The sequence below is a fragment of the Streptomyces sp. NPDC059850 genome, assembly GCF_042731515.1.
In the GTDB taxonomy this organism is placed as follows: domain Bacteria; phylum Actinomycetota; class Actinomycetes; order Streptomycetales; family Streptomycetaceae; genus Streptomyces.
Genome location: NZ_JBHWJI010000010.1, coordinates 113,774 through 168,876, shown reverse-complemented (window position 1 = coordinate 168,876; position 55,103 = coordinate 113,774). Strand labels below are relative to the sequence as shown.

At 72.2% G+C, this 55,103-nt stretch carries 53 protein-coding genes (2 of these 53 running past the window's edge); 24 read left to right on the top strand and 29 right to left on the bottom strand.

Features of this window, described 5'->3' with window-relative positions:
• The 3 genes from ACFV9T_RS11015 to ACFV9T_RS11005 all read right to left on the bottom strand — a co-directional run.
• Positions 1-114: the 5' portion of a dihydrofolate reductase family protein gene (locus ACFV9T_RS11015; protein WP_385438474.1), read on the bottom strand. Its footprint begins 243 nt before the window's first position; 114 of the gene's 357 nt are visible here — the first part of the coding sequence; it begins with the start codon at positions 112-114; its stop codon lies off the left edge, out of view.
• A 106-nt stretch (positions 115-220) separates the two neighbouring features.
• The gene (locus ACFV9T_RS11010; RefSeq protein ID WP_385438473.1) at positions 221-715 is read right to left on the bottom strand and encodes a cupin domain-containing protein; all 495 of its coding nucleotides are present in this window, start codon (positions 713-715) and stop codon (positions 221-223) included.
• Positions 716-747: 32 nt separating this feature from the next.
• Positions 748-1,338 (bottom strand): malonic semialdehyde reductase, encoded by a 591-nt coding sequence (locus tag ACFV9T_RS11005; protein ID WP_385438591.1) that lies wholly within the window; start codon positions 1,336-1,338, stop codon positions 748-750.
• A 116-nt stretch (positions 1,339-1,454) separates the two neighbouring features.
• Between ACFV9T_RS11005 and ACFV9T_RS11000 the strand changes: the two genes are divergently transcribed.
• Entirely contained in the window at positions 1,455-1,961 is a 507-nt protein-coding gene (locus ACFV9T_RS11000) for a MarR family winged helix-turn-helix transcriptional regulator (protein ID WP_385438471.1), read from the top strand.
• A 31-nt stretch (positions 1,962-1,992) separates the two neighbouring features.
• Here ACFV9T_RS11000 and ACFV9T_RS10995 read toward each other — a convergent pair whose 3' ends face one another.
• Positions 1,993-2,544 (bottom strand): GNAT family N-acetyltransferase, encoded by a 552-nt coding sequence (locus tag ACFV9T_RS10995; protein ID WP_385438468.1) that lies wholly within the window; start codon positions 2,542-2,544, stop codon positions 1,993-1,995.
• A 207-nt stretch (positions 2,545-2,751) separates the two neighbouring features.
• Here ACFV9T_RS10995 and ACFV9T_RS10990 point away from each other — a divergent pair, with 207 nt between their 5' ends.
• Positions 2,752-3,492, top strand: a complete 741-nt coding sequence (locus ACFV9T_RS10990) for an ABC transporter ATP-binding protein (RefSeq protein ID WP_385438589.1) — start codon at positions 2,752-2,754, stop codon at positions 3,490-3,492.
• On the opposite strand, the gene ACFV9T_RS10985 is transcribed toward ACFV9T_RS10990, so the two are convergent.
• Complete coding sequence (locus ACFV9T_RS10985) at positions 3,468-4,805, bottom strand: MFS transporter (protein WP_385438466.1); 1,338 nt, start codon at positions 4,803-4,805, stop codon at positions 3,468-3,470. The two genes, ACFV9T_RS10990 and ACFV9T_RS10985, sit on opposite strands and share 25 nt — an antisense overlap.
• Before the next feature lie 73 nt (positions 4,806-4,878).
• Between ACFV9T_RS10985 and ACFV9T_RS10980 the strand changes: the two genes are divergently transcribed.
• The 7 genes from ACFV9T_RS10980 (at position 4,879) to ACFV9T_RS10950 (ending at position 13,020) form a co-directional block, all read left to right on the top strand.
• Entirely contained in the window at positions 4,879-5,784 is a 906-nt protein-coding gene (locus tag ACFV9T_RS10980; RefSeq protein WP_385438464.1) for a LysR family transcriptional regulator, read from the top strand.
• A gap of 111 nt (positions 5,785-5,895) precedes the next feature.
• Positions 5,896-7,197 (top strand): ABC transporter substrate-binding protein, encoded by a 1,302-nt coding sequence (locus ACFV9T_RS10975; protein ID WP_385438587.1) that lies wholly within the window; start codon positions 5,896-5,898, stop codon positions 7,195-7,197.
• 48 nt (positions 7,198-7,245) lie between these two features.
• A complete protein-coding gene (locus ACFV9T_RS10970; RefSeq protein WP_385438462.1) occupies positions 7,246-8,178 on the top strand; it encodes a carbohydrate ABC transporter permease in 933 nt (310 codons plus the stop codon).
• Between the two features lie 27 nt (positions 8,179-8,205).
• Complete coding sequence (locus ACFV9T_RS10965) at positions 8,206-9,033, top strand: carbohydrate ABC transporter permease (protein WP_385438585.1); 828 nt, start codon at positions 8,206-8,208, stop codon at positions 9,031-9,033.
• Positions 9,030-10,067: a LacI family DNA-binding transcriptional regulator gene (locus ACFV9T_RS10960; RefSeq protein WP_385438460.1), complete on the top strand. Its 1,038-nt coding sequence runs from the start codon at positions 9,030-9,032 to the stop codon at positions 10,065-10,067. The genes ACFV9T_RS10965 and ACFV9T_RS10960 overlap by 4 nt, the downstream gene beginning before the upstream one ends.
• A gap of 46 nt (positions 10,068-10,113) precedes the next feature.
• Positions 10,114-12,072, top strand: a complete 1,959-nt coding sequence (locus ACFV9T_RS10955; RefSeq protein ID WP_385438457.1) for a cellulase family glycosylhydrolase — start codon at positions 10,114-10,116, stop codon at positions 12,070-12,072.
• Between the two features lie 60 nt (positions 12,073-12,132).
• Positions 12,133-13,020, top strand: a complete 888-nt coding sequence (locus ACFV9T_RS10950) for a peptidoglycan-binding protein (protein ID WP_385438455.1) — start codon at positions 12,133-12,135, stop codon at positions 13,018-13,020.
• A 61-nt stretch (positions 13,021-13,081) separates the two neighbouring features.
• Here the strand turns inward: ACFV9T_RS10950 and ACFV9T_RS10945 are convergent, their stop codons facing one another.
• Both ACFV9T_RS10945 and ACFV9T_RS10940 read right to left on the bottom strand, forming a co-directional pair.
• Positions 13,082-13,519: a VOC family protein gene (locus ACFV9T_RS10945; RefSeq protein WP_385438454.1), complete on the bottom strand. Its 438-nt coding sequence runs from the start codon at positions 13,517-13,519 to the stop codon at positions 13,082-13,084.
• A 1-nt stretch (position 13,520) separates the two neighbouring features.
• Positions 13,521-14,102 carry a DinB family protein gene (locus ACFV9T_RS10940; protein WP_385438452.1) on the bottom strand — a complete coding sequence of 194 codons (582 nt, stop codon included), beginning with the start codon at positions 14,100-14,102 and terminating at the stop codon, positions 13,521-13,523.
• A gap of 61 nt (positions 14,103-14,163) precedes the next feature.
• Between ACFV9T_RS10940 and ACFV9T_RS10935 the strand changes: the two genes are divergently transcribed.
• Positions 14,164-15,123, top strand: coding sequence for a helix-turn-helix transcriptional regulator (locus tag ACFV9T_RS10935; protein ID WP_385438450.1), 960 nt, complete (start codon positions 14,164-14,166; stop codon positions 15,121-15,123).
• Between the two features lie 439 nt (positions 15,124-15,562).
• A complete protein-coding gene (locus ACFV9T_RS10930) occupies positions 15,563-17,227 on the top strand; it encodes an ABC-F family ATP-binding cassette domain-containing protein (protein WP_385438448.1) in 1,665 nt (554 codons plus the stop codon).
• On the opposite strand, the gene ACFV9T_RS10925 is transcribed toward ACFV9T_RS10930, so the two are convergent.
• Positions 17,224-18,141 (bottom strand): serine hydrolase, encoded by a 918-nt coding sequence (locus tag ACFV9T_RS10925; protein WP_385438446.1) that lies wholly within the window; start codon positions 18,139-18,141, stop codon positions 17,224-17,226. The genes ACFV9T_RS10930 and ACFV9T_RS10925 overlap by 4 nt on opposite strands.
• Positions 18,138-19,040 (bottom strand): LysR family transcriptional regulator, encoded by a 903-nt coding sequence (locus ACFV9T_RS10920; protein WP_385438444.1) that lies wholly within the window; start codon positions 19,038-19,040, stop codon positions 18,138-18,140. Before ACFV9T_RS10920 ends, ACFV9T_RS10925 begins: the two co-directional genes overlap by 4 nt.
• Before the next feature lie 137 nt (positions 19,041-19,177).
• Between ACFV9T_RS10920 and bla the strand changes: the two genes are divergently transcribed.
• Positions 19,178-20,095 (top strand): class A beta-lactamase, encoded by a 918-nt coding sequence (bla, locus tag ACFV9T_RS10915; protein WP_385438442.1) that lies wholly within the window; start codon positions 19,178-19,180, stop codon positions 20,093-20,095.
• Between the two features lie 17 nt (positions 20,096-20,112).
• Here the strand turns inward: bla and ACFV9T_RS10910 are convergent, their stop codons facing one another.
• The 3 genes from ACFV9T_RS10910 to ACFV9T_RS10900 all read right to left on the bottom strand — a co-directional run bounded on the left by ACFV9T_RS10910 (position 20,113) and on the right by ACFV9T_RS10900 (position 22,669).
• Entirely contained in the window at positions 20,113-20,988 is an 876-nt protein-coding gene (locus ACFV9T_RS10910) for a glycosyltransferase family 2 protein (RefSeq protein WP_385438440.1), read from the bottom strand.
• 100 nt (positions 20,989-21,088) lie between these two features.
• Positions 21,089-21,763: a hypothetical protein gene (locus ACFV9T_RS10905; RefSeq protein WP_385438438.1), complete on the bottom strand. Its 675-nt coding sequence runs from the start codon at positions 21,761-21,763 to the stop codon at positions 21,089-21,091.
• A 129-nt stretch (positions 21,764-21,892) separates the two neighbouring features.
• A complete protein-coding gene (locus ACFV9T_RS10900; protein ID WP_385438436.1) occupies positions 21,893-22,669 on the bottom strand; it encodes an SDR family oxidoreductase in 777 nt (258 codons plus the stop codon).
• 173 nt (positions 22,670-22,842) lie between these two features.
• On the opposite strand from ACFV9T_RS10900, the gene ACFV9T_RS10895 reads away from it, so the two are divergent.
• A complete protein-coding gene (locus tag ACFV9T_RS10895) occupies positions 22,843-24,465 on the top strand; it encodes an alkaline phosphatase D family protein (protein ID WP_385438433.1) in 1,623 nt (540 codons plus the stop codon).
• Positions 24,466-24,506: 41 nt separating this feature from the next.
• Here the strand turns inward: ACFV9T_RS10895 and ACFV9T_RS10890 are convergent, their stop codons facing one another.
• The gene (locus ACFV9T_RS10890; RefSeq protein WP_385438432.1) at positions 24,507-25,505 is read right to left on the bottom strand and encodes a Gfo/Idh/MocA family protein; all 999 of its coding nucleotides are present in this window, start codon (positions 25,503-25,505) and stop codon (positions 24,507-24,509) included.
• Between the two features lie 84 nt (positions 25,506-25,589).
• Between ACFV9T_RS10890 and ACFV9T_RS10885 the strand changes: the two genes are divergently transcribed.
• Together ACFV9T_RS10885 and ACFV9T_RS10880 are read left to right on the top strand one after the other, a co-directional pair.
• The gene (locus ACFV9T_RS10885; protein ID WP_385438429.1) at positions 25,590-26,930 is read left to right on the top strand and encodes a multidrug effflux MFS transporter; all 1,341 of its coding nucleotides are present in this window, start codon (positions 25,590-25,592) and stop codon (positions 26,928-26,930) included.
• Positions 26,931-26,947: 17 nt separating this feature from the next.
• On the top strand, positions 26,948-27,973 hold the full coding sequence (locus ACFV9T_RS10880) for a serine hydrolase domain-containing protein (RefSeq protein ID WP_385438583.1): 1,026 nt from the start codon (positions 26,948-26,950) through the stop codon (positions 27,971-27,973).
• 1 nt (position 27,974) lies between these two features.
• Here ACFV9T_RS10880 and ACFV9T_RS10875 read toward each other — a convergent pair whose 3' ends face one another.
• The gene (locus ACFV9T_RS10875) at positions 27,975-29,030 is read right to left on the bottom strand and encodes a small ribosomal subunit Rsm22 family protein (RefSeq protein ID WP_385438427.1); all 1,056 of its coding nucleotides are present in this window, start codon (positions 29,028-29,030) and stop codon (positions 27,975-27,977) included.
• Between the two features lie 69 nt (positions 29,031-29,099).
• On the opposite strand from ACFV9T_RS10875, the gene ACFV9T_RS10870 reads away from it, so the two are divergent.
• The gene (locus ACFV9T_RS10870) at positions 29,100-29,693 is read left to right on the top strand and encodes a TetR/AcrR family transcriptional regulator (RefSeq protein WP_385438424.1); all 594 of its coding nucleotides are present in this window, start codon (positions 29,100-29,102) and stop codon (positions 29,691-29,693) included.
• On the opposite strand, the gene ACFV9T_RS10865 is transcribed toward ACFV9T_RS10870, so the two are convergent.
• Complete coding sequence (locus tag ACFV9T_RS10865; protein WP_385438423.1) at positions 29,680-30,561, bottom strand: glycerophosphodiester phosphodiesterase; 882 nt, start codon at positions 30,559-30,561, stop codon at positions 29,680-29,682. The two genes, ACFV9T_RS10870 and ACFV9T_RS10865, sit on opposite strands and share 14 nt — an antisense overlap.
• Positions 30,562-30,730: 169 nt before the next feature.
• Between ACFV9T_RS10865 and ACFV9T_RS10860 the strand changes: the two genes are divergently transcribed.
• Positions 30,731-31,471 (top strand): bifunctional DNA primase/polymerase, encoded by a 741-nt coding sequence (locus ACFV9T_RS10860; protein WP_385438421.1) that lies wholly within the window; start codon positions 30,731-30,733, stop codon positions 31,469-31,471.
• 12 nt (positions 31,472-31,483) lie between these two features.
• On the opposite strand, the gene ACFV9T_RS10855 is transcribed toward ACFV9T_RS10860, so the two are convergent.
• The 7 genes from ACFV9T_RS10855 to ACFV9T_RS10825 all read right to left on the bottom strand — a co-directional run bounded on the left by ACFV9T_RS10855 (position 31,484) and on the right by ACFV9T_RS10825 (position 38,839).
• The gene (locus ACFV9T_RS10855) at positions 31,484-32,392 is read right to left on the bottom strand and encodes a hypothetical protein (protein WP_385438581.1); all 909 of its coding nucleotides are present in this window, start codon (positions 32,390-32,392) and stop codon (positions 31,484-31,486) included.
• The gene (efeU, locus tag ACFV9T_RS10850) at positions 32,343-33,314 is read right to left on the bottom strand and encodes an iron uptake transporter permease EfeU (protein ID WP_385438419.1); all 972 of its coding nucleotides are present in this window, start codon (positions 33,312-33,314) and stop codon (positions 32,343-32,345) included. The genes ACFV9T_RS10855 and efeU overlap by 50 nt, the downstream gene beginning before the upstream one ends.
• Positions 33,315-33,345: 31 nt before the next feature.
• On the bottom strand, positions 33,346-34,590 hold the full coding sequence (efeB, locus tag ACFV9T_RS10845) for an iron uptake transporter deferrochelatase/peroxidase subunit (RefSeq protein WP_385438417.1): 1,245 nt from the start codon (positions 34,588-34,590) through the stop codon (positions 33,346-33,348).
• Positions 34,591-34,601: 11 nt separating this feature from the next.
• A complete protein-coding gene (efeO, locus tag ACFV9T_RS10840; protein ID WP_385438414.1) occupies positions 34,602-35,738 on the bottom strand; it encodes an iron uptake system protein EfeO in 1,137 nt (378 codons plus the stop codon).
• Positions 35,739-35,877: 139 nt separating this feature from the next.
• Positions 35,878-36,735 carry a heme ABC transporter ATP-binding protein gene (locus ACFV9T_RS10835; protein ID WP_385438412.1) on the bottom strand — a complete coding sequence of 286 codons (858 nt, stop codon included), beginning with the start codon at positions 36,733-36,735 and terminating at the stop codon, positions 35,878-35,880.
• A gap of 32 nt (positions 36,736-36,767) precedes the next feature.
• Complete coding sequence (locus ACFV9T_RS10830) at positions 36,768-37,832, bottom strand: FecCD family ABC transporter permease (RefSeq protein WP_385438579.1); 1,065 nt, start codon at positions 37,830-37,832, stop codon at positions 36,768-36,770.
• Positions 37,793-38,839 (bottom strand): hemin ABC transporter substrate-binding protein, encoded by a 1,047-nt coding sequence (locus tag ACFV9T_RS10825; protein WP_385438410.1) that lies wholly within the window; start codon positions 38,837-38,839, stop codon positions 37,793-37,795. The genes ACFV9T_RS10830 and ACFV9T_RS10825 overlap by 40 nt, the downstream gene beginning before the upstream one ends.
• Positions 38,840-38,933: 94 nt before the next feature.
• Here ACFV9T_RS10825 and ACFV9T_RS10820 point away from each other — a divergent pair, with 94 nt between their 5' ends.
• A complete protein-coding gene (locus ACFV9T_RS10820; RefSeq protein ID WP_385438408.1) occupies positions 38,934-40,364 on the top strand; it encodes an HtaA domain-containing protein in 1,431 nt (476 codons plus the stop codon).
• A 64-nt stretch (positions 40,365-40,428) separates the two neighbouring features.
• Entirely contained in the window at positions 40,429-41,976 is a 1,548-nt protein-coding gene (locus ACFV9T_RS10815; RefSeq protein WP_385438405.1) for an HtaA domain-containing protein, read from the top strand.
• Between the two features lie 287 nt (positions 41,977-42,263).
• Here the strand turns inward: ACFV9T_RS10815 and ACFV9T_RS10810 are convergent, their stop codons facing one another.
• Both ACFV9T_RS10810 and map read right to left on the bottom strand, forming a co-directional pair.
• Entirely contained in the window at positions 42,264-42,923 is a 660-nt protein-coding gene (locus ACFV9T_RS10810) for a heme oxygenase (biliverdin-producing) (protein ID WP_385438404.1), read from the bottom strand.
• 95 nt (positions 42,924-43,018) lie between these two features.
• Positions 43,019-43,876 carry a type I methionyl aminopeptidase gene (gene map / locus ACFV9T_RS10805; RefSeq protein WP_385438402.1) on the bottom strand — a complete coding sequence of 286 codons (858 nt, stop codon included), beginning with the start codon at positions 43,874-43,876 and terminating at the stop codon, positions 43,019-43,021.
• A gap of 93 nt (positions 43,877-43,969) precedes the next feature.
• Between map and ACFV9T_RS10800 the strand changes: the two genes are divergently transcribed.
• Entirely contained in the window at positions 43,970-44,218 is a 249-nt protein-coding gene (locus tag ACFV9T_RS10800; RefSeq protein ID WP_385438400.1) for a hypothetical protein, read from the top strand.
• A 35-nt stretch (positions 44,219-44,253) separates the two neighbouring features.
• Here the strand turns inward: ACFV9T_RS10800 and rph are convergent, their stop codons facing one another.
• The 5 genes from rph to ACFV9T_RS10775 form a co-directional block, all read right to left on the bottom strand.
• A complete protein-coding gene (gene rph, locus ACFV9T_RS10795; protein ID WP_385438397.1) occupies positions 44,254-46,869 on the bottom strand; it encodes a rifamycin-inactivating phosphotransferase in 2,616 nt (871 codons plus the stop codon).
• Positions 46,870-47,022: 153 nt separating this feature from the next.
• The gene (locus ACFV9T_RS10790; protein WP_385438394.1) at positions 47,023-48,111 is read right to left on the bottom strand and encodes a DUF4037 domain-containing protein; all 1,089 of its coding nucleotides are present in this window, start codon (positions 48,109-48,111) and stop codon (positions 47,023-47,025) included.
• Positions 48,112-48,165: 54 nt separating this feature from the next.
• Positions 48,166-48,474, bottom strand: coding sequence for a hypothetical protein (locus ACFV9T_RS10785; RefSeq protein ID WP_385438393.1), 309 nt, complete (start codon positions 48,472-48,474; stop codon positions 48,166-48,168).
• 85 nt (positions 48,475-48,559) lie between these two features.
• Positions 48,560-49,867: an MFS transporter gene (locus ACFV9T_RS10780; RefSeq protein ID WP_385438577.1), complete on the bottom strand. Its 1,308-nt coding sequence runs from the start codon at positions 49,865-49,867 to the stop codon at positions 48,560-48,562.
• A gap of 352 nt (positions 49,868-50,219) precedes the next feature.
• Positions 50,220-50,828: a hypothetical protein gene (locus tag ACFV9T_RS10775; RefSeq protein ID WP_385438390.1), complete on the bottom strand. Its 609-nt coding sequence runs from the start codon at positions 50,826-50,828 to the stop codon at positions 50,220-50,222.
• Positions 50,829-51,064: 236 nt separating this feature from the next.
• Here ACFV9T_RS10775 and ACFV9T_RS10770 point away from each other — a divergent pair, with 236 nt between their 5' ends.
• The 4 genes from ACFV9T_RS10770 to ACFV9T_RS10755 all read left to right on the top strand — a co-directional run.
• Positions 51,065-52,186, top strand: a complete 1,122-nt coding sequence (locus tag ACFV9T_RS10770) for an exo-alpha-sialidase (RefSeq protein ID WP_385438387.1) — start codon at positions 51,065-51,067, stop codon at positions 52,184-52,186.
• Positions 52,183-53,523, top strand: a complete 1,341-nt coding sequence (locus tag ACFV9T_RS10765; RefSeq protein ID WP_385438386.1) for an ABC transporter substrate-binding protein — start codon at positions 52,183-52,185, stop codon at positions 53,521-53,523. The genes ACFV9T_RS10770 and ACFV9T_RS10765 overlap by 4 nt, the downstream gene beginning before the upstream one ends.
• Entirely contained in the window at positions 53,520-54,491 is a 972-nt protein-coding gene (locus ACFV9T_RS10760) for a carbohydrate ABC transporter permease (protein WP_385438384.1), read from the top strand. Before ACFV9T_RS10765 ends, ACFV9T_RS10760 begins: the two co-directional genes overlap by 4 nt.
• A 290-nt stretch (positions 54,492-54,781) precedes the next feature.
• Positions 54,782-55,103: the start of a carbohydrate ABC transporter permease gene (locus ACFV9T_RS10755; protein WP_385438575.1), read on the top strand. It continues 578 nt past the right edge of the window; 322 of the gene's 900 nt are visible here — the first part of the coding sequence; it begins with the start codon at positions 54,782-54,784; its stop codon lies off the right edge, out of view.

The window sequence follows — 55,103 nt, the reverse complement described above, 5'->3', positions numbered from 1 at the left end:
AGCGATGCCCGGCCGGTGAGCGTCTGCACGATGCTGTCCGGCGCGCGGCGCGCGCTGCGGCCCCGTAGGCGGGGGCGGGGTCGCTGGTGATTCGGATTCCCCGGCCGGACGCACCGGTCACCGGCCCGCCCCCTCCGCCCCTCTGATCGGCAGTGCGCGGCTGACCAGAGGGAGACGGGAATACGGCGCCGCGAGCCCGGCCTGATCCAAGCGACAGGCCCTAGCCGTCGAGCATGTCCGTGAAGTAGGTGTCGTGCCGCACCTGGAAGGCCTTGAGTTCTTCGCGGTTGCGCTCCACGTACTCGGCGGCCTTCTCGAAGTACTCCTCGCGTGGCGCGCCCGGTGAGAAGATCATCAGCATGGACAGCGGCTCTTCGGAGTCGTTCTGGAAGGCGTGCAGGCCACCGGCCGGGACGTAGAGGAAGTCTCCCTCCCCGCCCGTGATCCAGCGTTCGCCGTTGTAGAACTCGACCTCGCCGGACATGACGTAGAAGGATTCCGAGATCGTCCGGTGGAAGTGTTCCTTGGCGCCCATGGTCTTCGGTCCCATGTCGACCTTGTACAGGCCGTACTCACCGCCGGTGGTTTCCGGGGTGGCCACGTAGCTGATGCCGGAGGCGCCGACGAAGTCGGTGTCGGGGTGCTGGGGGGCGGGGCGGTGTAGCGCGGTGACCTCGCCCTTGTCGCTGAAGTAGCGCGGGTCGGGGTAGGACATGGGGGTTCCTTTCGCGAGGGGCTGAGGTTGGTTCAGACGGCGGTGACGACGTCGTCGTAGGCCAGCCGGGGCAGCCGGGGGTGCCAGGGGTTGGGCCCCGGGCGGCCGATGTTGACGACCATCAGCGGGGCGTGGTCGTCGTCGAGGAACTCTTCGCGCAGGCCAGCGGCGTCGTAGCCGGTCATGGGCCCGGCGGCCAGCCCGGCCGCCCGCACACCGATGAGGAAGTACGCGGCCTGCAGGGCCCCGTTGAGCGTGGCGGCCTCCTCGCGCACGGGCCGGTCCGCGAAGTGCGTGTCCTTCGCGTCGGGCGCGAACGGCAGCAGCCGCGGAAGCTCCTCGTGGAACTCGTGATCGGTGGCGAGGATCGCGACCAGCGGTGCCGAGGACGTCTTCGGCCGGTTGCCCTCGGCCATGTGCGCCAGCAGCCGTTCGCGCGCCTCGGGGGAGCGGATCAGGACGATGCGCAGGGGGGACTGGTTGAAGGCGGTCGGACCGTACTTGATCAGGTCGTAGACCACCCGCATCTGCTCGTCGGTGACTGGTTCGTCGCTGAAGGTGTTCGCGGTGCGGGCCTCCCGGAAGAGGAGGTCCTGGGCGGCCGGGTTCAGGGACAGGGGCATGTGGAGCTTCCGCTTCGCCTTAAGGTTCATTCTCTTAACGTTAAGAGACAAGCAGTTTGGTCGCTCAACGTCAAACCTCTTAAGGTTGAGGTACGTCACGTGAGGGGAGTGCAGGGATGGGCGACGCCGTCGATCTGATCGTGGGGCAGTGGCGCGATGAGCGGCCCGACCTGGCGGAAGCGGCCGGTCACATGGAGGTGCTGGGGCGTATCCAGCGGATGCAGGGCGTGTGTGACCGCCACTACAAGAAGCTGAACCAGGAGTTCGGCCTGAACATGGCCGAATGCGACATTCTCTTCACGCTGCGCCGCTCAGGACCGCCTCACACGCTCACCGCCGGTGCCTTCCTGAAGGCGGCCATGGTGACCTCCGGGGCCATCACCAACCGCATCGACCGCATGGAGGCCAAGGGGCTGGTCGAGCGGGTACGCGACAGCGCCGACCGGCGTTCGGTACGGATCCGCCTCACCGAGCGCGGCAAGGCCCTCGCCGACCAGGCGATGGACGCCCACCTGCGGGACTACGAGAAGATCCTGTCGGTCCTCACCCCGGAGGAGTGCGAGCAGATCGCCTCGGGGCTGCGCAAAGTCCTGGAGGCCCAGGGCGATACCGCCCTCGACTGATCGGCGAGGCGGCGACGCGACGCGTAGTGGGTCATCGCCCCCGGGCTTGCCACTCGGGGGCGAGGATCGCCCAGATCTGCTTGTCGTAGCGCACGCCCTCGTAGGGCCAGGCCTCGCGCCGTACGCCCTCCAGGGTCATGCCGAGCCGCTTGGCCACCGCCGCGCTGCGGTGGTTGTCGGCTCGGCAGTGCCACTCGGCGCGGTGGAGGCCCCGGGTCGTGAACGCCCAGTCCAGCAGCGCGGCGCAGGCCGGGGTGATCAGGCCGTGGCCCTCGGCGGCGGGCTCCAGCCAGCAGCCGATCTCGCATGAGCCGAAGGCGGCGTGGACGTCGGTGAACATCACGCCGCCGACCAGCACGCCGCCCCGCCAGATGCCGTAGAGGCGGGCGCCGTCGGCGGCCTGGCCTTCGGCGTACCGCTTGAGCGTGGCGCGCGCCCCGTCCACGTCGTCCGTGACGAACGTGGGGCCGACCCAGGGGCGGATGTGTTCACGGGCCCGGTCCAGGTGGTCGGCGAACTCCTCGGCGTGCCAGACCTCCAGCGGACCGAGGCGAGCACCGTCGCGCAGCGGCAGCGAGAACATCAGGGCCTCCCCCTTCGCGTAACAAGCGTGAGGGAAATGTACAGCGCACCATCTCCCGCCCGCACCGTCAGAAATGGGAGGGATGCGGGCGGGCCCGGTACAACTGGGCGTACATGTGGCTGATCGGCGAGAGGTGAGAAGTTGTTAGGCAGACGGAAGGCCGGACGGGATGCCGAGCCGGAGCCCGCCGGGGACGGCAAGGCGGTCGTGGCGCTCAGTGGGGTGCGGCGGGTTTATGGGAGTGGCGAGGGCGAGGTGGCCGCGCTGGACGGCGTCACGCTGACCTTCGCGGCCGGGACCTTCACCGCCATCATGGGCCCGTCCGGCTCCGGGAAGTCGACGCTGCTGCAGTGCGCGGCGGGTCTGGACCGGGTCGATGCGGGCCGGGTCGACCTGGCCGGAACGGACCCGGCGGCGCTCTCCGAGACCGCGCTCACCAGGCTGCGGCGGGAGCGGATCGGCTTCGTCTTCCAGGCGTTCAACCTCATGCCCTCGCTCACCGCCCGGCAGAACGTCGAACTCCCGCTGCGGCTGGCCCGCCGCCGCCCCGCCCCGGACCAGGTGGCCCGCGTCCTCGCCGATGTCGGGCTCGCGGAGCGGGCCGGGCATCTGCCCAGTCAGCTGTCCGGCGGCCAGCAGCAGCGGGTGGCGATAGCCCGGGCGTTGGTCACCCGCCCGCAGGTGCTGTTCGCCGACGAGCCGACCGGTGCGCTGGACTCCCGTACCTCCCGCGAGGTGTTGAGCCTGTTGCGCGGTCTGGTGGACGAGCACGGCCAGACGATCGTCATGGTCACCCACGACCCGGTCGCCGCCTCGTACGCGGACAAGGTGGTCTTCCTCGCCGACGGGCAGCTGGTCGACGAACTGGCCCGGCCGACCGCCGAGGACGTGGCCACCCACATGACGACACTGGAGACCACGGCTCAGCACGGGGTGCCTTCGTGCTGAGCCTCGCGTGGGCCACCCTGCGCACCCGATGGGTGGGGTTCGCGGGCGCCTTCATCGCCCTGGCGCTCCTTGGCGCGACGGCGAGTCCGGGGGCACCCCGCAGCGGGCGGGGCGCGGTGGCGTAGGGGACGGGACGTGACCGTCAGGGCCAGCGCGGTCAGGGCGACCCCGGCCCAACTCAGCCAGGTCACCGCCGCCGTGAGCGGCATCCAGGTGGTCAGCGCCCCGACGGCGACCGCGGGCACGCCGGATCCCCAGTAGAACAGCAGATACAGCGCGGCCCCGATCCCCGCGCGCTGCCCGGCCGGGGTCCGCGCGTCGACCGCTCGCGCGGCGCCGCTGTAGGCGAGCCCGTGCCCGACACCGGCGAGGACCGTGGAGCCGAGCGTGGCGGGCAGCGAGGCGGCTCCGGTGGCCGCGAGCAGCACCAGGCTCCCGGCGAGCGCGGCGAGGCCGTACCGCTGGGCGGCGTACGCGGTACGGCGCGCGCTGGCGAGCTGGGCCAGCAGCGACCAGACCAGGACGCTGCCCAGCACCCCGCCGACCAGGGCCGGATGGGCGCCGTGCGGGGTCTGTTCGAGCAGCGCGGGGAGGAGGGCAAGGTAGATGCCGACGACGGCCCAGGCGAGGAACCCGCTCAGCCCGGCGACGAGGAAGAGCCCGCGCAGGGCCGGTGGGATGTGCGGGCGGGTGGGGCGCCAGCGCGACCGTACCCGTGTCCCGCCGGTGGCCGTCGGCGCGGGCACGGTCCGGCGCAGCCGGTGCCATACCCACCCCAGCAGGGCCAGATGCAGCACGTACGGAGTGGTCAGCGGGCCGGGGACGTACTCGGCGAGCACACCCGAGACCACCGGCCCCAGGGCGGTGCCCGCCGCGAAGGCGAGGCCCGCGAGCAGTGGTCCGGCGACGCGGGCCGTGGGACTGCTGTGCCGGGCGATGAGCGCCTGCGCCGCTCCGGTCGCCGCGCCCAGGGCCAGCGCGTGGCCGACCCGGCCGGTGAAGAGCCAGCCGGGGCTGTCGGCGAGCAGGAAGCAGCAGGAGCCCGCGGCGGCGAGCAGCACGCTCAGCCGCAGCACCGGCCGGTCGCCGACCACGTCCGCCGCCGGTCCGCACAGCAGCAGTGCCGGTCCGCTGACCAGCGCGAACGTCGCGAAGAGCAGGGTCATCACCAGGTCGTCGTAGCCGAAGAGACGCTGGTAATCGGGATAGAGCGGGCTGGGGAGATACGCGCCCGCCGTGAGCACCACCACCAGGAGTACGGTGGTCCGTACCGCTCGTTCCGACACCGTCTTGATTGCCCGCTGATCCGCCACAACCGCCAGTGTGGGGCCGGGCCAACGCGAAGAAAATCAAACGGTTCTGGGCCTGACCGTGCAAACTATTTGCATGATTGACTCTCGGCTCCGGATCCTCCAGATGGTCGCCGAGCACGGCACGGTGACCGCCGCGGCGCAGGCGCTGCACTACACGCCGTCCGCCGTCTCCTACCAACTCCGCCAGCTCGCCGCCGAGGTCGAAACGGAGCTGGTGGTGCAGCACGGCCGGGGCATCCGTCTGACGAACGCGGCCCGCATCCTGCTGCGCCACGCGGAGCGCCTCCAGGAGCAGTGGGAGCGGGCCAGGGCCGAACTGGCCGCCACGGGCACCGAACCCACCGGGCAGATCACCCTGTGCGGGTTCTCCACCGCCGCCAGCCGTCTGCTGCCGCCCGCCGCCGCCGAGCTGCGCGACGCCCACCCCCACCTCACGGTGCGGATCATCGAGGCCGAACCCGACCGCTGCTTCGACCTGCTGCTCTCGGAAGAGGCCGACCTCGCGCTGCTCGTCGTCACCGCCGACTCCCCGCCCATGACCGACCAGCGCTTCGACCAGCGGCCGCTGCTGGACGACCCGCTGGACCTGGTCGTCCCCCGGGACCACCCGCTGACCCGGCGGCCGCGGGTCACCCTGGCCGACGCCGCGCGCGAACCGTGGATCGTGGGCAACCCGGGTACGACGTACCACCAGTTGGTGCTCGCCGCCTGCATGAGCGCGGGCTTCACCCCGCACATCGCCCACCACGCGGACGAGTGGGGCACCGGGACCGCCCTGGTCGCCCATGGCTTCGGCGTCATCCTCGTACCGCGCCTGGCGCAGCTGAGCGAGGAGGACCGGGTGGTGCGGCTCCCGCTGCACGGCGAACCGGCCCCGGCGCGCCGCATCATGGCCGTGACCCGGCTCGGGGCCAGGGAGATACCCGTCCTCACCCGCGCCGTCGAGACGATCACCGAGGCCGCCACCCAGGCCCTCTAGAACCACAGCGCAAAGGGTTGACCGGTGCCGGACCGGCCCTTACTGTCCTCCCACCCTCCTCGGTATATCGATTAACCAATCCGTTAACCGCCCTGGTTGGAGACATCCGTGGTGCGCTCACGCCCCAGTCGGCGCGGCGTTCTCGCCGCCGGGTCCGGACTCGCCGCCGCGACCGCCCTGCCCGCCCTGCCCGCCCTGTCCGGCTGCTCCGCGCTGGCCGCCACGGATTCCGACCCTCATACGCTCGTGATCCACAGCCAGCTCGGCACCACCGCGCCGGGCTCCCCGACCTATCTGGCCGCCCTGCGCCGCTTCCGCGCGGAGAACCCCGGCCTGAAGGTCAAGAACCTCGTCAACGGCGACGATCTCGCCCAGGTCTACGAGACCTCGCGGCTGGCCCGGAAAGAGCCGGACGTCGTCATGGTCAACCTGTACGACAAGACCCTGGCCTGGACGGATGTGGGCGCCACGGTCGACGTCACGGGCTACCTGGACGACTGGGGGCTGCGGGAGCGCGTCCTGCCGGTGGCGCTGACGTCCTGGACCGACGGAAAGGGGCGGCTGCGGGCCTTCCCGTACTTCGCCACCAACTGGCCGATCGCCTACAACACCGCCCTCCTGGAGCGGGCCGGTGTGGACGGCATCCCCCGGACCGGCGACGCGCTCATCGGCGCCGCGCGGAAGCTGCGCGCCAAGGGCATCGGCCCGGTGACCACGGGCGGCAACGACTGGACCGGGCAGAAGCTCCTCGCGCAGATCATCCAGACCTTCCTGACCGAGGACGAGGCCCGGCACGTCTTCACCACCGGCGACTTCAGCGGCAGCCGGGGCGCGCGGCAGGGGATCGACTACTTCGTGGAGCTGCGGGACGCCGGTGTCTTCGTCGACAAGGCGCAGGGGCTCACCTCGGACTCGATGACCACCCAGTTCAACACCGGTTCCGCGGCCATCGAGTCCGCGATGTCCTCGGCGCTGGCCGAGGTGCCGGAGAAGGTGGCGCGGCAGACCGAGGTGGGCGGCTGGCCGCTCGCGCCGGGCGCGGTCCACGACAAGCCCACGATCCTGCGCACGTACACCCTGATCGGCTTCTGGATCAGCCCGAACGGCACCAAGAAGATCGAGGCCGTCGAGAAATTCGTGCGCTTCATGTACCGGCCGGACACCGTGTCGCGGTTCATCAGGGAGAGCGGCCGGGACATGGCCCTGCGGACCGACACGCTGAGCACCGGCTTCCCGCTGGTGGCGGCGGCGCAGCGGCTCGGCGGCTCGGTGAGCCAGGCGCTGCTGCCGGATGTGTACGTACCGCCCGCCGCGACCCAGCCGCTGATCACCGCGACGAGCACGTCCTTCACCCGCGGGACCGGCGCCGCGAAGGTGCGCGCCGCCCTCGAAGCCGCGTACCGCGGTGCGTGAGGCGGCCCCCATGAGACGACCTGTCCCCGAATCCCCGGGAGCTACCCCATGACGACGCTGACGCCCACCCGGGGCCAGGCCGCCTCCCGGCGCCCGGTCCCGTCCCCGTCCGCACCGCGCCGGGTGCGCGAGGGCGGCACGATCCTCGCCGTGCCCGCCCTGGTCTGGTACCTGGTCTTCATGGTCGGCCCGCTGGTCGCCGTCTTCGTCGTCGCCGCCCTGCACTGGCCGGGGATGCTGCAGCCGGTCACGTTCGCCGGGCTCGGCAACGTCCGTACCGTCCTCGACGACCCGGTGTTCTGGGAGGCGGTGCGCAACACGGCCGTGCAGCTGGCCGTGGCGCTTCCGGTGATGATCGTCTGCGCGTACATGCTGGGCTACTACGTGGCGCAGCGGCCCCCGGGCCACCGGGTGATCCGGTATCTGCTGTTCGTCCCGGGGCTGATCTCCACCCCCGCCAAGGCGATGGTGTTCTACGCCGCCCTCTCCCCGGACGGCCTGGTCAACGGGGCGCTCAAGGCGGTGGGCCTGGGGTCGCTGACCGACGCGTGGCTCGCCTCGCCGTCGACGGCGCTGGGCTGCCTGATCGCCCTGGACCTGTGGAGCGGCATCGGCTTCACGGCCGTCCTGTTCGCCGCCCGGCTCTCCAGCGTGCCGGACGAGGTGGGGGAGGCCGCGCAGCTGGACGGCGCCGGGCACTGGCGGACCATGTGGCGCGTCCACTTCCCCGTGATCCGCGACTACGTGGGCGTGGTGACGATGCTGCAGTTCCTGTGGACCCTCTTCGGCTCCGCGCAGCATGTCCTGCTGCTCACCCAGGGCGGTCCCGGCGCCTCGTCCACGACGCTCTCCTTCCTCGTCTACCAGAAGGCGTTCATCGCGGCCGACCTCGGCTACAGCCAGACCGTGGGCGTGTTCCTCTTCCTGACCGGACTCGTCGGCCTGCTGCTCATCCGCCGCTCGTTCCGCCAGAACTACTGATCGGAGCCGGTCATCATGAAGCACACCATGAAGCTCGGCAAGTCGTGGCTGCCCGCCCATGTCCTGGTGTGGACCTACGTGGTGCTGCTGGTCGTCCCGCTCTACTACTTCCTCTCCTCCGCCTTCAAGAGCAACGAGGAGATCTTCGCCAGCCCCTTCAAGCCCCCGTCGTCCCTGGACCCGGGCAACTTCTCCACCGCCTTCCACCGCGCCGACCTGGGGCTCGCGGTCGTCAACTCGGGACTGGTGACCGGGCTTTCGCTGGTCCTCACGCTGGGGCTGGCCATCCCGGCGGCGTTCGCGCTGGCCCGGTCCACGGGGCGGCTGGCCTCGGCGCTGGAGAAGGTGTTCTCGCTCGGCTTCCTCATCCCCACCTTCGCCGCGCTCTTCCCCACCTTCCTGCTGGCCGCCGCCACCGGTCTGTTCCACACACGGACCTTCATGGTGCTGTTCCTGCCCGCCACCGCGATGCCGCTGTCGGTGGTGATCCTGGTGCAGTTCATGCGGACCGTGCCCGCCGAGATGGAGGAGGCCGCCCGTATCGACGGCGCCTCCACCTTCGCCGTGCTGCGCCACATCTACACGCCGATGTGCCTGCCGGGGATCGCGACCGTACTGCTGCTGAACTTCCTGACCTTCTGGAACGAGTACCTGTACTCGCTCGTCATCATCGGCCCGGACCCCGCCCAGCGCACCGTCCAGGTGGCGCTGCCCACCCTCAAGGCGATCACGGGAACGGATTACGGTGTGCTGACCGCGGGGACGATCCTCACCCTCGTACCGGTGTGGATCGTCTACACGGTGCTGCAGAAGCGGATGCAGCGGGCGCTCATCAGCGGGGCGGTGAAGATGTGAGCATCCCGAGCGGGCGCATCCGGCCCACCATCAAGGCCGTCGCCACCGTCGCCGGGGTGTCCACGGCCGCCGTATCCCAGGCATTCAACAACAAGGGGCGGCTCTCCGAGGCCACCCGGCGCCGCATCCTCGACGCCGCCATGGACCTCGGCTGGTCGCCGAGCGCCCCGGCCGCCGCGCTGCGCAGCGCCCGCACCCGTACCCTCGCCCTCGTCGTACGCCGCCCGACCGACGTGCTGGGCGCCGACCCGCACTTCAGCGAGCTGATCACCGGCATCGAGGGCGAGCTGGCGCCACGCGGCTACGGACTGCTGCTCCACCTGGTCACCGATGTCCACGAGGAGAGCGCGCTGTACGAACGCCTGGCGGCGGAGGGCCGCGTCGACGGCGCCGTCCTCACCGACGCGCGCACCGACGATCCCCGCCCCGCGCTGCTGACCCGGCTCGGCCTGCCCGCCGTCATGCTCGGCGCGCCCGACCCCGACGCGGCCGTGCCGGGCGTGGGCCTGGGACACCAGGGCGCGGGCGTGGCCGAGGTGGTCGGCCATCTGCTGGAGCTGGGCCACCGGCGCGTCGCCTACGTGGCGGGACCGGCCGAACTCCAGCACACCCGGCTGCGCCGCCGCCACTTCGAGGAGGGCCTGCGCACCGCGGGCCACCGGCCCTTCGCCGTCCTCCACACGGACTTCTCCGAAGGCGCGGCCATCGCCGCCACCGAGGCGCTGCTCGACGCCGCCGACCCGCCCACGGCGATCGTCTACGCCAACGACTCCATGGCGGTGTGCGGCATCGGCACCGCACAGCGCACCGGCCTGCGCGTCCCGGCCGACCTGTCCGTCGTCGGCTACGACAACCTGCCGATCGGCCGGTGGCTGCATCCGCGCCTGACCACCGTCGACCAGCAGGTGCAGCAGGTCGGCGCGGCCGCCGCGCGGCTGCTGCTGGCCCGCTGCGGCGAGGACGCGGGGGACGCCCGGCTCGACGCCCGGCCCCGCCTGGTCGCCCGCGACTCGACGGGCCCCGCGCCCCGCTGACCCGCCACGCCCGCGCCGTATCACCCGAAGCGACAGAAGAGAGCCCATGCGACGCCACAGCGCCCAGCTCACCCACCACCCCGCCGTCCTGCCCTGGCTCGGCGCCAACTTCTGGTCCCGCACCGGCGGGCCCCTGATGTGGCGGAACTACGACCCCAAGACGGTCCGCGAGGAACTGCGGGTGCTGCGCGAGCATGGTCTGACCATGACCCGCTCCTTCTTCTACTGGCCCGACTTCCACCCCGAACCGCACCGGGTCGACGAGGAGTTGTGCGAGCGCTTCCGCGACTTCCTGGACGCGCACACCGAGGCGGGCATGGGGACCGTCCCGACCTTCATCGTCGGCCACATGTCCGGCGAGAACTGGGATCCGGCCTGGCGCGGCGGCCGCGATCTGTACGAGGACGTGTGGATGGTCGGCCGCCAGGCGTGGTTCGTCTCGCAGATGACCCGCCGCTTCACCGGCCACCCGGCGGTCACCGGCTGGCTGATCACCAACGAGATGCCCGGCTACGGCCGTATCTACCAGGTCGACCCGCCCTCCAGCGACGTCGTGACGGCCTGGGCGCAGGCCATGTGCAACGCGGTGCGCGCGGCGGGCGGAACCCAGCCGGTCTCGCTCGGGGACGGCGCGTGGGGCATCGAGGTGACCGGCCGGGACAACGGCTTCTCGCTGCGCGACACCGCCGAGTACGTCGACTTCGTCGGCCCCCACGTCTACCGCTCCGACACCGACCGGGTGCGGCAGCACCACCGCGCCGCCTTCGAATGCGAACTGGCCTCGGTGACCGGCGCGCCCGTCGTACTGGAGGAGTTCGGGGTGTCGACCGACACCGTCTCAGCCGAGAACGCCGCCGTGTACTACCGGCAGACGCTGCACAACTCCCTCCTCGGCGGGGCCACCGGCTGGATCGCCTGGAACAACACCGACTACGACGATCTGTGGGACCAGTCCCCGTACGACCACCACCCCTTCGAGATGCACTTCGGCATCACCGACTCCACCGGCGCCCCCAAGACCCCGCTGCTCGAACTCGCTTCCTTCGCCGACGTGTTGGGCCGGGTGGACTTTCCGCGCTGCCGCCGCGCGGATACGGGCGCGGCGCTGGTGGTGCCCGCGTTCCTGGAGCGCGACTACCCCTACAGCCGCCCCGCCGACCGGCCGCTCATCTTCACCTCGCTCCACCAGGCCTACGCCGCCACGCGCGCCGCCGACCTGCCGGTGGGCCTCCTCCGCGAGGCGGACGGCCTGGACGACGGCGCCGCGCTGTATCTGCTGCCCTCCACACGCCAGCTGACCACCCGCACCCGGCGCGCCCTGGCGCGGCGGGCCCGCGACGGCGCCACCGTGTACCTCTCCTTCTGCTCCGGCGAACACCCGGGCACCCGGGGCCCCTGGTTCGACGGCCTGGACGCGCTGTTCGGGGTGGAACTCCAGCTCTCGTACGGGGTGGCGGAGCCGATCGAGGACGACACCCTCGTCATGACCTTCACCGAGGACTTCGGCCCGCTGACCGCCGGGGAGACGCTGCGGTTCCCCGTCGCGGGCAACGAGGACTCCCGCGCCTACCTCCCCGTCGTCCCCCGGGGCGCCCGCGTCGTCGCCACCGACGCCCACGGCCGCCCCGCGCTCCTGGTCCACGACACCGGCCACGGCCGCACCGTGCTGGCCACGTACCCGCTGGAGCACATGGCGGCGCGCACCGCCCGCGTCAATCCCGAGCAGACCCACCGGCTGTACGAGGCGCTCGCCGATCTCGCCGGTGTGGACCGCCCGGTGACGGTCGACACCCCGTACGTGGGCGCCGATGTGCTGGTGCACGAGGACGGGCGGCGGTTCGTGTGGCTGATCAGCCAGTCGCCGGAGCCGCTGACGGTGGGCCCTGCGGCGGACGGGGAACTGCGCGACCTCGCGACGGGCGAACCGGTCGCGGAGATCGGACTGGACGCGTACGGCGTGCGGGTCCTGGAGTTGGGGAACGCGGAAGCCGGGGACCGCAACTGACGGATGTCCTCAGGGCGTCCGTAGAGGACGAGGACCAGAGGCACCGAAGGAGCACACCCCATGGCAACACCCCTGAGCGCCGACAGCCTTCTGAAGGCCCTCCGTGACGAGGGGCTGACCGTCCACGAAGTGCGCGACTGGCGCTCGCACCACCGCGACGACAAGGGCCCCTGGGGCCCGGTGAACGGCGTCATGATCCACCACACCGTCACCTCGGGCACCGAGAGTTCCGTCCAGCTCTGCTACGACGGCCACGCGGACCTCCCCGGGCCGCTGTGCCACGGGGTCATCGACAAGAAGGGCGAGATCCACCTCGTCGGCAACGGCCGCGCCAACCACGCGGGCATCGGCGACAGCGACGTCCTGGACGCGGTGATCAACGAGACCGAGCTGCCCGCCGACAACGAGGCCGAGGAGGACGGCAACGCCCGCTTCTACGGCTTCGAATGCGTCAACCTCGGCGACGGCGAGGACCCGTGGCCCGAGGAGCAGAAGCTGGCCATCGAGAAGGTGTCCGCCGCGATCTGCCGCGCCCACGGCTGGAGCGAACGGTCCGTGATCGGCCATCTGGAGTGGCAGCCGGGGAAGTCGGACCCCCGGGGCTTCACGATGAACTCCATGCGCACGCGCGTCGGCAAGCGGCTCGGCGCCAAGCCGGACAGCACCGAGCCGGACAGCACCGACGAGACGAAGACGGCGGAGTACGTGCCCTTCCCGGGCGCCGACTTCTTCCGTGACGGCCGGGACAGCGAGATCATCACGGCGATGGGGAAGCGGCTCGTCGCCGAGGACTGCGACCTCTACGAGGAGGGTCCGGGCCCGGAGTGGACGGACGCCGACAAGGAGTCGTACGCGGCCTGGCAGCGGAAGCTGGGCTTCTCCGGCGATGACGCCGACGGCATCCCCGGTGAGAAGAGCTGGGACAAGCTGCGCGTCCCGAACGGCTAGCCATCCGGGGCGAAGGGCCTCGCGCCACGGCGCGAGGCCCTTCCCCGTGCTCCCCGGCCGGTCAGTCGAGGCAGAACTCGTTGCCCTCCGGGTCGGCCATCACCAGGTGGCCGGTGAAGAGCGGGGGAGCGGGTTCGTGGCGCTCCAACCGGGTGGCGCCGTGCGCGATGAGCCGTTCGGCCTCCGCCTCCAGGGCCGCCATCCGCGCGTCGCCCTCCAGCCCCGGGGCGGCCCGTACGTCGAGGTGCACGCGGTTCTTGGCCCGCTTGCCCTCCGGCACCCGCTGGAAGAACAGCCGTGGCCCGGCGCCCTCCGGGTCGACCAGGGCCGAGGCGTCGTTGCGTCTCTCGGGCGGCACGCCCATCGCCTCCAGGGCCTGGTCCCAGGAGTCGAAGCCCTCGGGCGCGTCCTGCACCCGGTAGGCCAGGGCCTCGGCCCAGAACGCGGCCAGCCCGGCCGGGTCGCCGCAGTCGTAAGTGATCTGGATGTCGCGGGCCATGTCAGCTCGCCTCCCGTGGGGTCCGGTGGGTGTGCAGATACAGGTCACGCAGCAGACACACCTCGGACAGATGGTGGATCATCTCCCGGTTGATGTGCAGCACGAGCGCCGCCAGCGGAAGGTCGTCGTACGGGCTCTCCGCCGCCCCGCAGGGGCGGGCGAGGTCCGATTCGCCGAGGGACGCGACCCCGGCCTGCCAGGTGGCGTACTCCGCGTCGAGCTGGGCCAGCGCCTCGGCGGCGGTCGCGGCGTACGGATACGACTGGTAGTCGGTCGGCGCACGGCCGAAGTGCGAGGCGTTGCGCATCGCCAGGACGCCGACGATCACATGCCCGAGGCGCCAGGCGATCGTCGAGAACGGCGGCGGGTCGGGCTCCGGCATCGCGAAGTCGATGGTCATCGCGCCGGACCCGGCCTGTACGGGGGCGGTGCCGGTGCCGCGCGGGCGCACGTTCCAGCAGTCGGGAACCGGCTCCCAGAAGTACTCGTCGTCGGTGAGCCCGTCGAGCCGGGCCCGCAGCTGGTGGGTCCAGTGCCAGCCGATCTGGTCGCGCAGCAGGGTGTTCCACGTCTGGTCGGTCATGAGTGCAGCGTGCCGCAGATAGCGGACAGCTCCCTTCCGTAATTGCTGGAACGATGAGGACATGACCGTAGAGGGGACGACCGAACGGGTGCTGAGGCTGCTGGCGCTGCTCCAGCGCCGCGCGTCGTGGACCGCCGCCGAACTCGCCGCCGAGCTGGATGTCACCGACCGCTCGGTGCGCCGCGACGTGGAGCGGCTGCGTACGCTCGGCTACCCCGTCCACGCGGTGGCGGGCGTCGGCGGCGGCTACCAGCTCGGCGCGGGCACCCGGCTGCCGCCGCTGCTCCTCGACGACGAGGAAGCGATCGCGACGGCGGTGTCCCTGCGGCTGGCGTCCGGCGGCACGGTCGCCGGGGCGGGCGAGGCGGCGCTGCGGGCCCTCGCCAAGCTCGACCAGGTGATGCCGCCCCGGCTGCGCGCCGAGGTCCGGGCGGTGCACGGCGCCACCGAGACCCTGGTCGGACCGGGTGTCGAGATCGACGCGGAGGTGCTGGTGACCCTCGCGCGGGCCTGCCGTGACGCGGTGCGGGTGCGGTTCCGGTACGCCGCCCGGGGTGGCGAGGAGCGCGAGCGCACGGTCGAGCCGGTACGGATGGTCACCACCGGCCGCCGCTGGTACCTGATGGCGTGGGACACCGACCGCGACGACTGGCGCACCTTCCGGCTGGACCGGATGCGCGAGACGACGGCGACGACCTGGCGCTTCCGCCCGCGCGAGCACCCCGACCCGGTCGCCTATGTGCAGCAGTCCGTGACGGGCGCCCCGTACCGCCACGTCGCCCGCGTACGCCTGCACGCCCCGCCCGACCGCGTACGCGAGCTGGTCCCGCCGCAGGTGGGCCGGGTCGAGGACGACCGCGACGGCTGGTGCGTCCTCGTCGCGGGTGGCGACAACCTGGACTGGCTCGCCGTCCACGTGGCCCGCCTCCCCTTCGAGGCCCAGATCCTGGACCCCCCGGAGCTAAGGGAAGCCGCCACCCGCCTGGCCCACCGCCTCACGTCGATGGCCACCCCAGACTGACGCCCCCACGCGCCACGGTCCCGCCCCGCGTACGGCCGTACCCCCGCCGAGGCCCGGGCCACCGGCTCAAGTCAAGCCCCTCCGGCGTTTGAGGAGCGGGGTCCGGGGCGCAGCTCCGGTTTCGGGGAGGGGCGGGGTGGGGGAGACCGCCCCCGCCGGGGAGCGCCCCGACCGCGCCGCCTTAGAAAAGCGCTGCCGCCGGGAGGTGGCTGCGCTATCGTGACGGCGTCCTGTTGTCTCCGATAGAGGTGGACGTTGCGCATCTGAGGTTCGCGATCACCGCGTGGTACGGCGTTGCCGTACGCGTGTTGCGACCTCGGTGCATGAGCCGTCCCTCGCCCGACAGGCCCCGCACCCTCCCGCGCTCCTCCCGGCTTGGCCGCCGCGTGGTGCTCGCATACGACGCCCCTGCCCCAGCGCTGACGACTGCGAGAACACCATGGCCGAAACCACCACCCCCGGCACCGCCGTGACCTGCTCCAACCTGACCTTCCAGTGGCCCGACGGCACGACGCTCTTCGACGGGCTGTCCCTCAGCGTCGGCCGGGGCCGTACCGGGCTCGTCGGCGCCAACGGCACCGGAAAGTCCACCCTGTTGCGGCTGCTCGCCGGTCAACTAAAGCCCTCCCAGGGCTCGGTGACCATCGGCGGCAGCCTCGCCTATCTGCCGCAGAACATCACCCTCGACACCACCCTCCGCGTCGACCACGCCCTCGGCATCGCCGAGCGCCGCGCCGCCGTGCGGGCCATCGAGGCCGGAGACGTGAGCACCGAACACTTCGAGACGGTCGGCGACGACTGGGACGTCGAGGAACGGGCCCTGGCGACGCTCGGCTCGCTCGGGCTCGGCGGCCTCGGACTGGACCGCACCGTGGGCGAGATGTCCGGCGGGGAGACCGTACTGCTGCGGCTGGCCGCGCTGCTGCTGGAGCGCCCCGATGTGCTGCTGCTCGACGAGCCGACCAACAACCTCGACCTGTTCGCGCGCCGCAGGCTCTACGAGGCCGTCGACTCCTGGCGCTCCGGTGTGCTGATCGTCGTCAGCCACGACCGTGACCTGCTGGAGCGGGTGGACCGGATCGCCGAGCTGCGGTCCGGGGAGGTCGGCTGGTACGGGGGCGGCTGGTCCGCGTACCAGGAGGCGCTGGCCGTCCAGCAGGAGGCGGCCGGACGGGCGCTGCGCGCCGCCGAGGCGGACGTCCGCAGGCAGCGGCGCGAACTGGAGGAAACCCAGACCAAGGTGGCCCGCCGGGAGCGGCACAGCAAGAAGATGGACGCCCAGCGGCGGGCCCCGCGCATCGTCGCGGGCGAACGCAAGCGCTCCGCCCAGGAGTCGGCGGCAGGCCTGCGCGGACTGCACGAGGACCGGCTGCGGGAGGCGCGCGAGCGGCGCGAGGAGGCCGCGGGGGCGGTCCGCGAGGACGCCGAGATCCGGGTGGACCTGCCCCACACGGCCGTCCCCGCGGGCCGCACCGTGCTCAGCCTGCGCGCGCTGCGCCCCCGCCACGGGCGGCTGCGCGGCGCCGACCTCGACGTACGCGGCCCCGAACGCGTCGCCCTCGTCGGCCGTAACGGATCCGGGAAGACAACACTCCTGCGCACCCTCGCCGGGGAGCTGGCCCCGCTGTCCGGCGAGGCCAGGGCGCTCGTACCGCTGCGCTTCCTGCCGCAGCGCCTCGACGTGCTGGACGACGCGCTGAGCGTCGCGGCGAACGTGTCCCGGATGGCGCCCGGCGTCACCGACCAGCACATCCGCTCCCAGCTCGCCCGCTTCCTGTTCAAGGGCGCGCGCGCCGAACAGCCCGCGGGCACCCTCTCCGGCGGTGAGCGCTTCCGGGCCGCCCTCGCGGCCACCATGCTCGCCGCCCCGGCCCCGCAGCTGCTGATGCTGGACGAGCCCACCAACAACCTCGACCTGGCCAGCGTGCGCCAGCTGACCAGCGCGCTCGCCTCGTACCGGGGCGCGCTGCTGATCGCCGGTCACGACCTGCCGTTCCTCGAATCGGTCGGCGTCACCCGCTGGCTGCTGGTCGGCGAGGAGCTACGGGAGACGTCCGCCGAGGAGGTGGGCGCGCTGCTGGAGGAGCCGGAAGGCACCCCCTAGGTGCCCTCGTTGCCGCGCAGCTCCTCCACGGCGATACGGGCGGCCGCGCCGATGACCGCGTCGGCGCGCGGCAACCGGCTGTCGGCGCGCGCCGCCTGGGTGAACACCACGGCGGTGTACGCGCTGCCGTCGGCGAGTTCGACCACCCCGGCCTCGTGGCGCATCGACCCGAACGTCCCGGTCTTCCCCGACACCGTCACATCGTCGTACGGAAACCCGGAGGCGAGCCGGTGCGTCCACGGCTGCTTGCCCATCGCGTCGCGCATGAACGCGCAACTCTCGGCGGACGCCGCCCGGCCGGTCCAGATGGCGCGCAGCAGCCGGGCCATGTCCGAGGGCGTGGCGGAGGCCTTGAGGAGGGGGCTGTAGACGACGGGCGGAACGGTCGCGTCGTTGTCCGCGAGACGCCGCATCGCCGCGCCCAGCGACTCGGTCCCGGTCTCCGCCATCAACTGCGCGAACGTGGTGGCCACTCCGCCGTGGATCCGGGTGAACGGCAGGCCGAGTTCCCGGCACACCGCGTCGACCGCCTCGGTGCCGACCCGGCGCAGCACCGCGTCGGCGGCGGTGTTGTCGGACACGCTCATCATCAGGACGACCAGGTCGCGCAGGGAGAGGGTGATGTCGTCCCGCAGGATGGAGATGCCGGTGGGCCCGGGCATCCGGTCCGCCGGGCCGAGCGTCATCCGCTCGCGCGGATCGAGCGTCCCGGCGTCCGCGAGGCGGCAGAACGCGGCCATCAGCGGCACCTTGTAGACGGAGCCGACCGGGACCGGCTCGTCGGGGTCGATCGTCACGCACGCCTCGGGGCGGTACAGATCGGCCACATGCAGCCAGCCCCGGACCCCGGCGTCGGCGAACATGCCGCGGATCGCGCGCTGCGCCCGGGCCTCCCAGCCGGTGGCCCCGCTCATGGCGCAGCCTGCGACGATGCCGAGGTCTCCAGGGCCGCCGTCTGCGCCGCCGCCTGCAGCGACAGGGCCTCCACCAGCAGCCGCGCCGTCCGCTCGGTCCCGTCGCCGTCCGGCTGCCGGGCGTCCCACACCACCCGCAGCCGCAGCGGCAGCGGCGGATCGACGGCCGGGGTGCGCTCGATGCCGTAGGCGGTCAGCGTGTGGTCGGCGGTGACCAGCACCGCCTGGCCCGCCGCGACCAGGGCGAGCCCGGCGCGTTCGTCGGTGACCTGGACGGTCTCCACCCGCCGTCCGCGGCTGGCCAGGGCGTCCACGAACAGGTCGTACGCCGCCGGGGCCTCCTCTCGCGGACGTACGGCCACGGGCAGCCGCGCCGCCGCCGGGTGGTCGGCGGGCGAGAGCGTCCAGGTGGGGAAGAGCACCACCCGGCCCGCCCCCAGACCGTGGAGCACCGCCGGATGCCGCACCAGCGCCACATCGAGCCGCCCCGCCGAGGTCTCGGACAGCAGCGTGGCGGTCGGCGCCGTCACCACCGTGATCCGGCCGCCCTCCCCGGCCCGGCCCGGTGCGGAAGCCACGGCCGCCGCGACCCACGGCGGCACCTCGGGGGCGAGCCCCAGCCGCAGCCGCCGGCCGTCCGCCCGCTCCCGGGCCCCGGCCTCCCGCAGCTCCGCCAGCGCGGCCATCGCGCGGCGCGCGTGGGGCAGCAGCAGGGCGCCCTCGTCGGTGAGGGCGACGCCCCGGGTGCGGTCGAAGAGGCGGACGCCGAGCAGCGCCTCCAGACGGCGAAGCCCCTGCGACAGCGGCGGCTGGGTGATGCCGACGCGCTGCGCGGCGGCGCCGAAGTGCTGCTCCTCCGCCAGCGCGACGAAGATTTCCAGATGTCGTTCCGTCAGCAACGAGCCCCCTGACATGCGCGGATATCCAGATGGAATCGCACGTGGGTCGAGAGTGTATTCGACATGGCGATGCGCCGGAGCTTCACTGACGGCGTGCGATTCCGGCACGACCCCATACCAAGAGATGAGGACCGCCTGTGCACCCCGCCACCCCCGCCCCCTCCCGCCGGAACGTGCTGGTCCTGGGCGCCGGTACGGCTCTGGCCGCCGTGGTGTCCGTACCGGGCAGCGCGTCAGCGGCCCCGTCCCGCGCGGACATCACCGCGCGACTGCGCGCACTGGAGCAGGAGTACGCGGCCCGGCTGGGCGTGTTCGCGTTCGACCCGGCCAGCGGGGCGGCGGTGTCCTACCGCGCCGAGGAGCGCTTCCCGATCTGCTCCGTGTTCAAGGCGCTCGCCGCCGCGGCGGTGCTGCGCGATCTCGACCGCGACGGCGAGTTCCTCGCCCGGCGCGTCCACTACACCGAGGAGTTCGTCCGGAAGGCGGGCTACGCCCCCGTCACCGGCAAGCCGGAGAACATCGCGGGCGGGCTGACCGTCGAGCAGCTGTGCGCGGCCGCCGTCAGCGAGAGTGACAACGCCGCCGCGAACCTCCTGCTCCAGGACCTGGGCGGCCCCACGGCCATCACCCGCTTCTGCCGTTCCCTCGGCGACGGGACGACCCGGCTCGACCGCTGGGAGCCGGAGCTGAACTCGGCCGAGCCGTGGCGGGAGACGGACACCACCAGCCCCGGCGCCATCGGGAAGACGTTCGCCCGGCTCGTCCTCGGCCGTGCGCTCGACACCGGGGACCGCAGGCGGCTGACCGGCTGGCTGGTGGCGAACACCACCAACACCGAACGGTTCCGCAAGGGCCTGCCCGCCGACTGGATCCTGGCCGACAAGACGGGCGGCGGCACCCAGTACGGAGTGGCCAACGACGTGGGCGTCGTGTGGCCCCCGGAGCGCACCCCGCTGGTGCTGTCGGTGCTCTCGGTCAAGCACGACCCCCAGGGCCCGACGGACAACCCCCTGGTGGCGAGGGCCGCCGCCCTGGTGGCCGACGCCCTCACCTGAGCACGGGTGACGGAGAGTCAGATCACCGGCGGGCGGCCCAGCCTGGTCATCCGCCACACCGTGCGCCACCGCATCGGCCGCCGGGTGCCGCACGGGGTGCGGACGCCCTCCATGAAGCCGCCCGCCCAGGCCCGCAGCCCGTCGAGGGCGCGGGTGCGGGCGAGGGTGAGCAGGGTCCACGTACCGAGGTAGACGGGGACCAGCGGCAGCGGAAGGTGGCGGCGGGCCAGCCAGACGCGGTTGCGGGCGGTCATCCGGTAGTAGACCGCGTGCCGGGCGGGGGAGGTGCGGGGGTGCTGGAGCAGCAGTTCGGGGACGTACAGCACCTTCCACCCGGCATCCAGCGCCCGCCACGCGAGGTCGGTCTCCTCGTGGGTGAAGAAGAACTCGTCCGGCCAGCCGCCGATCTGGTCCAGCATCGGCACGGCCAGGGCGTGTCCGCCGCCGAGGAAGGTGGTCACCTCGCCGCCGCGCATCGGGTCGCCCGCCCGCAGCCGGGGGACGTGGCGGCGCTGGGTCTCGCCCAGCTCGTCGGCGATGCGGAAGCTGACGATGCCGAGCCGGGGGTCGTCCGCGTACAGGTCGCGCACGGTGCGGAAGACATCGGCGTCGACGAGCAGCCCGTCGTCGTCGAGGTCGATGACGACGTCGACGTCACCGAAGGCGCGCAGCCGCTGCCAGGCGACATTGCGGCCGCCGGAGACGCCGAGGTTCTCCTCCAGCTCGACCGCGGTCACCCCGTCCGGCATCTCGGGGAGCGGGGAGCCGTTGCCGACGACGACGACACGGGTGGGCGGTACGTCCTGTTTCGCGACCGACTCCAGCAGGGCGGCCACCTCTCTGGGCCGGTTGCCCATGGTCAGGATGGCAACGCCCAGGCGTGGTTCGGACACGGTGGTACTCCAGAGGTTGGTTACGGTGCGGTGATCGTAACCAGTCGCCGAAGCGTCCTGTCGAAACACAGCGCATGTTCATCGACATACGCGAAAGCGGTCATTCGTCGAGCGCGGAGAGAGCATTCTTGGCGGCGCTGATCGCTCCGTCCCGTACCACCTTGGACGAAGGGGCCTTGTGGCTCTCGAAGTCGCCGCCGTTGTAGGTGGCGACGATGGTCGCGTTGTCCTTGCGGACGGTGACGACCGCCTCACGCACCTGCTGGTCGTCGTCGCTGGTGAGCTTGTCGCTCACGGTCGCCTTGTCGCCGAGGCCCGACACCGGGTCGCCGGAGCCCCCGGGCGCCCGGCCGGTGACGTCGAAGCTGATGTCCAGCCAGCGGTAGTCGAAGCCCTCCAGCTTGTGCCAGGAGCAGCCCGAACGGCGGGAGAGATCGCTGCTCTTCATCGCGTCGCCGCTGGTCTCCGCGCCCGGCACCAGCTTCTTGACGGTGGCCGCCGGGAGCGCGGCGCAGGCGTCGGTCGGGGGCTTGGAGTAGCGCCCCGACGTACTCGCGCCGCCGCCCCCGTCCGGGGTGATCCCGGATCCGCCGCCTTCCGGGGTGTCCCCGTCCGGGGCGCCGTCCTCCTCGGCGGCGGACGGGGTCGGGGAGGCGTCGGCCGCCTGAGGGCGCGTGTCGTCCGGGTCGCCGGGGGAGGTCATGGCCACGCCTGCGACGGCGAGGACCGCGACGGGCAGCAGCCGGGCGACCAGAGTGAGCGGGAAGGAACGCAATGCGGTCTTCTTCGATCGTGGGGCGGTCGGATCTGCGGGCGGGGCTGATCTCTTGGGGTGAATTTCCGCTCGGTCACATTATTCGATCGGGCCGGGGGTTATCTACGATCGGTGACGACCCACCGCCCGTCAGCCGCGACCGATGTACGGCATCGCCGTCGCCAGTACCGTCGCGAACTGCACATTCGCCTCCAGGGGCAGCGACGCCATATGCCGCACGGTACGTGCGACATCCGCCACGTCCATCACGGGCTCGGCCACCACTTCCCCGTTCGCCTGGAGTACACCGGCCCGCATCTGCCCGGTCATCTCCGTCTCCGCGTTGCCGATGTCGATCTGTCCACAGGCGATGGAGTACGCCCGCCCGTCCAGCGACAGCGACTTGGTCAGCCCGGTCAGCGCGTGCTTGGTCGTCGTGTACGCGACGCTGTGCGGCCGTGGGGCATGGGCGGAAATCGAGCCATTATTGATGATCCGTCCGCCCTGCGGATCCTGGTCGCGCATCAGCCGGAAGGCGCCCTGCGCGCACAGGAAGGCGCCCGTCAGGTTGGTGTCCACGACCGCCTGCCAGTCCTCGTGGCCCAGATCTTCCACCGGCACCCCGCGCGGGCCGAAGCTGCCCGCGTTGTTGAACAGCAGATCGAGGCGGCCGAAGCGGTCCCGTACGGCCGCGAAGAGCGCGTCCACCCGCTCCGGCCTGCTCACATCCGTCGGCACGACCAGGACCGAGGGGCCCTCGCCCGCCCGGCGCGCCGTCTCCGCCAGGGTCTCCTCGCGGCGCCCCGCGAGCACCACCGACCAGCCCGACTCGCACAGTTCGAGCGCCACCGCCCGGCCGATCCCGGAGCCCGCGCCCGTCACCACGGCGACCTTCGACACCACCGGCACACCATCGCTTGGGTTCATGGGGCCGGAGCGTACGCCACGTCACATCCCTTTTCGCGCAAGGTATATGACGGCAAACGCCCTATCCGGAAACGGACCTCACCCAGCCGACATGTGTGCGTCGTGTGTAGGCAAGCGTGCGGCCTCTCCCCGACACTCCAATTCCTCTGACGCCACGAGCCAGGGGAGAGCACATGGCACACGCCGCACATCAGCAGGCGATACGAGCCGCGGCAGCACATCTGGGCCGCCGCCGCTTCCTCACCGTCACCGGAGCAGCCGCCGCACTGGCCTTCTCCACCAACCTGCCCAGCGCCCAGGCCGCGCAGGTACGTACGGACGCGCTCACCGAAAACCCCTTCACGCTCGGCGTGGCATCCGGCGATCCACTGCCCGACGCCGTCGTGCTGTGGACCAGACTCGCGCCCCGCGCCTACGAGCCCGGCAACGGCCTGCCCGAGGAGGGCGCCGTCAAGGTCGAGTGGCAGATCGCCCGCGACGAGCACTTCAACCGGGTGGTCGCGCGCGGAACCGCCACCGCCCACGCCGAGTTCAACTACACCGTGCACGTGGACGCCAAGGGCCTCGACCCCGACCGCGTCTACTGGTACCGCTTCCGCGCGGGCAAGTGGACCAGCCCCGCCGGCCGCACCCGCACCACCCCGTCGTACGGCGCCCGGGTCCGTGACATGACCTTCGGCCTGGTCTCCTGCCAGGCGTACCACGACGGCTACTACACGGCCCTGGGGCACCTCGCGGCCGAGGACCTGGACGCCGTCTTCCACGTCGGCGACTACCAGTACGAGTACGCCGTCAGCGCGGTCGGCGGCGCCCGCAACTACACCGACCGCACCCTCCCCGCGCACTTCAACACCGAGACCATGACGCTCGGGGACTACCGGCTGCGCTACGCCCTCTACAAGTGCGACCCGGACCTCCAGGCCGCCCACGCCGCCTTCCCCTGGTTCGTCACCTGGGACGACCACGAGACCGAGAACAACTACGCGGACGACGTCGACGAGAACGGCAACCCGCCCGAGGAGTTCCTCATCCGCCGGGCCGCCGCCTACCGCGCGTACTGGGAGAACATGCCGCTGCGCATGCCGCAGCAGCCCGCCGGCGCCGACATGCGGCTCTACCGGCGCTTCCACTACGGCCGGCTCGCCCAGTTCGACATCCTCGACACCCGCCAGTACCGCTCCAACCAGGCGTACGGCGACGGCTGGCAGTACCCGGGCCCCGAGTCCGAGGACCCGTCCCGCACCCTCACCGGCGCCGCCCAGGAGCGCTGGCTCCTCGACGGCTTCCAGCGCTCCCACGCCACCTGGAACGTCCTCCCGCAGCAGGTCACCTTCTCGCAGCGGAAGAACACCACCGCCGACCGCTCCAAGCTCTCCATGGACTCCTGGGACGGCTACCCCGCCTCCCGCGACCGCGTCATGGCCGGTGTCGAGCAGGCGGGCATCGAGAACTTCGTCGTCCTGACCGGCGACGTCCACGTCCACTACGCCTTCGACATCAAGAAGGACTTCAACAACCCGTCGTCCCAGACCCTGGGCGTCGAGTTCGTCGGCACGTCGGTCACCAGCGGCAAGGACGGCGCCGACAAGCCCGCCAACTGGTCCACCTACATGGCCGCCAACCCGCACATGAAGTTCTACAACGGGCGCCGCGGCTATGTGACGGTCCAGCTGGACGGCGACCAGGCGCGGGCCGACTACAAGACGGTCTCCGCGGTCACGACCCCGGGCGCGCCCCTCACCACAGCGGCGTCGTTCGTCAGCGAAGCCGGAAACCCTGGCCTCCAGCAGGTCTGACCGGTGACGGCCCGCGGCGCCGCGATCCGGGCGCCGCGGGCTCAGCCGTCGGCGGGGTAGCGGACGCCGGTCTGGGCTCGGGCCTTGTCCAGGGTGCGCATGACGGACAGAGTGCCCGACAGGGGGACGAGGGGGGATTCGCGTTCGCCCGCGCGCAGGCAGCGCATCACCTCCGCCGCCTCGCGCTGGTAGGCGCGCAGGCCGTCCGGGGCCGTGAACTTCTCCGGGGCGCGGTCCGGGCGGTGGAGGGTGAAGTGGTCGGGGTGGAAGAAGCCGCGGGGGAACTCGATGCGGCCCGCCGAGCCCGTCACCGCCGCCGTCATGGGGGTGTCGGCGGTGATCGAGCAGCTCAGCAGGGCCACCGCGCCGGTGTCCCAGCCGAGCAGCAGGCCGGTGTTCACGTCCACGCCCTCCGGGGACAGCTCCGCGTGGGCCTGGACGGTGGACGGTTCGCCCAGCAGGAGCTGGGCGAAGGAGAGCGGGTACACGCCGAGGTCGAGCAGGGCGCCGCCGCCCTGGGCCGGGTCGCGGAGGCGGTGGCCGGGGTCGAAGGGGCCGGGGAGGCCGAAGTCCGCGTGGACCGCGCGGATCTCGCCGATCGCGCCGTCCTGGACGAGGTCGGTCATGCGCCGGATGACCGGATCGCAGTACGTCCACATCGCCTCCATCAGGAAGCGGTCATGGGTGCGGGCGAGGCCGACCAGCTCGTCCGCCTCGCGCGTGTTGAGGGTGAACGCCTTCTCGCACAGCACCGCCCGGCCCGCCTCCAGGCACAGACCGGCCGCGGCGCGGTGGGCCGCGTGCGGGGTAGCGACGTATATCACGTCGAGTTCGTCGTCGGCGGCCAGCTCCGCCCAGCTGCCGTGGGAACGGGGTATCCCGAACCGCTCCGCGAACCGCTTCGCCGCCTCCGGGCTGCGCGAGCCCACCGCCGTGACCTGCGCGTCTGCCATGTCGAGCAGATCTTTCGTGAACGACGCGGCGATGCCGCCGGTCGCCAGGATCCCCCACCGCACGGGCTCGCTCTTCGGTCCGGACATCCTCACCCCTGACTTATTCGGTCGTGAGCACTCCAATTCTGCTGAGAGCATAGACAACGATTCAACGACTCATGGAAGGTCAGCATGCAGCAGCCCGGCCTCACGGCCGCCGCTCCCGACCGGGCCGACAGACCCGAACCCTCTTCTTCTCCCGCCGCCGCGCCGCAGGCCACCGCGCCTCAGGTCACCGCTCCACTGACCGCGCAGCGCCGCGCGAGCCTCCTCGTCACCTTCGTCCTCGGTGGGCTCACCGCTCTCCCCGCCCTCTCGATGGACATGTACCTCCCGGCCCTGCCGGAGGTCACCGACGCGCTCCACAGCTCCGCCGCCACCGCCCAGCTCACCCTGACCGCCTGCCTGATGGGCATGGCGCTCGGTCAGCTCGTCGTCGGCCCGATGAGCGACAAGTGGGGCCGCCGCCGCCCCCTCCTCATCGGCATGGTGATCTACGTCATCGCCACCGCCATCTGCGCCTTCGCCCCCTCCGCCGGGATGCTCATCGGCTTCCGGCTGCTCCAGGGGCTCGCCGGGTCGGCCGGGATCGTGATCGCCCGCGCCGTCGTCCGCGACCTGTACGACGGCATCGCGATGGCCCGCTTCTTCTCCACCCTGATGCTGATCTCCGGTGTCGCGCCCATCGCCGCGCCCGTCATCGGCGGCCAGATCCTGCGCTTCACCGACTGGCGCGGCGTCTTCCTCGTCCTGACCGTGATCGGCGCGCTGCTCACCCTCGTCGTCTGGCGCTTCCTCCGCGAGACGCTGCCGCCCGAGCGCCGTCACGACGGCGGGCTCGGCGAGGCGCTGCGTACGATGCGCGGGCTGCTCGCCGACCGCGTCTTCACCGGCTACATGCTCGCGGGCAGCTTCGCCTTCGCCGCCCTCTTCGCCTACGTCTCCGGTTCGTCCTTCGTCGTCCAGGAGATCTACGGCGCCTCGCCGCAGACGTTCAGCCTGCTCTTCGGGCTCAACTCGATCGGCCTCATCGGCATGGGCCAGGTCAACGGCCGGATCCTGGTCGGCCGCGTCAGCATGGACAAGGTGCTGGCCGTGGGTCTTGCCATGATCACCGTCGCGGCGACCGCGCTGCTGGCCCTGTCCGCCGGGCTGTTCGGCGAGGTCGGTCTCGTACCGGTCGCCGCCTGCCTGTTCGTGCTGATGTCCTCGATGGGCCTGGCGATGCCCAACACCAACGCCTCGGCGCTGATGCGCACCCCGCACGCCGCCGGTTCCGCGTCCGCGCTGCTCGGCACCTCCACCTTCCTGCTCGGGGCCGTCGCCTCGCCGCTGGTGGGGATCGCGGGCGAGACCACGGCGGTGCCGATGGCCGTCGTCCAGCTGGTGTGCGCGCTGGCCGCCATGGGCTGCTTCATGGGACTCTGCCGCCCGTGGCAGCGACGCACGAAGCAGAGCGTGACGGTGGCCTGAGCCTCCTCCTGCGCACCGTGGAGGCGCTCCCTGAGGGGGAGCGCCCCTGGTGCGCGGGCGCGGTGGTGACCGCCGGGACGGGCGCCGGGCCTCTGGCGGAGGGCGCCTTCGGCTGGGCGGTGCGGTACGCCGCGTACGACCGTGAGCTGCCGCGCGCGCGATGGGTCCCGGCGCGCGCCGACACCGTCTTCGACCTCGCCTCGCTGACCAAGCTGTTCACCGCGATCGTGGCGGTGGGCTCGCTGGAGCGCGGGGAGATCGCGCTGGACGCCCCGGTCGCCTCGTACGCCCCCGAGTGCCACGCCGCCGCCGAGCATGGCATCACGGTGCGGCAGCTGCTCACCCACCGCTCGGGGCTGGTCCCGGAGTTGCCGCTGTACGACTGCGTGGGGGACGAGGCGCGGTGGGCGCGGCTGTATGCCGAGCCGCCGCGCACCCCACCCGGGGCCGTCCGCCGCTACTCCGACCTCAACCTGCTGCTGCTCCAGCGGGTCCTGGAGCGGGTGACCGGCCGCCCGCTCGACGGCCTCGTCCACGACCGGATCACCGGCCCCCTGGAGATGGCGTCCACCCGCTTCCGCCCGCCCCGCGCCTGGCTGCCGCGCATCGCCGCGACCGAGGACCAGCGGCGCCCCTGGGGCAAGCTCGACCGGGGCATGCTGCGGGGCGTGGTGCACGACGAGAACGCGTACGCGCTCGGCGGCGTCGCGGGCCACGCCGGGCTCTTCTCCACCGCGGCCGATCTTGCCGTGCTGTGCCGTGCGCTGCTGGCGGGCGGCGGGCCGGTGCTTGTCCCCGCCTCCGTGGACCTGATGCTGACCGCCCCGGGGCTCGGCTTCGAGGTCGACCAGCCGTGGTTCATGGGCGAGTTGGCGGGCGGGGGCGCGGCCGGACACACCGGGTTCACGGGCACCAGCCTGGTGCTGGACCGGTCCCGGGACTGCTATCTGATCCTGCTCGCCACCACGGTCCACCCGCGCCGCCGCCCCGGCGACAGCGCGCCCCGCGCGGCGGCGGCCACCGCCTTGGCCCGCGCCCTCTAGATCACTGCTCGTCGAGCGGCGGCGGCCAGGAGTCGCCCCACGTGGTGTCGCGGGCGGCGCGGTAGAGGGGGCCGTGGCGCTTGGTGACGGTGCGGCGGGTCAGGCCCTCGTCGGGGGTGCACAGATCCAGCAGCACCTGGCCCTTGCGGGTCTGGGGGTGGCGGGTGACGCGCGACGTTCCGTCCGCCGCCTCGGTGGGGAAGCGGGCCGCCGCGACGTACGCGAACTTCTCGTCCTCGTACCCCAGCGAGCCCCCCTTCACCTGGCGGTGCAGCGACGAACGGCTCACCCGGGCCGCGAAGTGGCACCAGTCGGCGCCCGGTTCGATGGGGCACGCGTCGCTGTGCGGGCACGGGGCCAGGATCCGGAAGCCCGCCGATACGAGCTGGTCGCGGGCCTCGCGGAGGCGCAGATAGCCGTCGGGGGTGCCGGGTTCGACGAGCACCACCGCCTGGGCCGTACGGGCTGCCTCGCCGACGACGGTGCGGCGGTCGGGGGCGGTGAGTTCGCCCAGCACGTAGGAGACGGTGACCAGGTCCGTCGCGTCGGGCAGCGCGAGGTGGGAGGTGAGGGCGCGGCGCTGCCAGCGGGCCTCGCGCAGCGGGGTCGCGGCGGACTGCCCGGCCAGCTCGCGGCCAAGGGCGAGGGCGGGTTCGGCCCAGTCCAGGACGGTGGTGCTGTGGCCCCCGTCCGGCCACGCGGCGGCCACGGCCCAGCTCGCCGCGCCCGTACCGCCGCCGATGTCGAGGTGCGAGGCGGGCGCCCAGTCCGGGGCGCGCTCGCGCAGCCCGTCGAGGGCGGCGCGCACGGCCTCGAAGGTCGCGGGCATCCGGTACGCGGCGTACGCGGCGACATCGGAGCGGTCCCGCAGCACGGGCGCGTCGGTCGGGGTGCGGCCCCGGTAGTTGGCGATCAGCCGGTCGACCGCCTGGGCCGCCTGGCGCGGCGGCAGTCCGTCGAGCAGCCCGGCGAGCGCGGCGCGCAGCGTCTCGGCCGTGGGGGCGGCGTGCGCGGTGCGCGGCGTCTCGGCGGTGGGGGCGGCATGCGGGGCGTGCATTCCGTGAATTCTACGGGGTGGGCCACGCGGCCCCGGGGCTGCCCAAAAGGGGCGGCTACATTGACCCGCATGGCTCCCAACGCGACCCGCCGCAGTGAACGTTCGCACCGCGCGATCCTCGAAGCCGCGCTCGAACTCGTCGCCGAGGTGGGCTATCCCAAGCTCACCATCGAGGCCATCGCCGCCCGCGCCGGGGTCGGCAAGCAGACGATCTACCGCTGGTGGCCGTCCAGGGCGGCCGTCCTGCTGGACGCGTTCGTCGACCTCGGCGAGCGGGCGGCGGGGGAGGAGCCGTACGTGATTCCCGATACCGGCGATCTGGAGGCCGACCTCAGGGGCGTGCTGCGCGCCACGGTGGACGAGCTGCTGTCGCCCGCGTACGACCTGCCCTACCGGGCCCTGGCCGCCGAGGGCATCGTCAACCCGGAGATCGCCGCGGAGTTCGTGCGCCGGGTGCTGGAGCCGTCGGCCCAGCGCTACGTCGAGCGGCTGCGCGCCGCCCAGCGGGCCGGGCAGCTGGCGGCGGACCTCGATCCGCGGATCGCGGTGGAGCTGATGACCGGCCCGATCACCGCCCGCTGGCTGCTGCGGACGCTGCCGCTCACCCATGCGTACGCGGACGCCGTGGTCGGCATGGCGCTGCGCGGCCTCAGCCCGCGCTGAGCCGCCCCCGTATCGGGGTGGTGATCATCAGGCTCGGCGCGTCCGTGATGATCCCGTCGCACCCCAGCCGCACCATCCGATCGCGCTGACCCGCCGTGTTGACGGTGTGCGCCCACACATGGGGCACGCCGGAGGCGACGGCGCGCCGTATGTCCGCGTCCCGGGCCCGGTAGTCGACGTCCAGCAGGTCCACGACCCCGCGCCAGTCGCCGGGCCGGTCGTGGCGCATCTGCCGGGCGGACCGCCACAGCTGGGCCAGCAGGCCCATCCGGTGGGCCTCGCGGGCCACGTCCGGGTGGTTGGAGTTCACGTAGACCGAGCGGGTCAGGCCCCGGTCGCGGATCATGCGGGCCAGTTCGGGCAGTCCGGCCGGGTCCTTCGTCTCGACCATCAGGGTCGTACGTCCCCCGAGCCGGTCCAGCGCCTCGGCCACGGTCGGCGGCCGCTCGGGCTTCCAGGCGCCGCGCAGGGCGGGGGCGGGGCGGAGACGTACGGTGCGCCACTGGGTGGCGGTGAGGGCGTTCACGGGCCCGGCCTGGGACGTCGTACGGTCCAGCGTCGCATCGTGCATCACGACGAGCGTGCCGTCGCGCAGGGTGCGGATGTCGAAGTCGACGACCTGGGCGTCCTTGCGGGTCAGGGCGGTGGTCAGCCCGGTCATGCTGTTCTCGGGCACTTCGAGGGCGCCGCCGCGATGGGCCGTGTAGATGATCTGCGGGGGGCTCGTGCCGAGGCCCGTGTCGAGGGCTCGTTCCGGCGGGCGGGCGGCCGGGGAGACGGTCGGACGGGCGGTGGGGGTCGCCAGGAGGGCCGCTGGTATGGAAAGGGTGAGGACCGCCACACCGGTCAGAAAATACCTGGTGATCATAAAGGGAACGCTAGGGGTGCTCGTTCTGTTATGTCCTGATATCAGCACCCGGACGTGGGTCCCGGCGTCACCCCGGATGCGGACACCGGCCACCTCGGGCGCAGGATGGTGGCAGCATTGATCGGGTACCGGCGGTACCGCCGGTCGCGGCGGTGAAGCGAGGCGATAGATGGAACGCAAGAGCAGGTTCACCCAGTGGCTGCGCCGGCCGAGAAGCGCGACGGGCGGCGATAGCGGCTCGGGAGCGGTCGCCGCGAGCGCCCGCGAGGACCTGCTCATGGCCGCGGCCGCCGCCGGATTCCCGCTCGCGCCCGCCGCGTACCCCTCCGGCTACGGCTGTTCCTGCGACCGCATCGGCTGTCCGACCCCCGCCCGGCACCCCGTCTCCTTCGCCTGGTCGACCCAGGCGTCGACCGACCCGGACAAGGTCGCCCACTGGCTGCGCGCCGACCCGCAGGCCAACTTCATCACCGCCACCGGCCATGCCCACGATGTGCTCGACGTACCGGTCGACGCGGGGCGGCAGGCCCTGGAGCGGCTGGGCGCCTCGGAGGTGGAGGTCGGGCCGGTCGCGACGAGCGGTGGGGATGTGCGGCAGGGGCGGATGCTGTTCTTCACGGCGACGCGGGGGACGCCGGACGACGAGGACGAGTGGTGGCCGTGTGAGCTGGACTGCCATCCCGAGACGATGGATGAGCATCCGGGGCTGCGGTGGCATTGCCGGGGGAGCTATGTGCTGGTGCCTCCGGCTCGGCTGCCGGGGGATGGGCGGGTGGCGTGGCTCCTCGGGCCGGAGCGGGCGTTGCCGGATCCGTTGACGTTGTTGGAGGCGTTGACGGATGCGTGTGCGCGCTTTGTCGCGGAGGAGGACGACGAGCATTCGTCGGCTGCGTGGCCGATAGGGCGGTAGCGGGCGGTAGCCCTATTCGCCCTTGGCGGCTGTTACGCCTTCCAGGCGGTTCAGGAAGACCACCTTCGGGTCGGCCGCGTCCTTCGCGGGGACGCGGACGGCCGACTCGGCCACCCGGGTCAGCGTCACCGCCCGCTTCGCCTCGCCCGTCATCAGCGCCTTGACCTGCGGATCCGGGTTCGGCCGGAAGCCCTTCGCCATGGTCTGCTTCTGCCGGTGGTGCGAGGCGAAGAAGACCACCGCGCCGCCGTCCTCCGTCCGCAGGCCCACCGGGGCCTCGGGGCCGCCCCCGGACGCCGGGGTGTCGATGTACTGCGTCCAGAACTTCGGCGTCTTCTTGAACTTGCCCCGCGACTCCCGCAGCCCCGACGTCGCCTGCCCGTCCGCGAACGTGCCGCCCTCGCCCGTCATCAGGTAGTTGACGTACGCGCCGCTCAGCTTGTCCGGCCGGACGGCGAGCCGGGGCGCCGCGCCCGCGGCCTTGACCGGCTTGGCCCAGCCGTCCTTGTCGGTCGCGAACTCCGGAACCTCGTCCTGGCTGAGGATCGACAGATACGCGGCCTTCCACGGCTTGTCGATGCCGTCCCGGATGAAGACCACCAGCCACCGGTTGCCGTCCCGGTTGCTGTCGGTGTCCGCCACGAAGAACTTCGGCCACCCGATCTGCCGGGGGATGTGGAAGTTCGCGTCGGACAGCTTCAGCGCCGGGTAGTTCGGGTTGCCCTGCGGGGAGTTGGCGTGCTGGGCCTTGAGGTCGGCCGTGCTGATCGCCTCCAGCGGGCCGGTCTCCACCTGGCTCACCACCGACGGGTCCAGCTCCTGGTACGCCTTGTTGTACGTGGCGGTGAAGTCGCGGAGCGCCTCGGCGGCCTCAGCCTTGTCCACGGACGGGATGTTCTCCCGTTCGCCGTGCACTGTTATGCAACCCGTCAATGTCATCCCCAGCGCCAGCACCGCCGCTGCGGTCGGTAGGGCGGACGGCCGGCGGGATGACCTGCGTGTCATGGGGCTGCGGCTCCTTCGGGGCTGCGTCGGACGGCGCCACCCTACCCGGGGCGAAGAAGAAGGTCAGCGTGGGGACCAGATAGAGCAGCCACACTGTGACCTGGAGCCAGGTGGGGTCCGGCTGGAAGTTGAAAATGCCCTTGAGCAGGGTTCCGTACCAGGTGTCCGGCGCGATGGTGGCGCTGATGTCGAACGCCTGGGAGTGGAGACCCGGAAGCCAGTTCGCCTCCTGGAGGTCGTGGAAGCCGTACGCGAGCACGCCCGCCGCCACCACGACCAGCACGCCACCCGTCCAGGTGAAGAACTTCGCCAGGTTGATCCGTACCGCGCCACGGTAGAACAGCCAGCCCAGCACCACGGCGGTCAGCAGCCCCAGCGCCACCCCGATCAGCGGGTCCGCCGAGCCGTCGTTGCTCGCCCGCACCGCGGCCCACACGAACAGCGCGGTCTCCAGGCCCTCCCGGCCCACCGCCAGGAACGCCGTGGCCACCAGCGCGCCGGTGCCCATGGCGAGCGCCGCGTCCAGCCGCCCGTGCAGCTCGTGCTTCAGATGGCGGGCGGTGCGCCGCATCCAGAACACCATCCAGGTCACCAGGCCGACCGCGACGATCGACAGCGAGCCGCCCAGCGCCTCCTGCGCCTCGAACGTCAGCTCCTGCGAGCCGAACTCCAGTGCCGCGCCGAACGACAGGGCCAGCACCACCGCCGCCCCGATGCCCAGCCACACCGGGCGCAGCGCGTCCCGGCGGTCGGTCTTGACCAGATAGGCGACCAGGATGCACACGATCAGGCTGGCTTCGAGCCCTTCGCGCAGACCGATCAGGTAGTTGCCGAACACGGAGTCCGCCTCGCTCTCATTCGATCGTCCGTCAGGTGAACAGCGCCCGGCCCCACCAGTCGTCCGCGTCCCGGACGCCCGGCGGGATGGCGAACAGCGCCGAACCCACGTGCTGGATGTACTCGTTGAGCGCGTCCTCGCGCGCCAGCCGCCGCTGCAGCGGTACGAAGCCCTCGCGCACGTCGTGCTGGTACGCGAGGAAGAACAGCCCCGCGTCCAGCCGCCCCAGGCCGTCCGTGCCGTCGGTGAAGGAGTAGCCGCGGCGCAGGATGCGGACGCCACCGTTGGAGTCGGGGTGGGCGAGTCGGACGTGCGCGTCGGGCAGCATCGCCTTCAGGTTGGGCGTATCGCGCTCGTGCTGCTTGCCGTACGGCGCGCCCTCGCCCTTGTCGCGCCCGAACACGTCCTCCTGCTCCTTGAGCGAGGTGCGGTCCCACGTCTCGATGTGCATGCGGATGCGGCGCGCCACCAGGTACGAGCCCCCGGCCAGCCACTCCGGGCCCGCCTGCTCGCTCACCCACACGTGTTTCGTGAGGGCGGCGGCGTCGGTGCCGGGGATGTTCCGGGTGCCGTCCTTGAAACCCATCATGTTGCGCGGGGTCTGCGCGTCCGGGGTGGTCGAGGAGGTCTTGCCGAAGCCCAGCTGCGACCAGCGGACCGCGACCTTGCCCATGCCGATGCGGGCCAGGTTGCGGATCGCGTGCACGGCCACCTGCGGGTCGTCGGCGCAGGCCTGGACGCACAGATCGCCGCCGCCGCGCGCCGCGTCGAGGTCGTCGCCGGGGAAGGCGGGCAGGTCGACCAGCGCCTCGGGACGGCGCCCCGCGAGCCCGAACCGGTCCTTCCCCTTCCGGTCCTCGAAGAGGGAAGGGCCGATGCCGAAGGTGAGGGTGAGCCGGGAGGGCTTGAGGCCCAGGGCCTCGCCGGTGTCGTCCGGGGGAGCCTCGACGAGGTCGCTGACCGCGCCGCCGCCGACCGCGTGCCCCCGCGTCATCCGGGCCGCCGCCCGCGTCCACTCCTTGAGCAGATCGATCAGCTCGGCGCGGTCGTCGGTGGTGATGTCGAAGGCCGCGAAGTGCAGCCGGTCCTGGACGGCGGTGGCGATGCCCGCCTGGTGGGGCCCGTGGAAGGGGACGGCGCCGCCGCTGTCGGATACCGGCGAGGTGTCGGTGCCGGTGAGGGCGGCGGCCGTGCCGCCCGCGGCCGCGGCGCCGAGCGCGAGCCCGGCACCGCCCCAGCCGAGGAGGGCGCGGCGCGAGGGGGAGGCGTCGGTCATGAAACCGTCCCTCACTTCGAGACGACGACGGCGGCGGCGAGCTTGGACAGCGGCTCGGCCAGCGCGTTGACCCCGTCCGACAGCTCCTTGCGCTTCGTCTCCGAGACGGTGTCGTACGAGACGAAGCCATCGCCCTCGCGGTACGCGTCCAGCAGCTTCATCACCGCGGCGAACTGCTTGTCCAGCTCCTTGGCCAGCGCCGGGTCGTTCGATGCGGCCACGGGCTTGAGCAGCTTGTACGAGGTCTCGGCGCCCTCGACGTTGGCCTCGAAGTCCACCAGGTCGGTGTGGCTGTAGCGCTCCTCCTCGCCGGTGACCTTGCCGGTCTGCACCTCGTCCAGCAACTCCTTGGCGCCGTTCGCCATGCCGGTCGGGGTGATCTCGGCGGTGCCGACCCGCTTCTGCCAGTCCTTGAGGTCCGTGATCAGCCGGTCGGCGAGGTCATGGTCGGCCTGGGTGATCTTCTTCGTCTGCCACAGCGACTTCTCCAGCCGGTGCCAGCCGGTCCACTTCTGCCCCTTCTCCAGCCCGTCCGCGCGGACGTCGACCTTCGGGTCGATGTCCCCGAACGACTCGGCGACCGGCTCGGTGCGCTCCCAGCCGACGCGGGAGGGCGCGTACGCCTTCTTGGCGGCCGCCAGGTCGTCCTTCTTGACCGCGTCGGCGAACGCCTGGGCCTTCGGCAGCGTCTCGTCGGCCTGCGCCTGTGCGTACGCGCGGTACTCGGCCACCGCCTTGTCCAGCTTCGGATTCCGCTTGGCCACCGCGCCCTTGCCGGTCGCGGACACCTTCTGGCGGATGCCGTGGCCCTTCATCCCGGGCTTGCAGGCGATCTCGTACGAACCGGTCTTCACCTCGGCGTTGACCACGGCCTTGGTGCCCGGCCCGATGTTCTCCCGCTCGGTGACGATCCGATCGCCGGGGGCGTAGACGTAGACCTCGGTGACCTTGGAGCCCTTGTTCTCCACGGCGAGCTTCACATGCCCGGCCGGGAACGACGTTTTCGAGACCTTGCACGCGCTGTCCGACGCCGTGACCTGGACGGCGTCGGAGCCCTTGGCATCGGACTTCTCGGCGCAGCCTGCGACGGCGGTGAGGGTCGTCAGCGCCGATATGGCGGCGACGACGGGGGTGCGGGCGGCTCGCATGCGGGCTCCAGACGCGGCTCAGGGGGTAAGGCGGGCCTAACTTAACTGAGCCTTGCCTGCGTAATGTCTATGTAAGTCCAAGGGACTGCTTGCGCATGGCAAATTCTCGGCCAAGTGGCTGGTATGCGTTATGGGGCCGTTATGCGTGGGCGTTGTCGTCCCGGCGCGGCAGCACGATCCGTTCCCCGGTGCGGGGGTGCGGGATCACCTCCACGGGCTGCCGGTAGACGCGGGACAGCAGGGCGGCGTCGAACACCTCCTCAGGCGGCCCGTCCGCCGCGATCCGGCCCTCGTGCAGGACGGCGGCGCGGTCCGCGTGGGCGGCTGCCAGCGACAGGTCGTGCAGCACCACGACGACCGCGTCGCCCGCGGCGGCCCGGTCCCGGCAGACGTTCAGGACCAGCTCCTGGTGGCGCAGATCGAGGGCGGCGGTCGGCTCGTCGAGCAGCAGCAGCGGGGTGCGCTGGGCGAGGATCCGGGCGAACGCGACCCGGGCCCGCTCGCCGCCGGAGAGTGCGAGGAACGGCCGTTCGGCGAACTCCGCCACCTCCACCCGGGCCATCGCGTCCGCCACCGCCGCCTCGTCCTCGTCCTCGGCGGCGGTGCCCGCCCATGGCGCCCGGCCCATCGCCACGACCTCCCGGACCGTGAAGGGGAAGGCGAGGGTGGGGTCCTGGGGGAGCACGGCGCGGCGCAGCGCCAGTTCGGCGGGCGCCCACGCGGCGACCGGGCGGCCGTCGACGCGGACCGTGCCGGAGGCGGCGGGCAGATCGGCCGCGAGCGCGGCGAGCAGCGTGGATTTGCCCGCGCCATTGGGCCCCACGAGCGCCAGTACCTCCCCGGCCCGGACGGTCAGGTCGGTCTCGGCGAGCACCGTACGGGCCCCCAGCCGCACCGTCAGCCCCTCGGCCTCCGCGACGGCCGCGCCCGGGGCGACGGGGTCGGGCGCGAGACGGTTGCCGCGCCGGGCGAACAGCCGCTGCGGGAGTCCGCTCATGCCCCTGTTCATGCCCCTGTTCATGCCCTTCGTCATGCCCAACCCCCTTGGCGGCGGCGGGTCCTGCGCAGCAGCCAGAAGAAGAACGGGCTGCCGACGAGCGCCGTCAGCACCCCGAGCGGCAGCTCGGCGGGCTGGGCGATCGTACGTGCCGCGAGGTCCGCCGCGACCAGCACCAGCGCCCCGCCGAGCGCGCTGCCGGGGACGAGGAAGCGGTGCCCGGGACCGGCCGCCATCCGCAGCACATGCGGCACCAGCAGCCCGACGAAGGTGATGACGCCCGCGACGGCGACCGCGGCGGCCGTCAGCAGCGCGACGACGAGGATCAGCGCCAGGCGCAGCCGTTCGACGTCCACCCCGAGGTGGCGGGCCGGGCGCTCGCCCAGCGCGAGCAGGTCCAGCTTGCGGGCGTACAGCGGCGCCACGACCAGACCCGCGAGCGCGCACGGCAGCACGGCCAGCACCTTCGGCCAGGTGGCCTGGGCGAGCGAGCCGAGCTGCCAGAAGGTGATCTCGGTGATCTGGGCGTTGTCGGCGAAGAAGATGGCAAGACCGATGAGCGCGCCCGCGAAGGCGTTGACCGCGATGCCGGTGAGGATGAGCGTGACCACCTCCGTACGGCCGTCCGCCCGCGACAGCGCGTAGACGACCAGGACGGTGAGCAGCCCGGCGCAGAACGCGCACACGGTCACCGTCCAGGTGCCGAGGAAGTTCAGCCCGAGCGCGATGGAGCCGACCGCGCCGACGGCGGCGCCCATGGAGATGCCGATGACGCCCGGTTCCGCGAGGGGATTGCCGAACAGCCCCTGCGTCAGCGCGCCCGCGCACCCCAGCGACGCCCCGACCAGCAGGGCGAGGACGACGCGCGGCAGCCGTACGTTCCACAGCACGCTCTCGCCCACCCGGTCCAGCGCGGCGCCGCCCAGACCGGCGCGGTGGAGCAGCGAGTCGAGCAGCGGGCGCAGCGGGATCTCGTACGCGCCGATGGACGCCGAGAGCAGGGCGAGGACCGCGAGGGCGACGGCGAGGGCGGCGGTGAGGAGCGTGGCGCGGCGGGTCATCGCTGTCCGGCGTCGTGGATCTGCCGGACGAGGGATTCCAGCACCTGGTCGGTGCGGGGGCCGTAGTTGAGCAGCACGCCGTCGTCGACCGTGACGATACGGCGGTCCATTCCGGCCGGGGTCTCGGCGACGCCGGGCACCTTCAGCAGCCCGTCGACCCCGCCGACCGAGTCCAGCCCCTTGGTCATGACGAGGATCGCGTCGGGCGCGGCCTTCGCGAGGGCTTCGCTGGTGAGCGGGGTGAAGTCCTTCGTCAGCCCGGACTCCTTGCCCGCGTCGACCGCTCCGGCGGCTTCGAGGAGCGAACTCGCGCCGGAGTCGCGGCCGCCGAGGAGGTAGACGGAGGCGGAGCCGCGCAGATAGAGGAAGGCGACGCGGGGCCGTTTGTTCGCTGTTGGGCTTTTCTCGCGTACGGCCTCGATGCGCCGTTCCGTACGCTCGCGCAGCTCCGTACCGGCGCTGCGGACGCCGAGCGCGGCAGCCACCGCGTCGATCCGGGGGCCGATGTCGGACAGTTCCTTCGGCGGGTCGAGCACGATGAGCGGAATCCCGGCGTCCCGTATCTGGTCCAGGGCCTCGTCCGGGCCCGTGGAGGTGTCGGCGAGGACGACGCTGGGGCGCAGGGAGAGCACGCTCTCGGCCGAGACGTCATGGGCGCGGGTGACCATGGGCAGCTTCGCCGCCTGGTCGAAGGTGGCGGTGATGTCGCGGGCGACGACGTTCCGGCCGAGGCCGAGGGTGAAGACGATCTCGGAGAGCGAGCCGGTGAGGGGCACGATCCGGTCGGCCGAACGCACCGTCACCCGGTGGCCGTCGGCGGACCGGACAGTGGCGGGGAGGCGGGGTGCGGGCTTGGTGCGCAGGGGTTCGACGCGGTCCGGGGTGGCGGCGGCCGTGCGTTTCGGTGCGGTGGTGCCGTTGTCGCTTCCGCCGCAGCCGGTGAGCGCGAGCAGGGCGATGAGGACGAGCAGCACCTGAGGTGGCCTGCGCGGCGGTCTGCGTCCGTGGAGTAACGCCCTGGCTGCCGACTGCGGTTGATCCACTTTCCAGCCCTTCCGCGCTAGCGCTGTTCCGACCCGACGGCGAATACCTTAGGTTAGCCTTACCTCGCTTCACCAGATGTCGGAGGGGCTTCTGATGCCGTCGTGGAGACCGGTCCATGCGTCCGTCGTGTTATGCGTATCCGTCCTGCTCACCCTCGGCCCCGCTTTCGGCCTCGTACCGCTGAGCGGTTCCACCGCGCACGCGGCGGACCGTGAGGTCGCGGGCGGGCGCCTGGACTGGGGCATCAAGTCCTCGTTCCAGAGCTATGTCACCGGGCCCATCGCCCACGGGAGTTGGAGCCTGCGCGACGGCACCGCGACCGTCGGCGACAGCCAGTTCCGCTTTCATTCCGCCACCGGCTCGTACGATCCGGCCGACGGCGCCTTCGAGGCGGAGTTCTCGGGCGGGGTGCGCTTCCTCGGGCACCGTAAGCCGGACGGTTCGTACCAACTGGACCTCACCATCAGCCGCCCCACCGTCCGGATCGGCGCCGGAAGCGGCAGCGGGACCCTGTACGCCGACATGACCAGCAAGGCGAAGGACACCGGCAAGACCACCAGCGCCCGTCAGGTACCGCTGGCCACGCTCGACCTCGGCGGGATCACCATGCGGGGCGGCGGGCCCACGGTGGTGCTCAACCGGCTCCCGGCGACGCTCACTTCCGAGGGCGCGAAGGCGTTCGCGGGGTACTACGCGGCGGGGGCGGAGCTGGACCCGGTCAGCCTGTCGGCGGACGCGCCCGCCGGGTCGCCCAGCGCCAGCACTAGCCCGAGCGCGAGCGCGAGTCCGAGCGCTGCTGAACCGGACCGCCCCCGAGGGACGTTCGCGACAGCGGCCGTCGACTGGGGTGTGCGCCGCACCTTCCGCGAGTACGTCACCGGACCGGTCGCCAAGGGGGAGTGGCGGCTGTCGCAGGGCGCCCAGGACGGTGGCGCGCTCTTCCGCTTCCCGCGCGGGAAGGGCACGTACGACGAGCGCCGGGGCACCCTCCGCGCCGCCTTCGACGGCCAACTCCGCTTCCGGGGCAAGGATCTCGACCTCGCGCTCAGCGGAGTGACCGTACGCATCGCGGACGGGCGCGGGACGCTGGCGGCCGATGTGACCGAGCGGGGTACGACTCGGCGGGACGTGCCGCTGGCCACCTTCGCCGTCGCCGCCCGGCTGCCGCGTCCCAAGAACGGCCTGATCTCCGTAACCGACGCTCCGGCGAAGCTCACCGCGCGCGGCGCCGAGGCGTTCGGCGGGCTCTACCGGGCGGGCACGGCCATGGACCCGGTGTCGCTCGCCGTCCCCGTCGACGCCAAGGCGTCGCTTCCGCCGCTGCCCGACCTGGGCAGCGCCCCGACCACCGCTGCCGCCGCCGCGCCGAAGCCGTCCGCCGAGACGGCCGCGCGACGTAGCGGTGGTGGAGGCACTTCCTCGCTGCCGCTGATGGGCGGCGTGGTGGGCGGCGCGCTCGCCGTGGCCGTGGCCGCCTTCGTCCTGCTGCGCCGCCGCCGTACGGCTGGCGCCGCACGCCGCTGAACCCCATTCAACGCCGCCCCCAATACGTGCCGGGCGGCGCCCTTGCCAAGGAGGCACCCGGACCATGACCGTCACCCCGTCCACACCCCGCAGACGTACGCCGCGCGCCCCGCGCGCCCTGCTCGCGCTCGCCACGGCCGTCGCCGCCAGTGCGGCCCTCGGGGCCACCGTGGCGGCGCTGCCCGCGCACGCCGCCCCGGCCGCGGCCGAGGCCCCGGGGCTGGAGCTGAAGGACGGCACCCTGGAGTGGGGCGTGAAGGAGGGGTTCCGTAAGTATGTGACGGGCCCGATAGCCCACGGCACGATCGAGGTCGCGGACGGTGCCCAACAGGCCCCCGACAACGGCCCGTTCACCTTCACCGACGGCACGGGGACGTACGACACCTCGACCCACGCCGTCGCCACCGCCTTCAAGGGCAGCGTCCGCTTCACCGGCCACGGCGGCGCCCTCGACCTCGCCCTCGGCGACCTCAAGGTGCGCACGGAGGGCACCTCGGGCGAGATCACCGCCGATGTCACCACGTCCGGCAAGACCAGCGACGACGTCGCCCTCGCCACCCTCGACCTGTCCAAGGTGACGCCGGGGAGCGGCGAGGGCGGCCGGATGACCTTCGCGAACATCCCGACGAAGCTGACCGCCGACGGCGCCAAGGCCTTCAACGACATGTACCAGGAGGGCACGGCGCTGGACCCCGCGACGCTGGCCGTGACCCCGGCCAGCCCGTCCCAGCCGACCCCGACCCCGACGCCCACCTCCACCCCCACGAACACCCCGACCGCGACGACGCAGCCCCCGTCGCCCACCCCGCCCACCCGCACCTCCTCCACCCCGGCGCCCGGGACGCCCACCCCCGACCCCTCCGACGCCGCACCCGGCATCGTGGACGGCACCCTCGACTGGGGCGTGAAGAAGTCCTTCCGCGACTACGTCACCGGCCCGATCGCCAAGGGCGAGATCACCCTCTCCGGCGGCGCGACCGCCCAGGGAACCACCGGCTACCGCTTCCCGGGCGCCCAAGGCACCTACGACGCCGAAGGGCCCTCCCTCGACGCGGGCTTCGACGGCGCGGTCCGCTTCACCGGCCACGAGGGCTCCCTGGACCTGAAGTTCAGCGACCTGAGCCTTGAGGTCGACGGCGCCAAGGGCGCGCTGGTGGCCGACGTATCGGCCAAGGACCGGGAGACGGGCAAGGTCACCAACAGCGACGACGTCCGGATCGCCGACCTCACCCCGGGCTCCCTCACCCCCAAGGACGGCGTCCTCACCCTCACCAAGGTCCCGGCCACCCTGACCACCGACGGCGCCAAGGCCTTCGGCGGCTTCTACGCGGCGGGCGACGCCCTCGACCCGGTCACCGCCGCGATCTCCCTGGACAAGAACGCCCCCCTCCCCACCAACACCCCCACCAACGACTCATCCACCGGTGGCACCGGCGGCAGCACAACCGGCGGCGGCACCACAACGGGCGGCACCACAACCGGCGGCACAGCCTCCCTGGCCACCACCGGCACGAACACCGCCGCCCCCAAACTCCTGGGAGCAGCCGCCGCCCTGGCCACCCTGGGCACAGCAACAGTCCTAGCCACCACCCGCCGCCGCACCTCCAAGTAGCGCCCCGGCCCCGCGCCCACCGGCTGCCTCCTACCGGCGGGCGCGGGCCCCCGCCCGGCCCGATCCAGGCCGCCGGTTAGGCTCGTGTATGGCCCAACAGCTTTTGCGCGGGCCGATTACGAGACATCACCACCGACAAGCGGATACCGACAATGGCCCCAGACCTCAAGGGGCTCGCTGGACTTTCGGAAGCCCGTGGCCATTCAGGGGCGTGAGACGCCGGATTTGCTGAGTGTTGGGGCGAGCGCTCCGACTTGACTCTGGACGGCTCGTCGTCCTCGACCTGCTCAGGCGCTGAGGGGGAAGCGGCGGCCCAGGTCGTGGAGGATCGCGGTGTTGAGGCCGTACGCGTGCTTGCACTCGTCGACTACGCGCTGCTTCTCCAGGTCGTCCAGCGGCAGGGCGTCCAGCAGGGCCCGGTAGTCGCGCTTGAAAGAGGCAGGGTTGGGGATCGACTCGAAGACGTAGAACCGCACCCCGTCGCCCTTGCGGTCGAAGCCCCACGTCTTCTCGGCCATCCCGCGGACGATCTGGCCGCCGGAGAGGTCGCCCAGGTAGCGGGTGTAGTGGTGGGCGACCAGCCCGGCGGGCCAGTCCCGGGCGCACTCCGTTATTCGCTCCGCGTACTCCGCCGTGGCGGGCAGCGGCCGCAGGCCGGAGCGCCACTCGGGGCCCCCGAGGTGGGCCAGGTCGCGCTCCAGCTCCGCGGTGCGGGCCAGGTCGAGCCGTACGAACGGGCCCGCGACCGGGTCCTCCGCGAGGCGCTCGGGGACCGACTCCAGGGCCCGGTAGACGAACCAGAGCTGCTCGGTGTACTGCCGGTAGGCGTCCACGCCGAGCCGCCCGCCGAGCAGGTCGCCCATGAAGGCCGACCCGGCGACCTGGGTGTGCTGCTCGTGCGAGGCGGCGCGGAGGAGCGCGGAGAAGGGCGTGGGCGTGGCGTCCAAGACAGCCTCCGGGGTAGGTTAGGGCGACCTAACTTCACCCTTTCCCGACGACCTGTCGGCAAAACCTCTGGCTCAGGCTTTACTCACGGGATGACTCAGGGGAGCGTCAGGATCTCCGCTCCGGTGTCCGTCACCACCAGTGTGTGCTCGAACTGAGCCGTCCGCTTGCGGTCCTTGGTCACGACCGTCCAGCCGTCCTCCCACATGTCGTACTCGTACGTCCCGAGCGTCAGCATCGGCTCGATCGTGAACGTCATGCCCGGCTTGATCTCGGTCGTGTGGTGCGGGCTGTCGTAGTGCGGCACGATCAGGCCGGAGTGGAACGACGTATTGACGCCGTGGCCGGTGAAGTCGCGGACGACGCCGTAGCCGAAGCGCTTGGCGTACGACTCGATGACCCGGCCGATGATGTTGATCTTCCGGCCCGGCTTGACGGCCTTGATGGCGCGGGTGAGCGACTCCCGCGTCCGCTCCACCAGCAGCCGCGACTCCTCGTCCACCTCGCCGCACAGGTAGGTGGCGTTGTTGTCGCCGTGCACGCCGTGGATGAAGGCGGTGACGTCGAGGTTCACGATGTCGCCGTCCTGGAGGACGGTGGTGTCCGGGATCCCGTGGCAGATGACCTCGTTGACCGAGGAGCACAGCGACTTCGGGAAGCCGCGGTAGCCGAGGGTGGACGGATACGCGCCGTGGTCGCACATGTACTCGTGCGCGACCCGGTCCAGCTCGTCCGTCGTGACCCCCGGCGCGATGAGCTTCGCGGCCTCCTCCATCGCCCGCGCGGCGATCCGCCCCGCGATCCGCATCCGCTCGATCGTTTCGGTGTCCTGCACCTCGGGCCCCTCATACGGCGCGGGACCCTCCTTCCCGACGTACTCGGGCCGCGGGATCGAGGCGGGGACGGGGCGGGTGGGGGAGAGCTTCCCCGGAACAAGGAGTGACTGGCCAGACATATCAGCGAGTGTATCGGCGCCGGATCGGGCACCATGGCCGCGAGGAAGACCGCGGCGTGAGGTGCGGCGTGACGTATCGAGACGGAGGCCGGGATGGCGCTGTTCAGGAAGGGTCCCGCCGGAAAGCCGGGCGAGTGGTACTACTGCGTCAAGCATCACAAGGTCGAAGAGGGCCCGGAGTGCCGGGCGGCGGACCGCCTGGGCCCGTACGGGACCCCGGAGGAGGCCGCCCGCGCCCTGGAGACGGCGCAGGAGCGGAACGCCGAGTGGCAGAACGACCCCCGCTGGCAGGACGACGCCCCGGGACCGGGCGGCGGTGCCTCGCGGGACGGCACCGCCTAGGCGGTCACAGGGGCCGGGGCTACGGGGTCAGGGGGTCAGGGCAGGATCTCGACGTAGCCGTCGGTCCCGCGCACGCGGATCCGCTGCCCGTCCCGGATCCGACGGGTGGCCCCTTCCACGCCCACGACGGCGGGCAAGCCGTACTCCCGGGCGATCACCGCGCCATGCGTCATCTGGCCGCCCACCTCCGTCACCAGGCCCGTGATGCCGACGAACAGGGGCGACCAGCTGGGGTCCGTGTAGGTCGTGACCAGGATGTCGCCCGCCTCTAGATCGGCGTCCGCCATGTCGAGGATGACGCGGGCCCTCCCCTCGACGGTCCCGGCGGAAACCGGGAGGCCGACCAGGGCGCCGGACGGCACGTCGTCGCGCCGGTACGCCCCGGTGAGGGCCTCGCCGTCCGAGGTGAGCACCCGGGGCGGGGTGAGCGCCTGGTGCGACCGGAACGCCTCCTTGCGCTGCTGGACGAGCTGGTCGTCCACCTGCTGCGTGCGCACGACGTCGTGGAGTTCCTGGAACGTGAGGTAGAAGGCGTCCTCCCGCTCAGGAAGCACATCGGCCCGCACGAGGCGTTCGACCTCCGCCAGCAGGGCCCGCTTGTAGACGAAGTAGCGGCTGACGATGCCGTACTTCGGGTACTCCCGGTACCCGATGAAGGCCCTGACCTGGTCGATCATCCGCTTGGCCGTGTCGGCTCTCCGGTCCCCGTCCGGCAGGGCCCGCAAGCGTGACAGCACGTCCTGTTCCTTCTGCCGGGCCTTCTGCCGCCCCTGCTCGAAGCGCCGTCCGGCGGCGCCCGGCTTGAAGTTCCTGACGTTGTCGAGGATCACGGGCACGAGCGTGGTGGGGCGCTCGCGCCACCGTGGCCTCGTGATGTCGATCTCGCCGACGCAGCGCATGCCGTACCGGTCGAGGTAGGTCTCGATGGCGTCGCGCGCCTCCGTCCCGCCCGCGAGCTTCGCCAGCTCGTCCAGGAAGGCATCGTCCTCGACGCTCTCGGAGCCCTGGAGGAACGCCACCACCTCCGGATGCGGGCGGATCACATCCGCGACGTCGAGCAGCGCCAGTCCCATCTCCGACGTGATGTTGTCGGGGGCGGACAGGGTGAGCGTGTCAGCCGCGTTCTTCTCGCCCAGCCAGTCCTCAAGCTGGTCGTTGAGCCACCACGTGGCCTCCATCCCCGCCATGATCGCGCGCAAGTTCAGCGGATTGCTGACGACGCGCTTGTGCTCCTCGAAGGCCTCCAGCAGGAAGTCGAAAAGCGCCGGTCCGGTCTTCGCCTGGATGTCGCGCTCCAGGGCGGCGACGGACGACTCGCTGCGCTCGATCAGCTCGGTGACGATGGCCGGATCGGCCTCGACCGGGGCGGCCGCGGCGCGGGGCGGCGGCCCGCCGGACTGCGGCCCGCCGGGAGGGGCGTCCGGGGGCGACGGGACGAAATCCTCGCGCTCCAGGACGGTCTCCAGCGCGTCCCTGACCAGCGGATCGCCTCGCCCCACGAGGTCCAGGAGGGCGGTGCGGCTCGCGGGCGCGGCCAGGCGTGGGGTGACGTCGAAGAACAGCCTCCCGGCGGCCTCGTGCATCGGCGCCATGGCCGTCAGCTGCCACATGGAGAGCCCCAGGGGCTTCATGGCGTCGGTCATCATCTGCTGATGGCCGACGGAGATGTAGACGTGATTCTCCCGGTCGCCGGTCTCGGGGATGGGGAACAGCGTCGTGATCGGCCGACTCTGCACGATCTGGAAGCCGTCATCGACCAGGCACCATTCGATGTCCTGCGGGCGGCCGAAGTGCGCTTCGATCCGCCGCCCGATCTCGACGAGCCGCACGACCTGCGCATCCGTCAGCGTCGGCTGCTCCTGCCGCCGCGCGTCGATCGCCACTTCCCGCGTGCCGCCGGTCGGCAGGGCGTGAACGGCCCGCTCTTTGGCGGCGATCGCCTTGGCGACGACGTCGCCGTCCCGCACCGTGAAGACGTCCGGGTTCACCAGGCCGGACACCAGGGCCTCGCCGAGGCCGAAACTGGCGTCCACGGTGGCGACCTTCCGGTTGCCCGTGACGGGGTCGGCCGTGAACAGGACGCCGGACGCGTGCGGGAAGACCATCCGCTGCACGACCACGGCCATGTGGACCGTACGGTGATCGATGCCGTTCCGCTGGCGGTACGTCACGGCCCGCTCGGTGAACAGCGAGGCCCAGCACCGGCTGACGTGCTGGAGGACCGCCGTCGGCCCCACGACGTTCAGGTACGTGTCCTGCTGACCGGCGAAGGAGGCCGTCGGCAGATCCTCCGCCGTCGCGCTGGACCGCACGGCGTAGGCGGCCTGCTCGCCGAGCCGGGCGAGCGCGCCGGTGATCGCCGCCGCGAGATCGCCCGGGATGGCGATCCCTTCGATCGTCCGGCGGATCTGCGCGCTGAGCGTGCGGATCGCGTCCCGGTCGTCCGGGTTCACGCGCGACAACTGATCGAGCCGATCGCCGATCGACGGCGCTTCCGCCACGATCCGCCGGAAGGCGTCCGTCGTCACGCAGAAGCCGGTCGGCACGTGGATGCCGTCGATCCGCGACAGCCCGCCCAGGTGCGCGCACTTGCCGCCGACGACGGCTACCCGCGTCTCGTCGACCTCGTGAAGATCCCACACGTACTGCACGCAGTGTCCCCCTATTTCCGCAGGTAGCGGCTTCGGCCGACGATTCTGCGCCCTGCCCGGGGCCTTGCCGCAAGCCCCCCGGTGCGCTATATCTTGATAGTGGCGAGGAGAGGTCTCCTCGCCTTTGCTTTTGCCTCAGACCCCGTCAGACCGTCAGACCGTCGCGTGGGTCGCGGCGCGTGCCCGTTCCGGATGGCTCAGGACATCGGTGTTGTCGACGAACTGGTCGACGGCGCCGATCGTCGGCAACGAGCGGATGGCCGGGTCGGCGATGCGGGTGGTCAGGGCCTGGGCGAAGCGTTCGGCGTGCAGGACCTGGAAGGGCCGGGAGTGGTACGGCCGGGTGGTGGGGTCGACGGGGTCGGTGAGCCCGAGCTGATTGTGCGCCGTCGCGACGGCCTCGTAGGCGCGGGCCATGTGGTGCTCGCGGTCGTGCCAGTCGGTGGCGGCGAGGGCCGCGGTGAGGACCGGGGCGAGGGCGGGCGCCTGGGCGGTGCGGGCGAAGGCGCTGCCGAGCCACTTGCCGTACGGCGGATAGCGGCGCTCCATGAGCAGGCAGAGCCGCATCAGGTCGCGTACCAGGCGGGAGACGACGACCGCCGAACCGAGTTCGTCGCCCACCTCGCCGCAGCGCCCGACGAACGCTTCCTCCTGGGAGATGCGCTGCCACTGGCAGGCGAGCAGATGGAGCCAGAGGTCGTGGGGGTACCAGCCGAGGCGGGCGCGGGCCGGTGCGAGCTGGCCGAGCCCGTCGTGGAAGACGGCCCCGGCGGTGACCTCGGCGAGGCGCTGCGTGGGGGTGGCCAGCCAGTCCGCCACGGTGATGTCCTCGCGCGGGTCGAAGCCCAGCTGCGCGGTGAACCAGCCGCCCGGGTCGATGACGTCGACCCGGTGATGGACCGCGCCGTCGGTTGCCCGCATGACCCCGATGCCCGCTTCCCCGGTGGGGGCGAAGTGCGTCGGGTAGCCGAGGAAGGTCTTCGGCAGGCGTTCGGAGAGCAGCGCCGTGATCCTCGCGCCGTGGCGCGCGACGTCCCGCGCGTGCAGGAAGATCTGCAGGCGCGGCCCCCACTCGTGGTCGGCGGAGCGGGCGGTGTCGAACCCGAGGACTTCCGAGCCGCTGCCGAGCCGGGCGGCGGAGTACGCGACCCCGGGGGCGGCCTCGTCCAGCAGCGGCCGCACGGCTTCGCGGTAGAAGCGGCGGGACAGCTCCAGCCCGGGGATGAAGGACGGCGTGGTCATGCTGGGGAGGGTGCCGCATCGGCACCTGGCCGGTCGAAGGCTTTTCCCGGCCTGTCAGGGGCCGTGGAGTTCCGTCTCCCACGGCTGGAACGGCGGCTCGACCTGGTAGCCCGGGTCGCAGTAGGCCCGTATCCACTGGGCGGCGCGGTACTGCGCCTCGCCGTCGTTCAGCACCTGTCCGCTCTCGTCGACTTGCAGCACATTGCCGTAGATCGCGAAGACCTGCTCCAGCGGTGAGCCGAACCGGAAGAGGGCCGGGCGGTAGTCGACGTCGTCCAGCAGGTCGACGTCGAGGGTGCCGTTGGCCAGGTAGAAGGCGAAGAATCGGAGCGATGCACGCACGTCGACGGGTAGATGGGCCACCGGCCCATGATGCCTGTTCTGGACACCGGCAGGCACCGGCAGGCACCGGCAGCGGGCGGCGGTGGTGGCCTGGTCGTAGCCCTCCTCAGGATCTGGGCGCGGCCGCGCGGGCGGCCTGCGCGTGTTCGTCCGTGCGCGCGTCGTACGCCATCAGGCGGGGGAGGACTGCCGCCAGCAGGGCCACCGAGGCCACGCAGGCCAGACCGCCCGACCACACCGAGGCCCGTACGCCCGCGAGGGCGGCCGTGGTCCCGGCGCGGACCTGGCCCAGTTGGGGGCCGGTGGCGTACGAGAGCAGCTCGATGCCCGCCAGACGGCCCCGGAGCTTGTCGGGGATCGTCTGGTTCCAGATCGTGGAGCGGAACAGTCCGCTCACCATGTCGCCGCCGCCCGCCACCGTCAGGCACAGCAGCACCAGCCAGATGTTCGACAGCCACCCGGCGGCGGCCATCGCCAGCCCCCAGACCGCCGCGCCCAGGACGACCATCCGGCCGTGCCGGTGGACGCGGGACGTCCAGCCGCTGGTCGCGCTGACCGCCACCGAGCCGACCGAGCCCGCCGCGTACATCAGGCCGAGTGCCCAGGGGACGCCCAGGTCGTCGGCGAGGAAGGGGAAGATCGCGTTCGGGAAGGCGAAGAACATCGCGGCCATGTCGACCGCGTACGTCCCCAGCAGCTCCTTGCGCCGCCAGGCGTAGCGCGCCCCCTCCGCGATCGCCCGCAGCGACGGCGGATCGGCGTCATGGGCGGGCGGGGCCGGGGTGAGACCCAGGGTGAGGAGCAGGGAGGCGACGAACGACAGCAGGTCGAGGCCGTACGCGAGCGGCACGCCCGCGTACGCGACGACCACACCGGCGAGCGAGGGGCCCACGATGGCCGACAGCTGCCAGCGCAGCGAGTTGAGCGCGGCCGCCGCGGTGAGCTGGTCGTGCGGGACGATACGGACCACGACCGCGTCGATGGCCGGGCGCTGCAGCCCCATCAGCGCGCTGGCCAGCGCGGCGACGACGTACAGCGGCCACAGCATGGGCTCCGGCAACAGGCTGTTGACCAGCAGCAGGACGGCGAGCAGCCCGAGCCCGGCCTCGGTGGCGAGGATCAGTTTCCGGCGGTCGACGGCATCGGCGAGCGCCCCGCCGTACAGGCCGAAGACGATGAGCGGCACCAGCTCGACCGCGCCGATCGCCCCCCCCGCCACCGTGGAACCGGTCAGCTCCTTGATCTGCAGCGGCAGCGCCACCATGGTGAGGAAGCTGCCGAAGGCGGTCACCAGGCCCGCCGTCCACATGAGACGGAAGTCGCGGGAGGAGCGCCAGGGGGCGAGGTCCGGCAGCAGCGCCCGGGTCCGCTTGCGTGGGGGCTCCGGCAGGGTTCGGTCGTCTTCGCCGGTCAAGGTCACGAGCGCCCATGATCCGGCCGCGCCGACGCGTACGGCAACCCAATTACGCCCCGGCACACCCCGATTCGGCCTCCGATTCGCCTGCGCGACGGCGACCCCATGCCGGAGGTCCGGGCCCGCCCCCGGTTCCGCCCGCGCGGCCGCGCGCCCCTTGCGGGGACACCGTGCGGTCGTCGCCCCGGGTTGCTGCCGGAGGCGGTGCGGCTGGCGTCTGGGCCTGACGCGGAGGTGTCGGGGCCCGCCTGTCGCGGGGGCGAGGCGGGGTCCAGGGGCGGAGCCCCTGCCGCGCGGCGGAGCCGCATATCGATGCTGCGGGAAGGGGCGGGGTGGGGGAGGAACCCCGGGGCTACCAGCCCGGCGGGGGCGGGGACGTCAGCTGGTCGGCCAGCCGCGCCAAGCGGTCGCGGAAGCGGCGGCGCCCGGGGCGCGGCGGCAGGGTGTTCTCCCCGGCGGCCGCGCTCACCAGGTGCTGGACCGTGTCGAGGTCCAGGTCGGCGCCCTCGGGGGCGGACAGCGCGTCGTGGGCCAGGGCGTGGAGTTCGGGGTCGCCGCCGTCGAGGGCGAGGACGGTGGCGCCGCCCCGGCGGGCGTCGTTGACGCGCTCCAGCAGCCCGGCGCCCGGATCGCCCGGGGTGACCACGAGCAGCGTCTCGCCGCGCCCGGCGGCCTCCAGGCGGCCCAGCCCGACCGCGAGATGCGCGGGCACCGCGCGGCCCACGGGCACGCGGTGGCGGACCAGGGTGGGGGACAGCTCGGGCAGCCCGGACCAGGCGGCCTCGTCGTCGAGGTGCGCGGCCAGGTGCCAGGGCTCGTACTCCTCGCTGCCCACGAGCAGCAGTCCACCCTCGCGCGAGCCCACCGAGCCCCGCAGGGAGCCCGCGAAGCGGCGGGTGGACTGCAACCACTCGGTTCCGGCGAGCACTTCGCGCAGCAGCGCGACCCGTACGGCGTCCATGTGTCCGGATCCTGCCGTGCCCGAGGGGCGGTTGGCGGGGGAATGGGGGGCGCTCACCCCTTTGGGGGCCTTCGCGGTGCGCCTTCGCGGTGCGCCTCCGCGCCAACTGTTCATTGCGCCCTCTCTTGACGCTCTGTGAGGCAAACCCTATGGTCGCCGGACACAAGGGACGTCCTACGTCCCATTTTTCTGGCTGAGCACTCGATCGATTGCAACGGCGCATCGGGAGGGTCTGCATGGCACGCCCGTACGAGGTCTCCGTCCCGTTCCGGGCCGGGACCGGGGGATACGCGAGCTACCGGATTCCGGCGGTGGTGGTGACGCGCGCCGGGACGCTGCTGGCCTTCGCCGAGGCGCGGGTGGGGTCGTCCGCCGACCACGGGGACATCGACCTGGTGCTGAAGCGGTCCGCCGACGGGGGCCGCACCTGGGGCGCGCCCCAGGTCGTCGCCCAGAACGGAAACGGAACAGCGGGCAATCCCGCGCCCGTTGTGCTGGAGGACGGGCCGCACGCGGGCCGCGTCGTCCTGGTGCACGTCCGCAGCGCCGCGTCCGCGACCGAGGACCGGATCCGCCGTGGCGAGGTGTCCGCGGCGGACGGGCGGCGGGTGTGGCTGACGTACAGCGACGACGACGGCGTGAGCTGGAGCGCGGCCCGTGAGATCACCGCGCAGACGAAGCGGCCCGAGTGGCGCTGGTACGCCACCACCCCGGGCCACGCGCTGCGGTTACGCCACGGCGATCACGCGGGCCGGATCGTCGTACCGGCCAACCACTCCCTCCCCCCGACCGTCCCCGGCGACATCGGCACCGAGGGCCGCTACAACGGCGGGCACGACCTGCTGAGCGACGACGACGGCGAGACCTGGCGGATCGGGTACGTGGACGACAACCCGGACGGCTACATCAACGTCAACGAGACGACCGCCGCCGAACTCCCCGACGGGCGGGTCTACTTCAACACCCGCAACGACGCGACCGCGCCCGGCACCCGCGCCGACGCCTGCTCGTACGACGGCGGCGCGACCCTCGCCACCCCCTTCCGGCCGCAGGCCGGGCTGGTGACGCCCGTCGTCGAGGGATGCGTTCTGCACCTCGGCGATCCGAGCGGTGAGCCGGATGTCCTGCTGTACTCCGGCCCCGCCGCCCCCGGCTTCCGGGCCCTGATGACGGTGCGGGCGAGCCGCGACGGCGGCGTCACCTGGCAGCCGGTGCACACCGTGGACGGGCTGCCCGCCGCCTACTCCGATCTGGTCAGGATCGATCAGGACACGGTCGGACTGCTCTACGAGACCGGCGACTTCAGCGCCTACTCGACCATCACATTCCGGCGCGTTCCGGTGGAGGAGCTGGTATGAGGAGCATGTCAGACAGCATGGGACCGCGGCGGCGTGCCGTCCTCGGCGGTGCGGCCGCCGCGGCGGCCGGGTTCACCCTCGCCGGATGCGGCGGGGACGACGACGGGGGCGACGAGCCCAAGGGCCGTAAGAAGGGCCAGAAGATCACCCTGACCTTCTGGTCCTGGGTGCCGGGCATCGACAAGCCCGTGGACCTGTGGAACAGCGAGAACCCCGAGGTCCGGGTCGAGGTCGAGAAGGTGTCGGCGGTCGAGGGCGCCCAGTACGCGAAGATGCACGCCGCGATCAAGGCGGGCAATCCGCCGGACCTCGGCCAGATCGAGTACCCGGTGGTGCCCAGCTTCCTGATCGACAACGGGCTGCTGGACCTCACGAAGCACGGGATCGACCGGTACAAGGACAAGTTCGTCGGCTGGCAGTGGCAGCAGTCGGTGTTCGGCAAGGGCGTGTACGCCGTACCGCAGGCGTCCGGGCCGATGGGGCTGTTCCTCCGTCAGGACCTGTTCGACGAGTGGGGCATCGAGCCGCCCGCCACCTGGGACGCGTACGAGGCGGCTGCCAAGGCGATCCGTAAGAAGGGCGCCTGGATCGAGACCTTCTCGGCGACCAACGGCAACCGCTTCGCGGGCCTCGCCTGGCAGGCCGGGGCGCGCTGGTTCGGTACCGAGGGCGACACCTGGACCGTCTCGATCGACGACGAGCCGACCCGTAAGGTCGCCGACTACTGGGACGCGCTGGTCAAGCAGAAGCTGATCAAGACCATCCCGGACCGGCAGAACGCCTGGTACAAGGACGTCCAGACCGGCGCCATGGCCTCCTGGCTCGGCGCCAGCTGGGGCGACGCGCTGCTGGTCGGCAACGCGCCGAAGACCGCCGGGAAGTGGCGGGTCGTCCCCATGCCGCAGTGGAAGCGGGGGGAGGCGGCGTACGCCAACTGGGGCGGCTCCACGACCGCCGTATTCGCCAAGACCAAGTACCCCAAGGACGCGCTGGACTTCGCGATCTGGCTCAACACCGACCCCGAGTCGATCAAGCTGCTGATCGACAACGGCTACGGCACCCCCGGCGCGAAGCAGGGCTACACCACCTCCGACCTCGACGTCCACCAGGACTTCTTCGGCGGCCAGGCGTACAGCAAGGTGTTCGAGGACGCGAGCAAGGGCGTGGACACCAGCTGGAAGTGGGGCCCGGCCACCGACACCCTCTACCAGCGGCTCGGCGACGCCTTCACGGCGGCCATCGGCGACGGGGCGTCCTTCCGGTCCGTGCTGAAGAAGGTGCAGCGGGACACGATCAGTGATCTGAAGGAAAAGGGCCTGAAGGCGGAGGCCGGATGACGAGCCGGGCGCCGGGCCGGGGGGCGGGTCCGGCGGCAGGCGGCCGGGTACGCCGCCTGACCCGTGCCGAGGCGCGCGGCGCGCGGGCGGCGGCCGGTTTCCTGCTGCCGTTCCTCGCGCTGTTCCTGCTCTGCTTCATCGCCCCCATCGGCTTCGCGCTCTACGAAAGCCTGCTCAAGGTCGAGCGCACCGGGCCGCTCGGCCTCGGCGGCGAGACCAAGGACGTGTGGGCGGGCCTGTCCAACTACACCCACGCCCTTCAGGACGGCCACTTCACCGCCGGATTCGGGCGGGTGCTGCTCTTCGGCGTGGTCCAGATCCCGGTGATGATCGCCTTCGCCACCGCGCTCGCGCTGCTGCTGGAGGCGGCGTCGGCGCGCTGGGTCGGCTTCTTCCGCACCGCCTTCTTCCTGCCGTACGGGGTGCCCGGGGTGATCGCCTCGATCCTGTGGGGCTTCCTCTACGTACCGGGGATCAGCCCGCTGGTGGAGATGGCGCACTCGGCGGGCTGGGAGGTGGACTTCCTGGGCCGCTCCACCGTGCTGTGGTCCATCGCGAACATCGTCACGTGGCAGTTCACCGGCTACAACATGCTGGTGCTGATCGCGCAGCTCAAGGCCGTACCGGGGGAGCTGTACGAGGCGGCGAGGATCGATGGCGCGAGCGCCTGGCAGATCGCCCGGCACATCAAGCTGCCCCTGATCCGGCCCGCCCTCGTGCTCACCACGGTCTTCAGCCTCATCGGCACCCTCCAACTGTTCGCCGAGCCGAAGGTGCTCAAACCGCTCACCAACTCGATCGACTCCGGCTACACCCCCAACCTGGCCGCCTACAACGAGGCGTTCACCAGCAACAACCAGCACATCGCCGCGGCCGAGGCGGTGCTGCTCGCCCTCGTCGCGTGCGTGCTGTCGTTCGGCTTCCTGCGCCTGGTGGGCCAGCGAGGCAAGGGCGGGGAGGACCGGTGAGCCACGTGAACGAGCCCGGCGGCCCCGAGCGCGCCGAGCCGTGGGAGACCCGGTCCCCGGAAACGTCCCCACCGGGACGCCCCGAGGACGTGCCCGCACCACGACCTCGCCCCGGGACGGGCGCGGAATCGGCCACGGGCGCGGACGCCGCCGGACACGGCCGGGCGGCGGGCCAGGCGGGCGCGGGCGACGGGCCCGTCCGGGGTCCCACGCCCGGCGAGGCGAGGCTCCGCGCCGGTGCGGAAGCGCGCACCGGCGGTCCTGGCGACGGGGGCGGCTCCGCACCGGGCGTGGGACGCCCGGACCGCCGACGCGCGCAGCGCGAGCGGCGGCACGCGCAGCGCGACCGGCGGCCGTCGCTGCGGTACCGGATCATCACCGTCTCGCTCCTCGCCGTTGCCGCCGTGTACTTCCTCACGCCCGTCTACTGGCTCGTGGTCTCCTCGACCAAGTCCAGCAGCGATCTCTTCGGCACGTTCGGCTTCTGGTTCCACGACCCGGACCTCTTCGGGCGGCTGCGCCAGGTGCTGACGTACGACGACGGCATCTACGCGCGGTGGTTCGCCAACAGCCTGATGTACGCGGGCGTCGGCGCCATCGCCGCCACCCTGC

What these genes read in the sequence shown, in the direction of transcription:
- ACFV9T_RS11010 (WP_385438473.1), bottom strand. Translation starts at nt 715, where the DNA reads ATGTCCTACCCCGACCCGCGCTACTTCAGCGACAAGGGCGAGGTCACC.
- ACFV9T_RS11005 (WP_385438591.1), bottom strand. Translation starts at nt 1,338, where the DNA reads ATGCCCCTGTCCCTGAACCCGGCCGCCCAGGACCTCCTCTTCCGGGAG.
- ACFV9T_RS11000 (WP_385438471.1), top strand. Translation starts at nt 1,455, where the DNA reads ATGGGCGACGCCGTCGATCTGATCGTGGGGCAGTGGCGCGATGAGCGG.
- ACFV9T_RS10995 (WP_385438468.1), bottom strand. Translation starts at nt 2,544, where the DNA reads ATGTTCTCGCTGCCGCTGCGCGACGGTGCTCGCCTCGGTCCGCTGGAG.
- ACFV9T_RS10980 (WP_385438464.1), top strand. Translation starts at nt 4,879, where the DNA reads ATGATTGACTCTCGGCTCCGGATCCTCCAGATGGTCGCCGAGCACGGC.
- ACFV9T_RS10970 (WP_385438462.1), top strand. Translation starts at nt 7,246, where the DNA reads ATGACGACGCTGACGCCCACCCGGGGCCAGGCCGCCTCCCGGCGCCCG.
- ACFV9T_RS10965 (WP_385438585.1), top strand. Translation starts at nt 8,206, where the DNA reads ATGAAGCTCGGCAAGTCGTGGCTGCCCGCCCATGTCCTGGTGTGGACC.
- ACFV9T_RS10955 (WP_385438457.1), top strand. Translation starts at nt 10,114, where the DNA reads ATGCGACGCCACAGCGCCCAGCTCACCCACCACCCCGCCGTCCTGCCC.
- ACFV9T_RS10950 (WP_385438455.1), top strand. Translation starts at nt 12,133, where the DNA reads ATGGCAACACCCCTGAGCGCCGACAGCCTTCTGAAGGCCCTCCGTGAC.
- ACFV9T_RS10945 (WP_385438454.1), bottom strand. Translation starts at nt 13,519, where the DNA reads ATGGCCCGCGACATCCAGATCACTTACGACTGCGGCGACCCGGCCGGG.
- ACFV9T_RS10940 (WP_385438452.1), bottom strand. Translation starts at nt 14,102, where the DNA reads ATGACCGACCAGACGTGGAACACCCTGCTGCGCGACCAGATCGGCTGG.
- ACFV9T_RS10935 (WP_385438450.1), top strand. Translation starts at nt 14,164, where the DNA reads ATGACCGTAGAGGGGACGACCGAACGGGTGCTGAGGCTGCTGGCGCTG.
- ACFV9T_RS10930 (WP_385438448.1), top strand. Translation starts at nt 15,563, where the DNA reads ATGGCCGAAACCACCACCCCCGGCACCGCCGTGACCTGCTCCAACCTG.
- ACFV9T_RS10925 (WP_385438446.1), bottom strand. Translation starts at nt 18,141, where the DNA reads ATGAGCGGGGCCACCGGCTGGGAGGCCCGGGCGCAGCGCGCGATCCGC.
- ACFV9T_RS10900 (WP_385438436.1), bottom strand. Translation starts at nt 22,669, where the DNA reads ATGAACCCAAGCGATGGTGTGCCGGTGGTGTCGAAGGTCGCCGTGGTG.
- ACFV9T_RS10895 (WP_385438433.1), top strand. Translation starts at nt 22,843, where the DNA reads ATGGCACACGCCGCACATCAGCAGGCGATACGAGCCGCGGCAGCACAT.
- ACFV9T_RS10890 (WP_385438432.1), bottom strand. Translation starts at nt 25,505, where the DNA reads ATGTCCGGACCGAAGAGCGAGCCCGTGCGGTGGGGGATCCTGGCGACC.
- ACFV9T_RS10885 (WP_385438429.1), top strand. Translation starts at nt 25,590, where the DNA reads ATGCAGCAGCCCGGCCTCACGGCCGCCGCTCCCGACCGGGCCGACAGA.
- ACFV9T_RS10875 (WP_385438427.1), bottom strand. Translation starts at nt 29,030, where the DNA reads ATGCACGCCCCGCATGCCGCCCCCACCGCCGAGACGCCGCGCACCGCG.
- ACFV9T_RS10870 (WP_385438424.1), top strand. Translation starts at nt 29,100, where the DNA reads ATGGCTCCCAACGCGACCCGCCGCAGTGAACGTTCGCACCGCGCGATC.
- ACFV9T_RS10865 (WP_385438423.1), bottom strand. Translation starts at nt 30,561, where the DNA reads ATGATCACCAGGTATTTTCTGACCGGTGTGGCGGTCCTCACCCTTTCC.
- ACFV9T_RS10860 (WP_385438421.1), top strand. Translation starts at nt 30,731, where the DNA reads ATGGAACGCAAGAGCAGGTTCACCCAGTGGCTGCGCCGGCCGAGAAGC.
- efeB (WP_385438417.1), bottom strand. Translation starts at nt 34,590, where the DNA reads ATGACCGACGCCTCCCCCTCGCGCCGCGCCCTCCTCGGCTGGGGCGGT.
- efeO (WP_385438414.1), bottom strand. Translation starts at nt 35,738, where the DNA reads ATGCGAGCCGCCCGCACCCCCGTCGTCGCCGCCATATCGGCGCTGACG.
- ACFV9T_RS10835 (WP_385438412.1), bottom strand. Translation starts at nt 36,735, where the DNA reads ATGAGCGGACTCCCGCAGCGGCTGTTCGCCCGGCGCGGCAACCGTCTC.
- ACFV9T_RS10820 (WP_385438408.1), top strand. Translation starts at nt 38,934, where the DNA reads ATGCCGTCGTGGAGACCGGTCCATGCGTCCGTCGTGTTATGCGTATCC.
- ACFV9T_RS10815 (WP_385438405.1), top strand. Translation starts at nt 40,429, where the DNA reads ATGACCGTCACCCCGTCCACACCCCGCAGACGTACGCCGCGCGCCCCG.
- map (WP_385438402.1), bottom strand. Translation starts at nt 43,876, where the DNA reads ATGTCTGGCCAGTCACTCCTTGTTCCGGGGAAGCTCTCCCCCACCCGC.
- ACFV9T_RS10800 (WP_385438400.1), top strand. Translation starts at nt 43,970, where the DNA reads ATGGCGCTGTTCAGGAAGGGTCCCGCCGGAAAGCCGGGCGAGTGGTAC.
- ACFV9T_RS10790 (WP_385438394.1), bottom strand. Translation starts at nt 48,111, where the DNA reads ATGACCACGCCGTCCTTCATCCCCGGGCTGGAGCTGTCCCGCCGCTTC.
- ACFV9T_RS10775 (WP_385438390.1), bottom strand. Translation starts at nt 50,828, where the DNA reads ATGGACGCCGTACGGGTCGCGCTGCTGCGCGAAGTGCTCGCCGGAACC.
- ACFV9T_RS10770 (WP_385438387.1), top strand. Translation starts at nt 51,065, where the DNA reads ATGGCACGCCCGTACGAGGTCTCCGTCCCGTTCCGGGCCGGGACCGGG.
- ACFV9T_RS10765 (WP_385438386.1), top strand. Translation starts at nt 52,183, where the DNA reads ATGAGGAGCATGTCAGACAGCATGGGACCGCGGCGGCGTGCCGTCCTC.
- ACFV9T_RS10760 (WP_385438384.1), top strand. Translation starts at nt 53,520, where the DNA reads ATGACGAGCCGGGCGCCGGGCCGGGGGGCGGGTCCGGCGGCAGGCGGC.